We start from the raw sequence: 57,671 nt of genomic DNA on the forward strand, positions 1-57,671 counted from the left end.
AGGGTGTCGTTTCTCGTATCGTACCAGTTGAAGATATGCCATATCTTCCAGATGGAACACCAGTTGATATCATGTTGAACCCACTTGGGGTGCCATCTCGTATGAATATCGGTCAGGTTATGGAACTGCATTTGGGTATGGCTGCTCGTAACTTGGGTATCCATATCGCAACACCGGTTTTCGATGGTGCGAGCTCAGAGGATCTCTGGTCAACTGTTAAAGAAGCAGGAATGGATTCTGATGCCAAGACCATCTTATACGATGGCCGTACTGGTGAACCATTTGATAACCGTGTGTCTGTTGGTGTCATGTACATGATCAAGCTCCATCACATGGTCGATGATAAGCTTCATGCTCGTTCTGTCGGACCATACTCCCTCGTTACGCAACAGCCGCTCGGAGGTAAGGCTCAATTTGGTGGTCAGCGTTTTGGGGAGATGGAGGTTTGGGCACTTGAAGCCTACGGTGCTTCCAATGTTCTTCAAGAAATCTTGACCTACAAGTCAGATGATGTAACAGGTCGTCTGAAAGCTTATGAAGCGATTACGAAAGGTAAGCCAATTCCAAAACCAGGAGTTCCAGAATCCTTCCGCGTTCTTGTCAAAGAATTGCAATCACTTGGTTTGGATATGCGTGTCCTGGATGAAGATAATAATGAAGTAGAATTACGTGACCTTGATGAAGGTGAAGATGACGACATCATCCACGTAGATGATCTTGAAAAAGCGCGTGCGAAAGCCGCTGCAGATGCAGCCGCAGCCTTCGCAGCCGCAGAGGACTAAAAACATCTGGGGGATGTTTTTAGCCCGACTCCTAGAGATACGAAAGAGTCGGAACGTCCGGGGGATGTTTTTAGCCCGACTCCTAGAGATACGAAAGAGTCGGAACATCCGGGGGATGTTTTTAGCCTGACACCTAGAATGTAAAGGTGTCGGTTAGGAAGGAGATAAAAGTCCCTTCCGCTCATTCTCACTATTGAAAAATTCGAGGTATGGGAAACCGACCTCTCACAAGTAAAGAAAGGGATTATTAGTGGTTGATGTAAATCGATTTAAAAGTATGCAAATCACGTTAGCTTCACCAAGCAAGGTCCGCTCATGGTCTTATGGTGAGGTTAAAAAACCTGAAACAATCAACTATCGTACACTCAAGCCAGAACGTGACGGTCTTTTTGACGAGGTGATTTTTGGTCCAACCAAGGATTGGGAGTGTTCATGTGGAAAATACAAGCGTATCCGTTACAAAGGAATTACTTGTGACCGCTGTGGTGTAGAAGTGACTCGTGCCAAAGTTCGTCGTGAGCGTATGGGGCACATCGAGTTGAAGGCACCCATTTCACATATTTGGTATTTCAAGGGGATTCCAAGCCGTATGGGCTTGACCTTGGATATGAGTCCTCGTGCGCTGGAAGAAGTTATCTATTTTGCAGCTTATGTGGTTATCGATCCAAAAGATACCCCGCTTGAGCACAAATCAATCATGACTGAACGTGAGTATCGTGAACGCTTGCGTGAGTATGGTTATGGCTCATTTGTTGCTAAAATGGGAGCAGAAGCCATTCAAGATCTTTTGAAACAAGTTGATCTTCCAAAAGAAATTGCGGCTTTGAAAGAGGAATTAAAAACAGCTTCTGGTCAAAAGCGGATTAAGGCAGTTCGTCGCTTGGACGTACTGGATGCTTTTTACAAATCTGGGAACAAGCCTGAATGGATGATCCTTAACATTCTTCCGGTTATTCCACCAGATTTGCGTCCGATGGTCCAGTTGGATGGGGGGCGTTTTGCTGCTTCTGACTTGAATGAATTGTACCGCCGTGTTATTAACCGTAATAACCGTTTGGCGCGCCTTTTAGAGCTAAATGCTCCAGGAATCATCGTGCAAAACGAGAAACGTATGCTACAAGAAGCGGTTGATGCTTTGATTGATAATGGCCGCCGTGGCCGTCCTATCACAGGACCGGGTAGCCGTCCACTCAAATCGCTCAGCCACATGCTAAAAGGTAAGCAAGGTCGATTCCGTCAAAACTTGCTTGGTAAGCGTGTTGACTTCTCAGGTCGTTCGGTTATCGCTGTTGGTCCAACTCTTAAAATGTACCAATGTGGTGTTCCACGTGAGATGGCTATTGAGTTGTTCAAGCCATTTGTCATGCGTGAAATTGTCGCTCGTGAAATTGCTGGTAACGTAAAGGCTGCAAAACGTTTAATTGAACGTGGGGATGATCGTATTTGGGACATCTTGGAAGAAGTTATCAAAGAACATCCTGTTCTCTTGAACCGTGCACCGACCCTCCACCGTTTGGGTATTCAGGCTTTTGAGCCGGTTCTTATTGATGGTAAGGCTCTTCGTCTGCATCCACTTGTCTGTGAAGCTTATAATGCGGACTTTGACGGTGACCAGATGGCGATTCACGTTCCGTTATCAGAAGAAGCACAGGCAGAAGCTCGTATCCTCATGCTGGCAGCAGAACACATCCTAAACCCTAAAGATGGTAAGCCAGTTGTAACACCGTCTCAAGATATGGTCTTGGGTAACTATTATCTAACCATGGAAGATGCGGGTCGTGAGGGCGAAGGTATGGTCTTTAAAGATGCGGATGAAGCCATTATGGCCTACCGCAATGGTTATGTTCATTTGCACACACGTGTAGGGATTGCAACGGATAGTCTAGATAAGCCTTGGAAGGATAATCAAAAACACAAGGTGATGATGACAACCGTCGGAAAAATCTTGTTCAACGCAATCATGCCAGAAGGTCTGCCTTATTTACAAGAGCCAAATAATGCCAACTTAACTGATGGTACACCAGACAAATACTTCTTGGAACCGGGTTCTGACATCAAAGCGGCTATTGCAGCCTTACCTCTCAATCAACCGTTCAAGAAGAAAAATCTTGGAAATATCATCGCTGAAATCTTCAAACGTTTCCGTACAACAGAAACTTCAGCCCTTCTTGACCGCTTGAAAGACTTGGGTTACTATCATTCAACGCTCGCTGGTTTGACAGTGGGTATTGCAGATATTCCAGTTATTGATAACAAGGCTGAAATCATTGAAGAGTCTCACGAACGTGTAGAGCAAATCAAGAAACAATTCCGTCGTGGTATGATTACCGATGATGAACGATATGCAGCAGTTACTGATGAGTGGCGTTCGGCTAAAGAAAAACTTGAAAAACGTCTTGTTGAAAAACAAGATTCGAAGAACCCTATCGTCATGATGATGGACTCTGGTGCTCGTGGTAACATCTCCAACTTCTCACAGCTTGCGGGTATGCGTGGTCTGATGTCGGCACCGAATGGACGTATCATGGAATTGCCAATCCTGTCTAACTTCCGTGAGGGTCTTTCGGTACTCGAAATGTTCTTCTCAACTCACGGTGCCCGTAAGGGTATGACGGATACGGCCTTGAAGACTGCCGATTCTGGTTACTTGACTCGTCGTTTGGTTGACGTTGCCCAAGATGTGATTATCCGTGAGGATGACTGTGGAACTGATCGAGGTCTTGACATCCGTTCTATTACCGATGGTAAGGAAATGATTGAGCCACTTGAAGAACGTCTTCAAGGACGTTACACCAAGAAAACTGTTAAACATCCTGAAACCGGCGCAGTTATTATCGGTCCAAATCAATTGATTACTGAAGATATTGCCCGTGAAATCGTAAATAGTGGTGTGGAGCAAGTGACTATCCGTAGCGTATTTACATGTAATACTCGGCATGGCGTCTGCCGTCACTGCTATGGTATCAACTTGGCAACAGGAGATGCAGTTGAAGTTGGTGAAGCAGTTGGTACGATCGCTGCTCAGTCTATTGGTGAGCCTGGTACACAGCTTACCATGCGTACCTTCCACACGGGTGGTGTAGCCTCAAACAGTGATATTACACAGGGTCTTCCTCGTGTTCAAGAAATCTTTGAAGCGCGTAATCCTAAAGGTGAAGCAGTCATTACTGAGGTCAAAGGTGAAGTCACAGCGATTGAAGAAGATGCTTCGACGCGTACCAAGAAGGTCTTTGTCAAAGGTGTTACGGGCGAAGGTGAGTATGTAGTGCCATTTACAGCTCGTATGAAGGTTGAAGTAGGTGATCAAGTTGCCCGCGGTGCTGCTCTTACAGAAGGTTCTATCCAGCCAAAACGCTTACTTGAAGTTCGTGATGTCTTGGCAGTGGAAACCTATCTTCTTTCTGAAGTTCAAAAAGTTTACCGTAGTCAAGGGGTAGAAATTGGCGACAAACACATTGAGGTTATGGTTCGTCAGATGCTTCGCAAAGTACGTGTTATGGATCCGGGTGATACCGATCTTCTTATGGGGACACTTATGGATATTACTGACTTTACCGATGCCAATGCTGAAGTGGTCATTGCAGGTGGTATTCCAGCGACAGCACGCCCAGTCCTTATGGGGATTACCAAGGCTTCCCTTGAGACTAACTCATTCTTATCGGCGGCATCCTTCCAAGAAACGACTCGTGTTCTTACAGATGCAGCGATTCGTGGTAAACGTGATAACCTTCTTGGTCTTAAAGAAAATGTTATCATCGGTAAGATTATTCCGGCAGGTACAGGTATGGCCCGCTATCGTAATCTTGAACCACAAGCTATCAATGAGGTTGAAATCATTGAAGATACTATAGCTGAAGAGCTTGCTGAGGAAGCTAGGCTTGAAGAAGCGACTGAATAATAGACAAGCACATCTCAATTTGGAGATGTGCTTTTAGCTTTTTTATATAGGGTATTTGGTAAGCAGAATGTTTTCTAAAATTGTACAATTGAGATATAATTGTATAGGAAAAAGGAAGTATGTAGTATGTATCAAGTGATTAAAATGTATGGGGATTTTGAACCATGGTGGTTCCTAGATGGTTGGGAAGAAGATGTTGTCAGTAGGACAGTTTTTGACCGTTATGAGGATGCCATCAATGCTTTTCAGAGAGAGTTGTTGTTGTTATCAGAGAGCTTTCCCATGAGGAAAAGTAAAAATGAGACCATGGTGGCTTTCTGGGATGAATCCGACCGGCATTGGTGTGAGGAATGTGATGAGTATCTGCAACGCTATCATTCACTCATGTTGGTGGAATCTAAGGAACACTTACCCACTGGGGTTGCAAATAAATTAAAGCAATCGAGAATGAGACCATGTAAGCTAAATCAAAGTAAGTGTATTAATTATGAATAGGAAAAAGGATTGACCTCAATTGGATCAATCCTTTTTGCTAGTAAAATCTAACTGACAAACTTTCCGTGTCTACTTGCACCTGTCCGCCAATAGTAATGGTAAAGAGAGGTTGAGTATGGGCGAAGTCCAAATCATAAAGTACTGGGATGGTGTTGAGGATGGGGTGCTTATCCAAGATGGCCAAGAGAATTTCTTCAGTCATTTTTGTTTCCTTTGGAAAACGTCCCAATAAGACAGCTTGAGGATTAGGGTAGGCCTGAAGAAGAGCAGCCAAGTGCCGACTGATAACATCGTAGCGATCGTCTTCGGCTTCTTCCAGAAAAAGTATGTACCTATCAGGTTTGGGTGCAAACTCAGTTCCGGTTAGAAGATTAAGCGTTGAGATATTTCCACCTATAGCAATGCCAGAGGCCTGACCTGGATTGTAGACTTTCCAGTCAGTTGGGAAAAAGGTGCGAGGAGTATCAGGTAAGTACCAAGCATCATTAGACCATTGAGAGCTCGGAATCAATTCGTACTGATTTTGCGTAACTGCTTTGAGCCAAGAATCGGTTTGGTACGGTTGGCCTTCTTTCATCTTAAAGCTAGAATAGGCCGGTCCCATGTAGGTTTGCATGCCAGTCTTGGCGTAGATGGCATTGAGGAGAGCAGTCGTATCTGAATAGCCGCAGAAAATTTTCGGATTGCGTGCAATCAGGTCATAATCCAGATAAGGCAAGAGTTCGTTACAATTGAAGCCGCCGATGGTTGTCATGATAGCGTCAACTGTCTCATCCGAAAAGGCAACCTCTAAATCTGCCACCCGACTCGCTATGGAAGAAGAATAGAAAATATCATTTTCAAAATAATGCTCAGAAAAAGAAAGTTTGAATCCTAGTTCTTCCAATTTTTCTTTTGCTGCCAAATTGGCCTCAAAGCCACCGATTCTCTCAATAGAAGATGATGGGCTAACGATGCGAATATGATTGCCTTGTCTTAATTTTTCCATAGTTACCTCCAAATTTGTTTGTATTCTATAAAAATCAAAAGTTGATCTTGTCAACTGTCTCATTTCCAAGTATTACTATTGTTTTTTTTATTTTTATTGAGTATAACAAAATTTTTCCAAAAAACAAGCTATTTTGCGAATAAAAAGGTAAGGAGGTATTATGATTCAAGAAAAAGCAAGACAGATGGTGGAGCAAGCAGTGCTTGCTAGGGTTAGCGACCTTTATTTGGTTCCGCGAGGGGAGTCCTATCAGCTCTATCATCGGATTATGGATGAACGAGTATTTTTGCAGGAATTGAATGAAGAAGAAGTGACAGCCATCATCAGTCATTTCAAGTTTTTGGCTGGTTTGAATGTCGGTGAAAAGCGTCGCAGTCAGCAAGGTTCTTGTGATTATAATTATGGTTCAGGGCAGATCTCCCTCCGCTTGTCCACTGTTGGTGATTATCGAGGTAAGGAGAGTTTGGTGATTCGATTGCTGTACGATAACGATAAGGAACTCAAGTTTTGGTTTGAGGCAGCAGAGCGGATTGCTAGGGAAATCAAGGGGCGAGGACTCTACCTTTTTTCGGGTCCGGTCGGCTCTGGCAAAACCACGCTTATGTACCATCTTGCTAGGCTGAAATTCCCAGATAAACAGATTTTAACGATTGAAGATCCGGTAGAAATCAAACAGGAAGATATGCTCCAACTTCAGCTCAATGAAGCGATTGGGGCAACGTATGACAATCTGATTAAGCTGTCTCTTCGTCATCGGCCGGATTTACTGATTATTGGGGAAATACGAGATGCAGAAACAGCAAGGGCAGTCATTCGTGCTAGTCTGACAGGTGCAACAGTTTTTTCTACTGTCCATGCTCGCAGTATTTCAGGGGTCTATGCTCGGATGCTAGAGCTGGGTGTCAGTACAGAGGAGTTAAATAATGCCCTTCAAGGAATTGCCTATCAACGTTTGATTGGGGGAGGGGGTGTTGTAGATTTTGCTAAAGAAAACTTCCAAAACCATTCTGCTGACCAGTGGAATAAACAGATTGATAGCCTTTTTGCAGCAGGATATATCAGTCATAGACAGGCAGAGACAGAAAAAATTGTCTTTGGATCACCAGCGTAAGGTGATTGAATTATTTAACAATCTCTTTGCAAGTGGTTTTCATTTGGGAGAAATTGTGGATTTTCTCAGGCGTAGTCAGCTCCTGGCGGACCGTTACACACAGGTTTTATCAGATGGACTGTTGGCTGGTAAACCATTTTCTAGCCTTCTAGCGGATCTTCGTTTTTCGGATGCTGTTGTCACTCAGGTTTCTCTTGCAGAAGTTCATGGTAATACTAGTTTGAGTCTGTTCCACATACAGTCCTATCTGGAAAATGTCAGTAAAATCCGTAAAAAATTGATCAAGGTTGCCACTTATCCAGTCATTTTACTGGCTTTTCTTCTCCTGATTGTAGTAGGCTTGAAAAACTATCTCTTGCCGCAATTGGAAGAAGAAAACATAGCAACGGTGTTGATTAACCACTTACCAGCTATTTTTTTATCCGTAGTTTTCTTATTATCGGTAGGAGTTTTAGCAGGTCTTACTTGCTATCGCAAAGCGAGCAAAATCAAGGTCTTTTCACGCTTGGTTGCTTTGCCATTTTTGGGAAAAGTTATCCAAACCTATCTAACAGCGTATTATGCTAGGGAGTGGGGAAGTCTAATCGGTCAGGGCTTAGAAATGCCACAGATTGTGGAGTTGATGCAGACACAGCGGTCGCAATTATTCAGAGAGATTGGAGAAGATTTAGAATCAGCTCTTTCAAATGGTCAGAGCTTCCATTATCATATTCAGTCCTATCCATTTTTCAAGCGAGAGTTGAGTTTGATTATTGAGTATGGACAAGTCAAATCCAAACTGGGAAGCGAGTTGGCATTGTATGCAGCGGAGTGTTGGGAAGAATTTTTCTCCCGAGTCAATAGGGCCATGCAGTTGATTCAACCGCTAGTCTTTCTCTTTGTAGCCTTGATGGTCGTTCTTATCTACGCAGCCATGTTGCTGCCTATTTATCAGAATATGGAGTTAAAATGAAAAAAATCATCGAAATGAAGAATAAAGCCTTTACACTGGTAGAGATGTTAGTTGTTCTTTTAATTATTAGTGTTCTCTTGTTGCTTTTTGTGCCGAATTTGAGTAAGCACAGCGAAACTGTCCAGAAGAAAGGAAATGAAGCGGTTGTTAAAATTGTAGAAAGTCAGCAAGAACTCTATCAATTGGAACATGGTCATCAACCTTCAGCAGAAGAGTTAAAAAATAAAGGATACATCACGGAAAAACAGCTAGAGCAATATCAGAATGCGAAGAAATAAGCATAGTTTGCCTGCCTTTACCCTTTTAGAAAGTCTTCTGGCTTTATTTGTAGTCAGTTTTCTAACCCTCATCTTGTCTGGAACCGTTCAAAGAACCTTTCAAGTCGTGCAAGAACAAGTTTTTCTTTGGGAATTTGAGGCTCTTTATAAGGACAGTCAACAGTTTGCCGCAAATTTTCAGCAAGAGCTGACTCTCAAGATAAATGAAGAAAGCCTCACTAATGGCTACCAGACAGTCCGAGTGCCTAGGCAGGTTACTGTTTTAGAGGAGAAGAGCCTTGTGTTTTATAAAAATGGGGGCAACTCCTCTCTGGCTAAAATCCGTTTTCGACTGAAGGGAAAGACAGTGACTTATCAATTATATATGGGGAGTGGTCGTTATAAAAAATCAGAAGAATAAGGCCTATGTTTTGCTGGAAAGTTTGGTAGCTCTGGCAGCCTTTGTTGCTATTTGTAGCTTGCTTCTATCAGCTATAACTACTGGCCGGAGGCGTCAGGCTTGGGAATTAAAACAACAGGAAATTCTCAATCTGGCTCAGATGGCTGTGCAGACCAGGCAACATCATTTGGTACTCAATAGTGTGGAGGTGACTGTACAACGGAGTTCAAATCAATTAGTCGTTTTTCACGAAGGGAAGGAGGTTTTGCACATTGCTAAAAACTAGGGCTCCAGCTTTTACTCTTTTAGAATGTTTAGTGGCTTTGGTCGTCCTGTCGGGGAGTCTCTTAGTATTTGAAGGATTAAGCAAATTGATTTCTCATGAAGTTCGTTACCAAAGCAAGGTGCTTCAAAAGGATTGGCTCCTTTTCTCGGATCAGCTGCGTGCAGAATGGGCTCAGGCGGCTTTGGTTAGAGTTGAGAATAACAGAATCTACATCAATAAGGAAGGTCAAGGTCTTGCCTTTGGAAAATCACGTTCGGATGATTTTCGGAAGACGAATGAGAAGGGGCAAGGGTATCAGCCTATGTTATACGGTCTTCAAGCGACGGAAATTGTTCAAGAGGGAAGACTAGTTAGAATGGATTTTACCTTTACAAATGGAGAGGAGCGAACCTTTATCTATGCTTTTGAAAAAACAGGTTAAGGCAGGTATTTTACTCTATGCCCTGTTGATGCTGGCAATCTTTAGCTTCATTCTTCAGTTTTATCTCAATCGCCAGATAGCAGAAAGTCAGCTAGTACAAGTATCTAGGCAGCAAGCTACAGCTTATATCATGGCTCGATGGACCTTGGAGGATATGTTGGCAGATCAAGAGACACGAGTACAAGAAAAAGAAGAGGGAGTATCTACTCAGAAATTGCAAGCTGAACACCTCAATCCACTCAGCGAAGGACGAAATTTTTATTCGACAGGTGAGGTTGCTTACAGACGAGAAAATCAGTCTGTAAAGCTTGTTGTTCGGTTAAGTGATGGCAAAAGCTTCAGCTATCAGTTTCCAATCCCTAGTCAAAATGAGGGATTTTTGATAAGATAAGGGTATGAATTTTGAAAAGATTGAACAGGTCTATGACCTGCTATTAGAAAATGTACAGACCATCCAAAATCAGTTGGGTACGAATATTTATGATGCCATGATTGAGCAGAATGCAGCCTACGTAGCTGGCCAGCATGAGATTGATTTGGTTGCAAGGAACAACCAGACTGTGAAAGGTTTAGACTTGACCAAGGAAGAATGGCGTCGTTCCTATCAATTTCTCTTAATCAAGGCCAATCAGACGGAACCTCTTCAGTATAATCATCAATTTACACCAGATTCAATAGGCTTTATCTTGTCATTTTTAGTGGATCAGCTTATTTCAACCCCACAAGTGACAATCCTAGAAATCGGATCAGGGACAGGAAATTTAGCCCAGACTATTCTCAATGCTAGCCAGAAAAAACTAGATTATCTTGGTATTGAAGTGGATGACCTTTTGATCGACTTATCAGCCAGTATCGCAGATGTCATGGAGGCAGAAATTAGCTTTGCTCAAGGTGATGCAGTGCGTCCGCAGATTTTGAAGGAAAGCCAAGTCATTTTAAGTGATTTGCCGATTGGCTACTATCCAGATGACCAGATTGCTAGTCGCTATCAGGTAGCCAGTCAGACGGAGCATACCTACGCTCACCATTTGCTCATGGAACAATCTCTCAAGTATCTTGAGAAAGATGGATTTGCCATTCTCTTGGCTCCCAATGACCTTTTGACTAGTCCACAAAGCGACCTATTGAAAATCTGGCTACAGGAGCAGGCCAATATTGTAGCTATGATTGCTCTTCCGCCAACCTTATTTGGAAAAGCTGCCATGGCTAAGTCTATTTTTATTCTACAAAAACAAACAGCTAGAGCATTGACTCCCTTTGTTTACCCTTTGCAAAGTCTCCAAGACCCAGAGACAGTTCAACAGTTTATGATCAATTTTAAAAATTGGAAGCAAGAAAATGCAATTTGAGTGAAAATTTGATATACTAGTTGGGAAAACGCTTTAAAAGAGGTAAGTTATGTCAAAAACAATCGCTATTAACGCAGGTAGTTCTAGTTTGAAATGGCAACTCTATCAAATGCCAGAAGAAACCGTATTAGCAGCAGGAATCATTGAGCGTATCGGCTTGAAGGATTCCATCTCGACAGTCAAGTATGACGGGAAAAAAGAGAGCGAAGTTCTAGATATTCCTAATCACACAGTAGCTGTCAAGATTCTTCTGCAAGATTTGCTCAAGCACAATATTATTGCTGCTTATGAAGAAATCACTGGTATAGGTCACCGTGTGGTTGCTGGCGGAGAAATTTTCAAAGAATCAACAGTCATTGGTCAAAAAGAGATTCAGCAAATTGAGGAATTGAGTGCCTTGGCACCTCTTCATAATCCAGCTCACGTAGCAGCGATGCGTGCGTTTGAAGAAGTATTGCCAGAAGTTGTGAATGTTGCTGTCTTTGATACAGCCTTTCATACTACCATGCCAAGACATGCCTATCTCTATCCAATTCCGCAAAAGTACTATACTGACCACAAAGTTCGTAAATATGGTGCTCACGGGACTAGCCACTTTTATGTGGCTCATGAAGCCGCAAAAGTACTAGGGCGTCCAATTGATGAATTGAAGCTGATTACCGCTCATATCGGAAATGGAGTATCTATTACCGCTAATTACCATGGACAGTCAGTGGATACGTCAATGGGGTTCACACCGCTTGCTGGTCCAATGATGGGAACCCGTTCAGGTGATATTGACCCTGCAATCATTCCTTATTTGATTGCGAATGTCGAGGAATTAAAAGATGCAGCAGATGTAGTCAACATGCTCAATAAACAATCTGGTCTACTTGGTGTATCTGGTTACTCAAGTGATATGCGAGATATTGAGTCTGGTTTGCAAGATAAAAATCCAGATGCAGTTTTAGCCTATAACATCTTTATTGACCGTATCAAGAAATTTATTGGCCAATACCTAGCAGTTCTCAATGGTGCAGATGCGATTGTCTTTACCGCAGGGATGGGTGAGAATGCGCCGCTCATGCGTAACGATGTAGTTGAAGGTTTATCTTGGTTTGGCATCGAGTTGGATCCAGCTAAAAATGTATTTGGTAGCTATGGCGATATTTCAACACCAGAATCAAAAGTTCGTGTTTTGGTTATCCCAACAGATGAAGAGTTGGTTATCGCGCGAGAAGTTGAACGTTTGAAATAACAGATGAACTGGCAGGCAGAGGCTTGTCAGTTTTTCTTATTCATCACTAGGACGGATGTCGATATAACCTAGAGTCGGGCGAGGTGAGAGCTATACTGTAGCATCGTTCAACAAACCATAGAAACTGGTAAAAATCTAGGCAATGTGGTAGAATAGACGGGCAAAGGAATTTGCACAGAGTAGGTGGTTTGCGTTAAGTGTGTGTGGATGGGATGTTGCCACACAACGAAGCGATAAGCGCGGTAAACCATTGCATCCGCTGTCGAAAACGACAGCTCCGTTTTAAAAAGGAGCGTTTGATTTTATGGGAAAGAAAATTCCACAGTTGACTGTGCAGCTCATTGCTGCCATTGCCATTTCATTGACTATGGTCATGGTCATTGAAAATTATTTTTCTATTCGTTTATCCGAAATACTGCAGATCCAGTTCACTTTTATTCCAAAGACGATTTTGGGAGCTGTTGCGGGTCCAGTTTGGGCTGCGATTGCAGCCGGGATTTCAGATCCTGTGGTGGCCTTGATGGGTGGGCAGCCGTTTATTTTTACATGGATTTTTATAGAAGCTGTTTCAGCCTTCATCTATGGTTGGTTCTATTATCAAAAACCTTTAGATGTGCAGAACAAGCAAGATTGGCTCTATGTGGCAGGAGTTGTCTTTCTCATCCAACTGGTTATCTCATTTGTATTAACACCTCTTGCCTTACACATTCACTATGGAACACCATGGATTGCTCTATATAGTATTCGCTTGGTCAAGGCAGTTTTCGAAATTCCTTTTAGAATTTTAGTGACCATGTTGATATTACCTGCCTTACAACGGATTCCAGACTTTCGGAAGTTGATGGGGCTGAAAAAATAATAAACAAAAGCAACAATCATCCCTTGTTGCTTCTTTTTGTAGAACAGAATGGCTTATTTATCAGTTGATTCTCATTAAAGATAGTAAGAAAGGAATTTATGAATTATCAAGAAACCATGCAATGGCTGGCAAGTCGTCCTGCTTCAGATTTAGAGAATGGAGTAGCACGTGTGCAATGGCTTTTGGAGCGATGGGGGCATCCTCAATTACAGTTGCCAACGGTTCATTTTGTAGGGACGAATGGTAAGGGGTCCACCTTAAACGCCTTACAGTTCATTCTTCAATCGTCAGGCTACAGCGTTGGGCGCTTTACCTCGCCGTCTATTATTGATTTTAGGGAACAAATCGTCTTTCAAAATAAGATGATTTCAGAAGAAGATTTTGCCAGCATTGTGACGGATTTGCTCCCATCTATTGAAGAGTTGGACAAGGCTGACAGATTGGGTACTGTTTCTGAGTTTGAGATTGTGGTGGTTGCTATGTTTGTCTATTTTGCTGATTATCGGCGACCAGATATTCTCTTGGTTGAAGCTGGTATGGGTGGCTTGCTTGATGCAACCAATGTTCTTTCGCCTCTAGTAGTGGTTTGTCCCTCAATTGGATTGGACCATCAGGCTTTCCTTGGGGATACCCATGCAGACATTGCCAGACATAAGGTGGCTGTTCTGCGTGAGGGAGTTCCACTTGTCTATGCGACAGACCAGCCAGAAGTAGCTCACATTTTTGAAGAGCAGGCTTGCAGATTACAAAGTCGGACGTACGCTTTAGAGCGAGATATTCTTTTGGAAAGTAGCGATGCCGATTTTGCAGTATCTACTTTACTTGGTAGGGTAGACGGCTTAACCTTGCAGATGCAGGGACAGCATCAAAAGGCCAATGCAGCTCTGGCAGTGACAGCAGCCCAACTATTGAAAACTGAATTTCCAGTTATTACGAATGATACCATCCGCCAAGGTTTATCCCAAGCCATTTGGCCGGGACGTTTAGAGATGATTCTGCCTAATCTGATGATTGATGGTGCCCATAATAATGAGAGTATAGCCGTTCTCCGACAGTTGATAGTAGATAGGTATGCAGACCGCGATTGTGAGATTCTATTTGCGGCGATCAACACTAAACCCATAGATCAAATGATACAGATATTGGAGCAGGTTGGTTCTGTCACTGTTACTAGTTTTGACGATAATAGGGCAGTAAGATTAGCTGATTACCCAGCGGACTGTGCACGTGTTGAAACCTATCAGGAGTGGCTTGCACAGCTAGATTTGAAAAATCCAGACAAGCTTTATATCATCACAGGTTCGCTTTACTTTATAACCCATGTTCGGAAGTATATTTTGGAACATATTTTATGACATTGCTACTTTATTGCTTAGATACCTAAAAAACTTCATTTTCTGAACGTAGTATCAAATAATGAGCTTATCCTCCTTAGCTTCGATTTTTCCTATTCCAAGCGATACACGAACCAAGCTGTTTTGGAGAAATTGAGCGAATCTATCGGAGCAGCTCGACTGATATTATTCGGCTTATAAAATTAACTAAAATAGTTAAGTCTTGTTTCAGAAACGAAACAAAAAGAACACAGAAATACCGCATTCTTGAATCGTACCAAGTCACTATTTCTGTGTTTTTATTAGTTGTTTCTTTTAGCTCAGGCTTTGAGGGTTAATAATTTTTAATCAGGTCAACAGTTGAACGGTCTAATTTTTTAACTAAAGCCTGCAAGAAAGCTTGTGCTTCTAAAAAATCATCCATGCTGTAGAGTGTTTGGTGTGAGTGGATGTAACGCGCGCAGACACCGATAGTGGTTGATGGGACTCCTTGGTTTTTTAAATGAGCAGCTCCAGCGTCTGTACCACCTTTGCCACAATAGTATTGGAATTTAACACCTGCTTCTTCGGCAGTCGTCAGGAGGAAGTCTTTCATATTTTTTAGAAGGATATGACCAGGATCGTAGAATCGAAGGAGAGTTCCGTCACCGACTTTGCCTTGGTCACCGTAAATATCTCCAGCAGGGGAACAGTCAACAGCTAGGAAAATATCAGGATTGAATTTGGTTGTAGAAGCATGAGCACCACGCAATCCAACTTCTTCTTGTACATTGGCTCCTGCAATCAGTTGGTTAGGAAGAACTTGTCCGGATAGATGTTCTAATAATTCGGTCACCATAAGGACACCAAAGCGGTTGTCCCAAGCCTTAGAGATGACATTTTTTCCGTTGGCGGTGAGGATTGTCTCATTTTTAGGGACCAATACATCTCCGGGACGTATACCAAAAGTCCATGCTTCATCATAATTGGCAAATCCAGCATCGAAAATGATGTCTGCGATAGCAGGCAAACTAGGTGTATTGCCACCACGGGAAAGATGGGGAGGTACTGAGCCTGAAATTGCAGGAATCGTACGTCCATCCTGCAAATGGAGAGTAAAGGCTTGACTAGATACGACCAGCGGATTCCAGCCACCTAACTCTACCACACGGAATGTACCATCAGGTTTGATCTGGCTAATCATAAAGCCTACTTCATCCATATGAGCGGCTACTAAAATACGTGGTGCATGTTCAACGCTTGCTTTTCGAATGCCGAAGATTCCACCTAGACCATCGGTTTCGATATGGTCTACATGCGGCGTAATTTTCTGACGAATGTGGTTGCGGACCTCACTTTCAAAGCCAGGTAGACTTTGCAATTCGGTTACTTCCTTGATTTTTTCAAATAGGGTCATTTGTTTTGCCTCCATGACATTGTTACTACTATTTTATCATGAAGTGGCTAAGCTTGTCCCAAAGAACTAGGAAATTTTATTTTGTGATAGGTAGATTCTTTTGATGAGGATACAGTTTTATATATTATAAACATCCTCAAAATAATGAAGAAACGCTTTATTTTCTGTTATCTCAGCTATTACAGACTCCAATGATATTTTCAGGAAAATTCTTAGAAATTGTGATAAAATAGTCCGTATGAAAAAGAAAAAAACAGCCTTACTAGCAGGCTTATTGGGGGTAGGTGTGCTCACCGCTAGTGCTCAATTTTACCGTAAAATCCAAGAGGAACGTAAAAAAGCACAGGCCTTGCAAGAGGTGCGTGAATTTTTCGCTGATTTAGGAGAGATAGCAACAGTTTACGTGGATGAAACAGCTTCAACGCAGGATGTCCTGATTGGCGGGGTTGTGATGGAAGCGGGTCAGATATTTTTGTTTGAAAATGTCCGAGGTTCGATTCGTTATGAGGAGGAGAAGAGATGATTTTTCCAACGACTATTGAAGAAGTCGCTCAACTGATTGAAGATGGCAAGCCAACGGTTTTCCTATTTGTAACAACTTGGTGTGGGGATTGTCACTATATTAAACCACATTTGCCAGCCATTGAGGCAGAATTTCCTGATTTGACTTTTGTTCAATTAGATCGGGATGATTTTATGTCTTTAGCACAGCAATGGGCGATTTTAGGGATTCCGAGCTTAGTCGTTCTGAAAAACGGTCAAGAAATTGGTCGTTTTGTAGATAAAAATCGCAAGACCAAAGAAGAAATTATCAACTTTTTAACTGGATTGGATATGTAGTCTTTCGGTATGATTTAGGTAACGAAAACTTGACCTTATAGTTGGTATTTGTTGAGAAGAGATTAAGGAGAAAAAATGATTTTTACATACAATAGAGAATATGTCGGCGATGTTCTCATGGTTATCGTGATGGAAAACAAGGGACAAGCAGTTGCTTTTGAGCGTAAGGGAAAAGTGGCGCGTGTATTCTTGGCAGAGACAGGTCAGACAGTAGCTTGGAATATCTTTGAAGCATCAAGTTTGGTTGAGCTTACTGGAAATGGTCAGGTTTTCTTAACTGATGAGCAGGTGGAGACCCTGAATACAGAGTTGGCAAAAGAAGGTTTTGCAGAAAGCTTGGTCAATGACAACAGTCCGAAATTTGTTGTCGGTCAGATTGCGGAATTGGTTCCTCATCCAGACAGCGACCACCTCAATATCTGTCAGGTCAATGTCGGTGACAAAACGGTGCAAATCGTAGCTGGTGCGCCAAATGCTGCACAAGGATTGAAAACTATTGTGGCTCTTCCGGGGGCAATGATGCCGAGCGGTAGCCTAATCTTCCCAGGAAAATTGCGCGGTGAAGATAGTTTTGGTATGATGTGCAGTCCACGTGAATTGGCTCTACCAAACGCACCACAAGTTCGAGGTATTATCGAATTAGACGACTCCGCAGTGGTCGGAGAGGCCTTTGATCCAGTTAAACACTGGAAGGGATAGAAAAAGAAGAATTGGTCGATTTTGGCCAATTCTTTTATGTTGGTTCAATTTTTCCTTCAATAGCCTGTTCGATTTCTTCGGTCAATGCTTGATGTGACCTAAGTTGGAAGTAAAGACTAGACAGAAAATGTTGGAGATTGAGCCACCGGAAGTAGTCTACTGGTTCTTGATTTGGAAAGTCCAGCTTGCTAATCCATTCCGTCAGCTCTTGGCTGGACACTTTTTCATTCAGCAGGAGGTAGGCAGGGATTTGTGCCAGACGGATTTCCTCGCCAGCTGAGAAAACTTTACTTTGTTTAGTTAGACAAGTGACAATAGTTTGCCAGACTTCTTTGTTTTTTTCAGCGGGAAATTGATCATGACAGCTTGCAGCCAGAAGAAAATCTGCTCCGTGGGCAGCAGTGTGGATCCAACCGAGTTTTTCATCATAGCCAGACCAATCATTCTCAATCGCCAAATAATCCAAGGCCTGCTGGAAGAGTAGCTCGCGGTCGTTAGTGCTTAAAAATGCATGATAAATAGACTCTGGCTCATTATCGACAGACAGCAACAGAGAGTAAAGTAAGCAAATAAAACTTCGTTTTTGTGTGGAGCCTTCCAGGGAAAATGGCTTGGTTTCTTGAGAGAATTGCAGTATCGACTGTGCTTGTTCTCTTGTAATCAAGCCCTCCAAAAAGATATGGCAAAAACTAGCATAGACCAGTTCGTCGCGTATAGTAGGGTCTGGATGGCCGATGTTTTCTAACAGCCAGATTAGTTCCTGATTGGTATACGATTGGGTGGATTGTAGCTTTGAGATAAGGATGTTTTTCATAAATTTTCTCCTTTTTCATCATTTCACCATCTTTCCTACGAATAGATAAGTAGGAGGATAAAAAATGTATAATAAAACTATTGTGATTGGTCGCTTGACGGCTCAACCTGAATTGACCCAGACATCCACCGGGAAAAAACTGACCCGTGTAACGATTGCAGTCAACAGACGTTTCAAGACGGAGAATGGTGAACGTGAGGCGGATTTCCTCAATGTGATTTTCTGGGGAAAATTGGCAGAAACGCTTGTTTCCTACGGAAGCAAAGGAAGTCTGATTTCTATTGATGGAGAATTGCGAACTCGAAAATACGAAAAAGACGGAAGCAACCACTATGTGACCGAAATCTTGGGTCAGACCTTCCAACTGTTAGAGAGCCGAGCTCAACGTGCCATGCGTGAAAATAATGTAGGTGATGATCTTGCAGATCTAGTTTTAGAAGAGGAAGAATTACCATTCTAAGGCAGAGTTAGTCAATCAATGGAAAAGACGGATAATGCACGGTAGTTCAATTGTTGAAACGTCAGTTTGGCTGGCGTTTTTTGCTATCTTTGTTTCCGATTGTTCAACCATTCTAACACGATGACAACAAGAGATACGATAAGGACTCCGTAGAAGAAAAAGACAGCATAGTGTGGATGTGTAAAGAGAAGTAACCAGATGGACCAAAGAAAATAGGCAAATGCTATCTTCCCCCAGAAACCTAGTTTGCGCTTTAAAAACCATTCTGCAAAACCTTCATGAAGGGAGAAGCGACTTTTATAGTAATCGTTCTTCAAATCTCGAAGGAATTTCATCTTTGAATCTCCTTATTGCTTTACTGTTATGAACAGTATAGCATACATTAGCCAATAATAATATGCTGCTCTGTTTTCTCAGACCTGAGATGGATTTTGCAAAAACTTGGTAGAATTGTCTTGACTATTTTTGACCGAGTGATACAATAAGAATTGTAATTAGCACTCATCGTTAAAGAGTGCTAAAGTTAGAAGGAGGATCAACTATGTTGAAACCATTGGGCGATCGTATCGTCGTAAAATTTGAAGAAAAAGAACAAACAGTTGGCGGTTTTGTCCTAGCTGGAGCTAGCCAAGAAAAAACGAGGGAAGCAAGTGTGCTTGCAGTTGGAAAAGGGATTCACACCTTTAATGGTGATTTAGTAGCACCAGAAGTAGCAGTTGGTGACAAGGTTTTGGTTGATGCTCATGCTGGGCTTGAGGTTAAAGACGGTGATCAAACTGTCCATATTGTCCGTGAATCAGATATTTTAGCAATTATCGGATAAGAAAACATAGTAGAAAGGATTTAATCCGTCTGGAAAGCTACGAGAATGAGGTGATTTGCTTTGCAATTCCCATCACTTCTTGCTTTCTGACGGAATTGGTAGCATAAAATGGCAAAAGAAATTAAATTTGCAGCAGACGCTCGTGAGAGCATGGTTCGTGGTGTTGATATTTTGGCGGATACTGTTAAGGTAACCTTGGGACCTAAGGGTCGTAATGTTGTTTTGGAAAAGGCCTATGGCTCTCCTCTCATCACAAATGATGGTGTAACCATTGCTAAGGAAATTGAGTTGGAAGACCATTTTGAAAATATGGGTGCTAAACTGGTGTCTGAAGTGGCTTCAAAAACCAATGATATTGCAGGGGATGGAACAACTACCGCAACACTTTTAACGCAAGCCATTGTTCGTGAAGGGTTGAAAAACGTAACTGCCGGTGCTAACCCAATCGGTATCCGTCGCGGTATCGAAGCAGCGGTCACAACAGCAGTTGAGGCCTTGAAGGCGCAAGCAATTCCAGTTTCAAGCAAAGAAGCTATTGCCCAAGTAGCTGCTGTATCATCTCGTTCTGAAAAAGTCGGTGAGTACATCTCTGAAGCTATGGAGCGCGTGGGTAAAGACGGTGTAATTACTATTGAAGAATCTCGTGGCATGGAAACAGAGCTGGATGTCGTAGAAGGTATGCAGTTTGACCGTGGTTATCTTTCACAATACATGGTGACAGACAATGAAAAAATGGTGGCAGAACTTGAAAATCCATTTATTTTGATTACAGATAAGAAAATTTCTCATATCCAAGATATATTGCCATTGTTGGAGAGCATTTTGCAGACCAATCGTCCACTTTTGATCATTGCTGACGATGTAGATGGCGAGGCCTTGCCGACCCTTGTTCTCAATAAAATTCGTGGTACTTTTAACGTTGTAGCTGTCAAAGCACCTGGATTTGGCGATCGTCGCAAGGCTATGTTGGAAGACATTGCTATCTTGACGGGTGGAACAGTCATTACTGAGGACCTTGGTTTGGACTTGAAAGATGCGACAATTGAGGCTCTCGGTCAGGCAGCTAAGGTTGTCGTTGATAAAGATGGCACAACTATTGTAGAAGGTGCCGGAAATCCAGAAGCTATCAGCAATCGTGTAGCAGTGATTAAGTCACAAATTGAGGGAACCACTTCTGAGTTTGATCGCGAGAAATTACAAGAACGCCTAGCGAAGTTGTCTGGTGGCGTGGCAGTGATTAAGGTCGGTGCTGCAACAGAAACTGAGCTGAAAGAAATGAAACTTCGTATAGAAGACGCTCTCAATGCAACACGTGCTGCGGTTGAAGAAGGAATTGTTGCCGGTGGTGGTACAGCTCTTGTAAATGTGATCAATAGCGTAGCTCAGCTTGAACTAAAAGGCGATGATGAAACAGGACGAAATATCGTTCTTCGCGCTCTAGAAGAGCCAGTTCGTCAGATTGCTTACAATGCTGGTTATGAAGGCTCTGTTATCATTGATAAGTTGAAAAACTCAGAGTTTGGCACAGGTTTCAACGCAGCGACAGGTGAGTGGGTCAATATGATTGAAGCAGGGATCATTGATCCAGTTAAAGTGACACGTTCAGCCCTTCAAAATGCAGCTTCAGTAGCTAGCTTGATTTTGACAACAGAGGCAGTCGTTGCTAATAAGCCAGAACCAGCAGCCCCAGCTATGCCACAAGGTATGGATGGTATGGGTATGGGCTACTAATGCTCGGCTATACTCGTCATAATTATCGTTTTATTTTTGATTCCCTGATAAAAATATACACGAAAGCACAGTCACAAGGCTGTGTTTTTTTGATAAAATTTGTTTGACAAGACCCACGGGATGTGGTATTATGTTAGACGGTACTTTTTACTTTTGGTCTCTCAAGAGTGTACAGGGACGTGCTGACAAATGTTGCAAAAGTACACACAGATAGAGGTTGTCACCAATGCTCTGTCACCAAAAATAAAAAATATATACAGGAGAATGTAGATGCCTACAATTAACCAGTTGGTACGCAAACCACGTAAGTCTAAAGTAGAAAAATCTAAATCACCAGCTTTGAACGTTGGTTATAACAGCCGTAAAAAAGTTCAAACAAACGTTTCATCACCACAAAAACGTGGCGTTGCAACTCGTGTCGGAACAATGACACCTAAAAAACCTAACTCAGCCCTTCGTAAATTCGCTCGTGTGCGTTTGAGCAACTTGATTGAAGTGACTGCCTACATCCCAGGTATCGGCCACAATTTGCAAGAGCACAGTGTTGTTCTTCTCCGTGGTGGACGTGTAAAGGACCTTCCAGGGGTACGTTACCATATCGTTCGTGGTGCACTTGATACTGCAGGTGTTAACGATCGTAAGCAAGGCCGTTCTAAATACGGTACAAAACGTCCAAAAGGCTAAGAAGGGGGAAATATAAATGAGTCGTAAAAATCAAGCGCCTAAGCGCGAAGTATTGCCAGATCCATTGTATAACTCAAAATTGGTAACTCGTTTGATTAACCGTGTTATGTTGGATGGTAAACGTGGTACAGCTGCATCAATCGTTTATGGTGCTTTCGAGCAAATCAAAGAAGCAACTGGCAACGATGCACTTGAAGTATTTGAAACAGCGATGGAAAACATCATGCCTGTATTGGAAGTACGCGCACGCCGTGTCGGTGGTTCTAACTACCAAGTTCCAGTTGAAGTTCGTCCAGAGCGTCGTACGACACTTGGTCTTCGTTGGTTGGTGACCATTGCACGTAACCGTGGTGAGCATACGATGATTGATCGTCTTGCAAAAGAAATCATGGATGCGGCTAACAACACAGGTGCAGCTGTTAAGAAACGTGAAGATACTCACAAAATGGCAGAAGCAAACCGTGCATTTGCACACTTCCGCTGGTAAGATAGGATGTGAGGACGTTAAGAAAATTCAAGGAAAAATAGGAAATCAGACGATGGACCTTAAGGTCCAAGGAAGATTTACACCTAAAGGTAGCCACACTTGTAATTGGCTAAAGCCAAAACAATTGCGTCTCTTTTTTCCAGAATTTTTAGTCCGAACTCAACTAATTAAGATACGAGGGCGTCAAGCAACTCCTAGCCAAAATAGGGAATCGAAGCAGATTGTTGTGCAATCAATGAGATTCCTCTTTTTGTCAGAGAGTTGTAGCCCGAGTTCAATTAAGATGTGAGAGCGTTAAGAATGTTCAAGGAAAAATAAGAACTAGGCCGGTCCCTAGGAGGAGTGAACTTTTTTCCAGAACTTTTAGCTCGAACTCAATTAGGATAGTGGTTCCACCTCATCCATTTCACACCATTAGTAAGCAATCAAGCGGGTGGGATTTGCCCACTCGCTTTTCTTAAAGTATGGTATAATCAAAATAGAAAACTAAAAATATAGGAGAACAAACCTCATGGCACGCGAATTTTCATTAGAAAAAACTCGTAATATCGGTATCATGGCGCACGTTGACGCAGGTAAAACGACGACAACTGAGCGTATTCTTTACTACACTGGTAAAATCCACAAAATCGGTGAAACTCACGAAGGTGCATCACAAATGGACTGGATGGAGCAAGAGCAAGAACGTGGTATCACAATCACATCTGCTGCGACAACAGCACAATGGAATAACCACCGTGTAAACATCATCGACACACCAGGACACGTGGACTTCACAATTGAAGTACAACGTTCACTTCGCGTTCTTGATGGTGCTGTAACCGTCCTTGACTCACAATCAGGTGTTGAGCCACAAACTGAAACAGTATGGCGTCAGGCGACTGAATACGGTGTTCCACGTATCGTATTTGCTAACAAAATGGATAAAATCGGTGCTGACTTCCTTTACTCAGTATCAACGCTTCATGATCGTTTGCAAGCAAATGCTCATCCAATTCAATTACCAATCGGTTCTGAAGATGAATTCCGTGGTATCATTGACTTGATCAAGATGAAAGCTGAAATCTATACCAATGACCTTGGTACAGACATCCTTGAAGAAGATATTCCGGCTGAATACCTTGAGCAAGCACAAGAATACCGTGAAAAATTGGTTGAAGCAGTAGCTGAAACGGATGAAGACTTGATGATGAAATACCTTGAAGGTGAAGAAATCACTAACGAAGAATTGAAAGCTGGTATCCGTAAAGCGACCATCAACGTTGAATTCTTCCCAGTATTGTGTGGTTCTGCCTTCAAAAACAAAGGTGTTCAATTGATGCTTGATGCGGTTATTGACTACCTTCCAAGCCCAGTTGATATTCCTGCTATCAAGGGTATCAATCCAGACACAGACGCAGAAGAAGAGCGTCCAGCGTCTGACGAAGAGCCATTTGCAGCTCTTGCCTTCAAGATTATGACAGACCCATTCGTAGGTCGTTTGACATTCTTCCGTGTGTACTCAGGTGTCCTCAACAGTGGCTCATACGTGATGAACACTTCTAAAGGTAAACGTGAGCGTATCGGACGTATCCTCCAAATGCACGCAAACAGCCGTCAAGAAATCGAAACGGTTTACTCAGGAGACATCGCAGCTGCGGTTGGTTTGAAAGACACGACAACTGGTGACTCATTGACAGATGAAAAAGCTAAGGTTATCCTTGAGTCCATCAACGTTCCAGAACCAGTTATCCAATTGATGGTTGAGCCTAAGTCTAAGGCAGACCAAGACAAGATGGGTGTTGCCCTTTCTAAATTGGCTGAAGAGGATCCAACATTCCGTGTTGAAACAAACGTTGAAACTGGTGAAACAGTTATCTCTGGTATGGGTGAGTTGCACTTGGATGTCCTTGTTGACCGTATGCGCCGTGAATTTAAGGTTGAAGCAAACGTAGGTGCTCCTCAAGTATCTTACCGTGAAACCTTCCGTGCACAAACTTCTGCTCGTGGTTTCTTCAAACGCCAGTCTGGTGGTAAAGGTCAATTCGGTGATGTTTGGATTGAATTTACTCCAAACGAAGAAGGAAAAGGTTTCGAGTTCGAGAATGCAATCGTCGGCGGTGTGGTTCCACGTGAGTTCATCCCTGCGGTTGAAAAAGGTCTCGTAGAATCTATGGCCAATGGTGTGCTTGCTGGTTATCCAATCGTTGACGTGAAAGCTAAGCTGTACGATGGTTCATACCACGATGTCGACTCATCTGAAACAGCCTTCAAAGTGGCAGCATCTCTTGCCCTTAAAGAAGCTGCTAAGTCAGCTCAACCAACTATCCTTGAGCCAATGATGCTTGTAACCATCACTGCGCCAGAAGATAACCTTGGTGACGTTATGGGTCACGTGACTGCACGTCGTGGTCGTGTTGACGGTATGGAAGCTCGTGGTAATACACAAATCGTTCGTGCTTATGTACCACTTGCTGAAATGTTTGGTTACGCAACAGTTCTTCGTTCGGCTACACAAGGTCGCGGTACTTTCATGATGGTATTTGACCACTACGAAGATGTACCAAAATCTGTACAGGATGAAATTATCAAGAAAAATGGTGGCAATGCTTAATGGCTAGCCCAGGCACCTTCGGGTGCCTTTTTTGTGTTTGCGAATCCTTTTTTAGAAAGAAAATTAAATAGGAAAGTTTTGACCGTGTCTTTATCTGGGGATACGGTCAAATTATTGGAGTAAAAAAAACGATCTTGTCTTGGAACTCACATTGATAAAAGTCTCAAATGAAACTGGTATTGTCGTAGACAACAAGGTAATTCTTTTTTAGGTGGTGGCTTTATGGCACAATAGAGTCTGAGTATTATTAGAAGCTTTGGCATAGAAAGAAAAGCATATCTTGACAAGCATATTGGCTATATTGGGGTGAAAAACGATAAGGAGGACATCTGTAAAATAGTTATTTTCAAAGATTATCATTAGCCTTTCTACATACTATAATTACTCGATATACAGATGAAAATAATTTTTGATTAGATTGTAAATAGATTAAGTTGATTATCTAAGTTTACTTTGTGTAAATTTGATGCATCAAACTAATTGACTTTTGGTCCCATAAGAGGTACAATATCTTAGGTATTTTATTTATATAAAATATTTTATTAAACAAAAGGAGAGGGACTTATGAAAAATAAAAAGTTCCAAGGACTAGTCGGACTAGCACTTATTGCAAGTTTAGTAAATCCATTGCCATGGTTTGAGAATGTAAATTTATTGGATTCAGTGAAGGTGTTAGCTGCTGAGGAAGATACACCGCCAGAAGATATTGAAGAGCCGGATGCTCGGGAACTCCAAGTTTTAAACCAACTAGATGCAAAACTTAGTGAATTTGAAGAATATTTGAATGCAAATAATACTGAGGAGGCACAATATTTCTTGGAAGATGAGAAAGAAAATATTGAACGCTGGCTAACTGCCACTTCGAAAACAGCTAGAGGGCAAGCCTCTGCTAAACGTTGGAACTCTCTCCTTGCTCGTCATAACGGGACTGGTGACGTGACACCTAAACCAGTTATCACTACTAAAGATGTAACGACTACAGTTGATATTGACTTTACTACTACTCGTGTTGCAAGTGTAACAATGGAAGAAGGAAAGGAAGTTATTACGACCCCAGGTGTCAAAGGTGTTCGCACAATTATTTACACAGTAACATATACAGATGGTGTTGAAACTAACCGTACTGAAAAAAGTAACGTTGTAACGAAGGAACCAGTCAACCAAGTGGTAACTTATGGTACTAAAAAGCCTGAGGTTACACCAACTGTTACAACTACAGAAGAGACAAAAACAGAAGTTGTACCGTTTACAGAAATCAGAGAAAATGATCCAAACCTTGAGGCAGGCAAAGAAGTTGTCGCTACTGAAGGTAAAAATGGCGTTCGTACGATTGTTTATACAGTGACGAAGAAGGATGGAACTGAAACTGGTCGTGTGGTCAAGAGTGATACCATCACTACTCCAGCTGTTAATAAAGTCATCAAGGTTGGTACTAAAAAGCCAGCAGTTCCTGTTGTAACGACAGAAGAAGTTAGTGAAACCAAGTCTGTACCATTTGAAACAATCCGCGAAAACGATCCAAACCTTGAGGCAGGCAAAGAAGTTGTCGCTACTGAAGGTAAAAATGGCGTTCGTACGATTGTTTATACAGTGACGAAGAAGGATGGAACTGAAACTGGTCGTGTGGTCAAGAGTGATACCATTACTACTCCGGCTGTTAATAAAGTCATCAAGGTTGGTACTAAAAAGCCAGTAGTTCCCGTTGTAACGACAGAAGAAGTTAGTGAAACCAAGTCTGTACCATTTGAAACAATTCGTGAAAATGATCCAAACCTTGAGGCAGGCAAAGAAGTTGTCGCTACCGAAGGAAAAGAAGGTGTTCGTACGATTGTTTATACAGTGACGAAGACAGATGGCGTTGAGACTAGTCGTGTAGTCAAGAGTGACACCATTACTACTCCAGCTGTCAATAAAGTCATCAAGGTTGGAACAAAAACAACCACTTCTCCTGTTGTAACGACAGAAGAAGTTAGCGAAACCAAGCCCGTACCATTTGAAACAATCCGTGAAGAAGATCCAAACCTTGAGGCAGGCAAAGAAGTTGTCGCTGCCGAAGGCAAAGAAGGTGTTCGTACGATTGTTTATACAGTGACGAAGACAGATGGCGTTGAGACCAGTCGTGTGGTTAAGAGCGATAGCGTTACGACTCCAGCTGTTAATAAAGTCATCAAGGTTGGAACAAAAACAACCACTTCTCCTGTTGTAACGACAGAAGAAGTTAGCGAAACCAAGCCCGTACCATTTGAAACAATCCGCGAAAATGATCCAAACCTTGAGGCAGGCAAAGAAGTTGTTGCTGCCGAAGGTAAGGAAGGTGTCCGTACGATTGTTTACACTGTTACTAAGATAGATGGTGTTGAAACTGGTCGTGTAGTCAAGAGTGATACCATCACTACTCCAGCTGTTAATAAAGTTATTAAGGTTGGAACAAAGAGATCTGTAGCTACGCCAGTTGCTACAGCAAAAGAGAATAAGTCAAAAACTGAAAATAAAAACAAGACAAAAGTTGTTGATGGAAAAGTGTTGCCAGAAACTGGTGAACAATCATCAGGTTTAGCGGTGATAGGCTTGACTCTACTGGTAGGGCTTTTAACATTTGTAAAAAATAAAAGGAAAAAGTCGTAATACATAGTATGAATAAGAAACAAAATCGCAGCAAGCTAAAAAAACTCACAAGTTGGATAGCATCTTTTGTGATGATTGTTGCGCTTGGCATTAGCATAACCAAGGGAGTCTTTATCAAAGCTGTAGAGCTTGGGAAAGTAGGAACTAATACTGTAGCTACCCAAGAAGGTTGTGCTATTAAGATTGAGACAACTGAGAAAGTTTCATGGACCCTGCCTCGTCAGCCAATTGACTTGGTTATTTTGCAGGATACATCTGGCTCTTTCAAAGATACTATCCATCATGTGCAAACAGCTCTGAAGGAATTAACAAGGCCTGTTAAATTAGAGGACTATAATGAAAATGATCCTCGTTTAGTTTTTACAGATAATCCAGAAACCACAGACCGTGTTATGATTAACACCTTCCAAGGTCTTGATGGAGGCTATACTTATGATATTCCCTCAGGTGGCTATTATGATCCTTATGGATACTGGGTGCCATCAACGGATAGTAACTTTACTTCATATTGGTCAACTAATTGGCAGACTAATCCTGATTTGGTCTACAAATACAATTCAAGTGCACTTTTAACAAATAAAGATGCTATTGATAGCGCTATTGATGCATTCAAGACTGATGGTGGTACACCTACAGTTCCTGCTATTGAGGACACTATCGCTAAGTATAATGAAATCAAGGGAACAATGAGCAATAACCGTAAAACGGTATTCTTGTTAGTTACCGATGGTGTTGCAAATGGTGTCCGTAAAAATGGAAACGTTGTTATAGAAAGAAGTAATTATAGAGATTACGTACTACAAAGATATTTCCAAAGCCGAGGAGTTGAAGGATCAGAACGCTATATTCCTGAGGCCTCTCAAAACTATCTTGCACGTGCTAAAGAACTGGAAGAAGCTGGAACTAAGCTTAAAGAATTAGTAAAATCTGATGATGGAAATACACAAAATGATGGTGCAGTAGTAGTTGGTTTTTGGGAGGAAGTGGCTGGTTTCACCAAGGGATCTCAGTATGGAACCACTTATTTAGAAGGCTTTGGAAATACAGGTGTTGATACAGGTGATACGCGGACAGTACAGGAAGTATTCCATCAAGCACTACGGTCTGTGGCGACAAGCGATAAGTACTATGTAAATGAGCAGTCTGATCCTAAATCTTTTGCTGATAGGATTCTCAAGTCAGTAGCACAGGCTCTTGTGAAAGAGGATGTTCAGGGTGAGTTTACAGTAACGGAAGGTTATACAGTTAAATCTGTTACTATCAACAAGAAAAAGATCGTTGATGTTGTCAAAGATCCGACTAAAGAAATCCGTGGAACTATCAAGCAAGTAGGGCAAAAAGTCACCATTTCTGTCCCTGAAAGTGTTTTCAATCCTGGAGAAAATAATTTTGATTATGAGTTGAATCATGTTGAAGATCCTGAAACTCTCTCTGAAGAAGATGAAAAGGAGCCAGCAGATGACTATGTTCCAAGTAAGAAAAATGTAACAGTTGGGCAACTTACAGGTACGTTTAAAGTTGGAAAGCATGAAACTGCAATGATTGGTTCAAAAATTCCAACAAGTGTGGAAGTCACTGATCTTAAGTACTGCTATCCAAATGTGACGAAAACTATCACAGATCAAGATAAGAGTAATGATATTGGTACACTTCAGGGGTATCCAGAAGGAGCAATTCGTCCATCTTATGCTGCGAATTTGACAGAGGCAAGTGAGAACTTCAGCTATGATCTTACTTATCGTATGAATAACTTGCCACTTAATGTCAAGAAAAACTTTATGTTGGTTGATGAGCTTGACTATCGTCTAGAATATAAGTCTGCTTATGTGACAGACACTAGTGGAGCACGGACGAACTTTGAAGTTAAGACAAAAGAGGTCGCAGATCCTTACACAGGTAAAACTCAAACAGTTGTATATGCAGTCATTCCACCAAAAGCTGGTGATACTAGCAATCCGAATGTTAACGAAGGTCTTTATGGCGGGCACAAATTTGCGCGTTATACTCTCCATATCGAGACAAAGATCAAAGATGACTATACTTACAAAAATAATCCAGAAGCCTATAAAGCTCTCATTCAAGAGAATGATGGTTACGGTATTTTGAACCAAGGTAAGATTATTTGGGATGGTGAGGATGATAATCCAACGGATCCAAGAGCTTCAGTTCGTCGTTCGAATGCAGTTTACGTAGTGCCTCCTGTCGAAACCGACATCAAGAAGGATGTTCAGTCTGTGGATGGAATCGGTGAGGGCTATGTTAAGGATCAAGACCAACTTTACCTTGGTACACGTTCGCAAGAGTACTACTATAATGTAGAATCTGCTTGGCCAGGTATTGCGAAAAGCTATATCCTTTCTGATACATTAGTTGATGAGTTGGAGGTTCTTGAAGCTAAGATTACAGTCAACGGGAAAGCAGTTGATGCCTTGACACAAAAAATAGTTACTTCTGGTCAGACGGTTACATTGAATTTAGGAGAAGCAGATTTTAATTCGCGTGCAATTTCACGACAAATTACCACTGCAAACAGGGGCAATAAAGGTCCTGCTGTTATCAAGTTAACCATCAAAGCAAGAATTAAGGATAAGGCAGATTTGACCAAGTATGTTGTAAATGGTCAAATCAAAGTTCCAAACAAGGCTACAGTTGAACTGAATGGAAAACCACAAACGTCAAATACAGTTTACGTAACTCCAGATGAACCAGCTCCAAGTAAGAAAATCAATTCGACACTTGATGTGCTGCATACAACAAAGAGCAGCGAAGCATTTGAGTTCAACATTCAGACAAAACTTCCTAGAGATATTAAGAGCTATAAGTCTTATAAGATTACAGATAAATTGGACAGTCGTCTTGAATTGACCAATAGTCCAGCGCCATATGTGAAAGAGCCATATGCTCAGCATTTTGATGTAACCCATGATGCAGCAACGAACACAGTTACAGCAACAGCTAAAGCTACAAGTCTTTCTACCTTGACAGGTGGAGAAATGGTTGAGTTAGTCATCCCAGCTAAAATCAAGGATGGCACTTCAGTCGAAGAAATTCCAAATACTTCTAAGATTGTATATGAAACTCCAACGAGTGGTGGCGAAAAAGAAACTCCACCGACTCCACCAGTTGTTGTGACTCCTCCACCGCTAATTGAAAAGCAAGTCAATGCAAAACAGCATGCGGATTTAACCAAACGTGATGAAGTATTTGAGTACACTATCAAATCATCTGTTCCAAAAGGTGCAGAGACCTTTGAAATCACGGATGAGCTAGACGAGGTGCTTGAATTTGCTGGCAATCAAGGTGATGTTGTCGTTAAAATTGCAGATACAGCCGTAACTGATAAAGTTACAATCACAAGATCTGAACGTAACCTAGGTATCAAGTTTACGAAGGAACAGCTAACGGCTGATGCTGGTAAGGCTATTGTCATCACTTTCAAAGCTAAGATTCGCGGAGATGTGAACTTATCAGTAGATAAGTATACTCAGGATGGAACGATAAAAGTTCCGAACAAGGCAAAATATACCTTGAATAACAATCCTAAGGAGTCTAACACTGTAACAGTTACTCCGCCGCCTCCAACTCCACCAACAGTTGAGAAGAAGGTAAATGATAAAGTACATGAAACCTTAGGACAACGTAATCAAACATTTGATTACAGCATCGCAACACAGGTTCCGACAGATGCGAAGAGTTTCGTGATTACTGACGAACTAAAAGAAGTTCTTGAGTTTGCCGGTAACGATGGTAAGGGTGAGGTAGTTGTTAAGATTGGTGATGCAATAGTCACAAACACTACGGACGTAAAAACTGAAAATCAAACCTTAACAGTCAGCTTGACCGCCGACCAGTTAGCAAAACTTCAAGGTCAAAAAGTCTTAGTAACCTTTAAAGCTAAGATCCGTGCCAATGTCAACCTGACAGGCTACTTGGTAGAAGGAAGCGATACTATCAAGGTTCCAAATACTGCAAGCATTAGCGTTGATAATAACCCTAAAGTGAACTCACAACCTGTAACGGTTACTCCACCGACTCCAACCCCACCAACAGTTGAGAAGAAGGTGAATAATAAAGAACATGAAGCCTTAGGACAACGCGACCAAATGTTTGAATATAGCATTGAAACGCAGGTTCCGACAGATGCGAAGAGTTTCGTGATTACTGACGAACTAAAAGAAGTTCTTGAGTTTGCCGGTAACGATGGTAAGGGTGAAGTAGTTGTTAAGATTGATGAAGCAGATGTCACAAATAAAACAACTGTGGAAGTTAAGGATCAAACCTTGACAGTCAGCTTGACCGCCGACCAGTTAGCGAAACATCAAGGTCAAAAAGTCTTAATAACCTTTAAGGCTAAGATTCGTGCCAATGTAAACTTGATAGCTTACTTAGAAAAAGCAAGCAATACCATCAAGGTTCCAAATACCGCAAGTATTCGTGTTGATAATAACCCGAAAGTGGATTCACGACCTGTAACGGTTACCCCACCGACTCCAGATACTCCAACGATTGTTAAAAAAGTTAACAATAAAGATCACGAAGACTTGACTAAACGGGATGAGGAGTTTGAGTACACTATTCAAACCCAAGTTCCGACAGATGCGAAGAGCTTTGTGATTACCGACGAATTGAAAGAGGTTCTTGAGTTTGTAGGTAAAGATGGTAAAAATGGTGTAACTGTTAAGATTGGCGAGACAGATGTTACAAATAGCACAACTGTCAAGATTGAGAATCGAACCTTAACAGTCAGCTTGACAGATGACCAGTTGGCGAAATATCAAGGTCAAAAAGTCTTGGTAACCTTTAAGGCTAAGATTGTTGCAAATGCAGATTTAACAGCCTATACAGCAAATGGTACGACTAAGGTGCCAAATACTGCAAACTTTGTTATCAATAATGACTTTACAACCAAGAAGGAAACAGAGCCAGTCACTGTAACCCCTCCAGGTGAGACACCGACACCTAAGAAAACAGTCAATGATAAGCAAGCTGAAAAACTATCAAACCTTGATGAAGTATTTACCTATAAGGTAACAGCAGAAGTTCCAAAAAATACTGCTGGCTTTACGAAGTTTGAGCTAAGTGATGACTTAGAAGATATTCTAACAATCACTGAAACCGGTGTGACAGTTGGTGATGCTACCTTAGATAAGGGAATGACAGTTACCAGCCCGAAAGATGCTAATGCAGACAGTGGTAAAGTAACAGCAGCTCTTCCAACCAATGAAATTTCTAAGTATGCAGGTAAAACTGTTGTTCTGACGATTAAAGCTCGTATTAAAGAAGGTGTACAAAGCTTTGAGCTGGCAAAATACATTACAGCTGATAATCAGGAAGGCTCTATTCCAAACAAAGCTACTCTGACAGTAGGCGATAAGCCAGATCAAAAGAAAGATTCTAATAATGTTCCAGTTACACCTCCGAGTGAGGATCCTACGGTTACCAAGAAAATCAATGATAAGTTGGAACACTTGGATACTGAAACAGCAACAAACTATACTTATAACATTAAGACTAAGTTGCCTGCGGACATTACAACATACAAGAAATTTGTTATCAGTGATGAGTTGGACGCTGAGTTAGCTGTTCAAGGCAAGCCAGTTATTTCTGGACCTGCAGCTCAGTTCTTCGATGTAAAAGTAGAAGGACAACTTGTTACTGCAACAATGAAAAACTTTGTAACTGCTCAGGAATTAGCAGGTAAAGAAGTTGAGCTTGTTATTGTATCTCAGATTCGTAAGGGGGTAACTACACAAAATATCCCTAACATTGCACGTATAACCTATCAGAATAGGACACATGCGGCTGGTACACCGGATAGTAAAAAAGATACCCCTCCAGTCACCGTAACACCACCAGGTGAGACACCGACTGTTGAGAAGAAAATTAACAAAGACTTGACAGAAGCGACTGTTCTACCAGAGTCGAACTACACCTACAACATCACCTCACTTCTACCAGTTGACATCACACGCTACAAAGCTTATGTGATTGTCGATGAGTTGGATGAAAACCTAGCAATCCAAGGTACACCAGTGATGGCTGAGATTGACGGTGTTGATATGACTCAGTTCTTCGATGTTAAAGTAGCTGGTCAAAAAGTCACTGCAACCATGAAGAACTTCAAAGATGCAGCTGCCCTAGCTGGTAAGAAGGTCGAATTGGTGATTACAGCACAAGTGAAGTCAACGAGCAAGGCTCCTAAGATTGACAACACTGCAAAAGTGACATACCAAAACAAATCACATGTGGACGGAACTCCAGATAGCGAGACCCCACCAACACCACCTGTGACAGTAACTCCTCCTCCTGTTACTAAGAAAATCAATGAAACTCTTGATCACTTGGATACAGCGACGAAGACAAACTACAATTACAACATCAAGACCGTTCTTCCAAGTGATATTGCTTCTTACAAGACCTTTGTGATTAACGATGACTTGGATAAGGATCTTGAAGTACAAGGCACACCAATCATCAAAGGTGATGCGGCTAAGTTCTTCAAAGTTACTGTAGACGGTCAGAAAGTCCGTGCAACAATCACCGACTTCAATGCGGCGAAAGCATACGCAGGTAAAGAAGTTGAACTCGTTATCGTTTCTCAAATCCGTGAAGGTGTGACACGTCAGGCTATCCCTAACCAAACTACTATTACTTACACGAACAAAGTGAAAGCAGGTGGTGAGCCAGGTGATACAACAACGACTCCACCGACCCCTCCAGTCACCGTAACACCACCAGGTGAGACACCGACTGTTGAGAAGAAGATTAACAAAGACTTGACAGAAGCGACTGTTCTACCAGAGTCGAACTACACCTACAACATCACATCACTTCTACCAGTTGACATCACACGCTACAAAGCTTATGCGATTGTCGATGAACTGGATGAAAACCTAGCAATCCAAGGTACACCAGTGATGGCTAAGATTGATGGTGTTGATATGACTCAGTTCTTCGATGTTAAAGTAGCTGGTCAAAAAGTCACTGCAACCATGAAGAACTTTGAAAATGCAGCTGCCTTAACTGGTAAGAAGGTTGAATTGGTGATTACAGCACAAGTGAAGTCAACGAGCAAGGCTCCTAAGATTGACAACACTGCAAAAGTGACATACCGAAACAAATCACATGTGGACGGAACTCCAGATAGCGAGACCCCACCAACACCACCTGTGACAGTAACTCCTCCTCCTGTTACTAAGAAGATCAATGAAACACTTGATCACTTGGATACAGCGACGAAGACAAACTACAATTACAACATCAAGACCGTTCTTCCAAGTGATATTGCTTCTTACAAGACCTTTGTGATTAACGATGACTTGGATAAGGATCTTGAAGTACAAGGTACACCAATCATCAAAGATGATGCGGCTAAGTTCTTCAAAGTTACTGTAGACGGTCAGAAAGTCCGTGCAACAATCACCGACTTCAATGCGGCGAAAGCATACGCAGGTAAAGAGGTTGAACTCGTTATCGTTTCTCAAATCCGTGAAGGTGTGACACGTCAGGCTATCCCTAACCAAACTACTATTACTTACACGAACAAAGTGAAAGTAGGTGGTGAGCCAGGTGATACAACAACGACTCCACCGACCCCTCCAGTTACCGTAACACCACCAGGTGAAGATCCAACGGTTGAGAAGAAGATTAACAATACGCTTGATCATTTGGATGTAGACACTGAAAAAGATTATACTTATAACATCACAACAACCCTACCGGTTGACATTACAAGTTATAAGAAATTTGCGATTGTCGATGTATTGGATAAAGACCTTGCTGTTCAAGGTACACCAACTATCACCGGTGAAGCAGCGAAATTCTTTGATGTGAAAGTCGATGGACAGACTGTTACAGCTACGATGAAAGACTTCAAGAATGCCAAAGACTTGGCAGGTAAGAAGGTTGAACTCGTTATTGTTTCTCAAATCCGCGAAGGTGTGACACGTCAAGCTATTCCAAATACTGCGAAAGTGACTTACCAGAACAAATCACATGTAGATGGCACTCCAGATAGCGAGACTCCACCGACCCCTCCAGTCACTGTCACACCACCAGGTGAAGATCCAACGGTTGAGAAGAAGATTAACAATACGCTTGATCATTTGGATGTAGATACTGAAAAAGATTATACTTATAACATCACAACAACTCTACCGGTTGACATTACAAGTTATAAGAAATTTGCGATTGTCGATGTATTGGATAAAGACCTTGCTGTTCAAGGTACACCAACTATCACCGGCGAAGCAGCGAAATTCTTTGATGTGAAAGTAGATGGACAGACTGTTACAGCTACGATGAAAGACTTCAAGAATGCCAAAGACTTGGCAGGCAAGAAGGTTGAACTCGTTATTGTTTCTCAAATCCGCGAAGGTGTGACACGTCAAGCTATTCCAAATACCGCGAAAGTAGAGTTTACGAATAAAGCGGGACAAGTTGGTGAGAAAGAAACGAAACCTGTAACGGTCACTCCACCAACACCAAATACACCTCCGATTGAGAAAAAAGTAAATGGTGCAGAAAGTGCAGATCTAGCTAGTCGTCAAGAAGTATTTACTTACACAATTGATACAATTGTTCCGACTGGGGCTTTTGCCTTTGAAGTAAGTGATACATTAAAAGATGTTTTGACGTTTGAAGGCGCTGTGACTGCAACCTTATCAGGTAAATCAATCGCACAAAGTCAAATTTCTATTGACGGACAGACCGTCACCGTTAAATTGACGAAACAACAAGTTCGAGAACAGGCTGGCAAACCGCTTCATATCGAATTTTCTGCGAAGGTCAAGGATGGTGTTGATTTGACACCATATATGACAAACGGTAAGACAAGTATTCCAAATACTGCAAACTATATTGTCAACAATGACCCAGCAACGAAGAAGGATTCGAATACTGTTCCGGTTTATCCACCGACTCCAAACGAACCTGGCATTGATAAGAAAATCAATCGTGATTTGACACATCTTAATGTGGAAGTTAATAAATCGTACATGTACAATGTAACGGCGAACCTTCCACAAGATATTGCTACGTATCGTGAATTTGTAATAACAGATACTCTTGAGTCTGTACTTGCAATCAATGGAGATGTGGTTGCCTATGTGGATGGTTATGCAACTGATGCAGTTAAGGTAACGGTTGAAGGGAACCGTGTTGTAGCAACTGTTGTAGATTTTGCAAAACTTGCTGGATTTAAACAAATCCAACTTTACATTCCTGCTTATATCAAGTCTGATGCTGATTTGACTGCTTATGTGACAAATAATGTTGCAAGCATTCCAAATACTGCTAGCCTTGAGTTTACAGATAGCAATGGAGTGAAGAAACGCAAAGATACTACTCCAGTAACAGTGACTCCGCCGACACCTGATACCCCACCAACTCCACCGGTGAATCCTCCACAACCAGGAACACCTGTGAAGACAGTTAGTCGTGTAGAGGGCTTGGAACAAACAAATTATCTGGCTCTTCTACAAGCAACGGAATCGTTCCGCTTTGACATTAAATCAGTTGTTCCAATGGACGAAGCTGAAGACAGACGGTTGAATCTAACAAGCATCACTATCACCGATCAATTGGATCCGCTATTCACTGTGGACAAAGCTAAAGTAGCTGTGAAACTAACAAATGCACCGACATCAAATGCAAATTATATTGATGAAGATGTAGAAAAAGCACAAGCAGAACTTGATGCTGAAAAAGCTAAGTTGGAAGAAATTAAGAAATCTAGCCAAACAGAAGCTAGTGCGGCAGCTCTTTCAGAGGCGCAGAAAGTAGTTGCAAGACTAGAGACTGAATTAGCTGAGGCTCAAGCTAAGCTGACAGAACTTAAGACGTCAGCAACATCAGCGACAACAGAGTCCTCCTCATCCACAGAAGTATCGGCAGCCAATCCGGTAGATGTGATTGCTACTGATCATTCTTCAGAAATCGCTGCACAAGAGGTAGTTATAGCAGAACTCCAAGCTAAATTGGAGGCTGCAAAACAAAGAGTACAAGCAGCACAAGAAGTCTTGGCCAAAGCAAAAACTCCTTCCGAAGTGAAAGTTGAAGCTGATAATCAAGAAAAAGTTGTAGCTGCAAAACAAAAAGTTCTTGATGAAGCGAAAGAAAAACAAGCTAAAGTTCAAGAACGTGTGGAACAATTGGCTAAAGTCAATGACAAAGGTGAATTGACAGCGGAAGCAATTGCTGCTCTAGGTGGAACCATTAAAGTAGACGGACAATTTGTAACGGTTGACTTTACGGATGAATATACTATGGAAGCCTTGAAAGGTTATACCGTAAATGTGATTATTTACTCAAGCATCACAGATGTGAATGCCTTGACGATTGATCACTTTACTAAGGGTATTGATAATACTGCAACAGTACAATTCAATCATGACCCAAGTGATAATCTTACTAAGAAGACAAACAAGGTAACTGTAGTACCGCCTAAGAATGAGACACCGCCACCACCGGCAACACCTGATAAACCAAAAGGTGACTTGCCAACTCCACCAACTCCACCAACAGAACCAACACCGCCACCTTCTTCAGGACCAATTCTTCCGAAAACAGGTACTAATGAAAACGGGGTGTATGCTATCGTTGGTATCATTCTTGGAGCTTTGACCTTTGTGCTTAGAAAACGCAAGGATAACGATAGTCTCTAAGAGAATCTATAGGCATCTTGCATGCTTTAACAAGGACAACCCGGGTTTTAGTCACAAAGAACTACGAACTCGGGTTGTTTTTGACTTTTGAAATTGTAAATTATGATATACTACTACTTAGAAAGGAATTATGGAGAAAAAATATGAAAAAAAGAGAAATTTTCACGATTTCTGTAATAGCAATTCTTGTTGTAAGTGCAGCTATTTATTTGGGAATGACGGCCAATTTAACACAAAGCAGCCCCGCCAAAACAGAGGTCAGTCAAAGCTCAAGTCAGCCTTCTGATTCAGAACTTCGCTCCTTGACAGAAACCATCAATAAAAGTAAGTTTTTAGATGCAAATGACAAAGAAATGACTTTGGCGAATTTTGCAGATAAACCATCCATTGTTGTATTTTGGGCGAGCTGGTGTCCAGATTGTCAAGCGCAATTACCTATTTTAGCTAAGTTGTATGAGAAGTACGGTAAGGATATCAACTTTGTATTTTTAAATGTTGTAGATGGAACACGTGAAACGAAAGTGAATGGTCAGAAATATTTGACTGAAAAATATCCATTTACCTATTATCAGGATAAAGGTATGAGTGTTGCTGATAGTATGGGGGTGAAGAATATCCCAACAATGTTCATATTGAATAAAAAGAAGGAAATAGTAACAGCATTTCGTGGTAACCGAACAGAAGAAGTTTTAGCCACAGCACTTGAGGCCGTAAAATAATAGTATCTAACGAATCTTACTTTGATCAGACAGTAATACCGAAATAGAAATCAAATCTATTGTTTTTTCGGACACCTGTAGATGCTTTTCTACAGTATACAAAGTCTTGCAATTTTCGGTAAATAATTATATAATAAAAATGTTGAAAAGATGCTTGTAGGCTTACAAGTTAATATTTTCACAAAAGGATTAAAAGGCATGCCTTTTAAAATATAGAACTCGATTTTCATAAGGAGGAAATCATTCATGGTAGTTAAAGTTGGTATTAACGGTTTCGGACGTATCGGTCGTCTTGCTTTCCGTCGTATCCAAAACGTTGAAGGTGTTGAAGTAACTCGTATCAATGACCTTACAGATCCAGTGATGCTTGCACACTTGTTGAAGTATGACACAACTCAAGGTCGTTTTGATGGTACTGTTGAAGTTAAAGACGGTGGTTTTGAAGTTAACGGTAAATTCGTTAAAGTTTCTGCTGAGCGTGAGCCAGGAAACATTGACTGGGCTACTGATGGCGTAGATATTGTTTTGGAAGCAACAGGTTTCTTTGCTTCTAAAGAAAAAGCTGAGCAACACATTCACGCTAACGGTGCTAAGAAAGTTGTTATCACTGCTCCTGGTGGTAACGATGTGAAGACAGTTGTTTTCAACACTAACCACGACATCCTTGACGGTACTGAAACAGTTATCTCAGGTGCTTCATGTACTACAAACTGTTTGGCACCAATGGCTAAAGCTCTTCACGATGCGTTTGGCGTTCAAAAAGGTTTGATGACTACAATCCACGGTTACACTGGTGACCAAATGGTTCTTGACGGACCACACCGTGGTGGTGACCTTCGTCGTGCTCGTGCTGCTGCAGCAAACATCGTTCCTAACTCAACTGGTGCAGCTAAAGCTATCGGTTTGGTAATCCCAGAATTGAATGGTAAACTTGATGGTGCCGCACAACGTGTTCCAGTTCCAACAGGTTCTGTAACTGAATTGGTTGCGACTCTTGATAAGAAAGTAACTGCTGACGAAGTAAACGCTGCTATGAAAGCTGCTGCTACTGAATCATTCGGTTACACTGAAGATCCACTTGTATCTTCAGACATCGTGGGTATCTCATTCGGTTCATTGTTTGACGCAACTCAAACTAAAGTAATTGAAGTGGATGGCGAGCAATTGGTGAAAGTTGTATCATGGTACGACAACGAAATGTCTTACACTGCACAACTTGTACGTACGCTTGAGTACTTTGCAAAAATTGCTAAATAATTTTGGTTTTATTGAAAAAGAAGGACTTCGGTCCTTCTTTTTTTGTGTGCCATGGAAGTAGAGCGAAGGATTGGACAACCAATGACAATCTCTTAAATTAGGGTTGCCTATTCCACTTCTTTGTCTGAAAAGACAGTAGTTCAAAAGTATAAATGGCGGTTATGACAGGATGGAACAAATAGAATGACTCTACAGAATGAGAGGTAAGAGAGTCTATGTACTCGTTAAAAGTTAGTTGACAAACGGTAGCCACGGTGGTATGAGATTGACCTTACTTGATTCTGTAGTGATTGTGAGGTCTAAAGATGCATTTAGAAGTTATGCATTTATCTTGCTTTTGTCAGAGACTGTCTAAAAAATAGAATTTTATTTTTAAAAGTATATACTTTTAAAAAAATATGTTATACTTATGATGTAAAGGGAAAGAGAGGAGGGAGTTTTATCGGAAAAATAAAACCGAGGTATCTTGTTATTTGTCAGGATATACGTGAAAAAATCCAAGAAGGAACCTATGCCATCAATGATAAATTGCCGGATGGTCAAACGCTGGCTAGTCAATATGGAGTTAGTCTATTGACCCTAAAGCGTGCCTTGGATTTGTTGGTGGCAGAAGGCTTTATTATTCGCCGTCGGGGAGATGGTACTCTGGTTAGGGATTGGAAAAGCAAGGGGTTATCTCGCTTGTATTCATTGAAAGGAACCTATCACGATTATAGGGAGCATGTAACTTCTAAAATCCTTAAGTTCGAGGTTATTCATCCATCCGCTCAGGTTGCCAGTAAATTATGCGTCAATCAAGATAGCTTTGTCTATGAAATTCAACGACTAAGAATCCTGGATGATCGGCCAATCATTATGGAGTATAGCTACATGCCTGTTGATGTCATTCCAGGATTAAGTACGAAACATTTGGAACAATCTATCTATGGCTACATACAGGATGAGCTAGGATATAAGATTCACAGTGCCTTTGTAAAGGTCGCTGGAGTTCGTCCCAATGCTATAGAACAGCTAGAAATGAATCTCTCAGACACGGACTTTCTAATGGAGACCGAACGAGTTAGCTCCTTGGGGAATTGTAAGACCTTTGAATACTCGATTGCTCGTCACTTGCCAGATGTCTTTCATTTTGAGACCGTTATCTTTCATCACTAATTAACTTTGGAAAGGAAATAAGATGAGAAATTTTCGCTTGCAAATTCCAACGGATATCCGTTTTGGAAGGGAGCGCTTGGCTGAATTGCCAGAGGTTTTATCAGCCTTTGGGAAAAGAGTGCTTTTTGCTTACGGAGGTGGTTCGATTAAAAAATCTGGTCTCTATGATAAGATTACTCAGCTTTTAAACGAAAATGATTTTACAGTTGTCGAATTGGCAGGGATTGAGCCAAATCCCCGCATTGAATCGGTTCGTCAAGGTGCAAGCTTGATCCGTGACAATGACTTGGAAGTCATCTTGGCTGTTGGTGGGGGATCAGTTGTAGATGCCAGTAAGGTCATGGCAGCAGCCGTTTACTATGATGGGGATGCTTGGGACTTGGTTGAAGATTCTAGTCTGATTGGTAAGGCCATTCCGATTGTCGATGTACTGACCCTAGCTGCTACAGGGACGGAGATGAATCGCGATGCGGTGATTTCGAATATGGCCATCAATGAAAAGCTCGACACCAGTGGTTGGGAATTGATTCCAAGAGCTTCTTTCTTAGATCCGAGTTTGACTTTTACGGTTTCCAAGTGGCAAACTGCTGCAGGAGCCGCAGATATGATGAGTCATCTTTTTGAGCAATACTTTAATCGTACGGAAGGAGTAGATGTTCAGGATAGTATAGCAGAAGGTCTGCTAAAAACCATCATCAAGCATGCCCCTGTAGCTATCCAAGAACCTGAAAACTACACTGCTCGGGCTAACTTGCTCTGGGCTTCAACTCTAGCTCTCAATGGTTTGGTTTCTAAAGGTCGTATTGATGGTTGGACTTGTCATCCGATTGAACACGAACTATCCGCTTATTATGATATTACTCACGGTATTGGCCTGGCTATTTTGACACCACGCTGGATGAAGTTCTGCATTGATACAGATCCAACAACTCATACAAAATTTGCAACTTACGCTCGTACCGTCTGGGGACTTGATGGAGGTTCTGATGAGGAATTAGCAAGACAAGCTGTTGCAAAGACTTACCACTTCTTTGAAAGTCAACTGGAAATCCCTATGACTTTGCCTGAAGTCGGTATTGAAAATCAAGATTTGGTCAGGGAGATGAGCGAGAAGGCGGTTGAGCATGGTAATCTTGGCCAAAATATTTTTGTGACTTTGGATGTGTCAGATGTAGAACAGATCATCTCAGCATCCTTTAACCCAATGAAAACATTTTAATGGAGGACATTCATGGAAAACTATACTTTATCTAACGGTGTAAAAATCCCAAAAATTGGTTTTGGAACTTGGCAAATCTCAGAAGGGGAAGAGGTTTACAATAGTGTCAGTCATGCCCTCAAGCTTGGCTATACTCACGTGGATACTGCTCAGATTTATGGTAATGAGGTGGGTGTTGGTCGCGCGATTGCAGATAGCGGCTTGCCTCGTGAGGACATTTTCTTGACGACCAAGGTTTGGAATGATAAGCATGATTATGAATTAGCAAAAGCTTCAATTGATGAATCTTTGGAAAAATTAGGTGTTGATTATGTAGATTTGCTGTTGATTCACTGGCCAAATCCGATAGCCTTGCGTGAAAATGATGCCTGGAAGTCAGGGAATGCCGGTGCTTGGAAGGCTATGGAAGAGGCCTACAAGGCTGGAAAAGTCCGAGCAATAGGCGTCTCTAATTTTATGATTCGGCATCTGCAAGCTCTCTTTGAAACGGCTGAAATCAAGCCTCATGTTAATCAAGTTCTATTGGCACCTGGTTGTCCTCAAGAAGAATTGGCTCATTTCTGCCGTCAGCATGATATTTTGCTAGAGGCATACAGTCCTCTTGGAACAGGCTCTATCTTTAGCAATTCGGTAGTTCAAGAAATTGCAACAAAATACGAGAAATCCGTTGCTCAAGTCGCTTTGCGGTGGTCTTTAGAAAAAGGTTTCTTACCGTTGCCAAAATCTGTTACTCCTAAAAATATTGAAGCCAATTTGCAAATCTTTGATTTTGAGCTGACTGTAGAAGATATTGCAGAATTGGATAAGGTTGAAGGGGTTAGTCAGCAGAAAGATCCTGACCAAGTTGGTTTTTAACGAAGAGGAGACTATAATATAAAAAGAAAAACAAGCAGACATTCGGATATGCAGAGTTACCCTTGAAAAGGGAGAGTATATAATGTTACATTCCTCACAACATTGGATGTTTCTATCGTCATTTACCAAATAATATGCTATAATGAGTAGGATAAAAAATTTTAAGGAGTCTTATCTAATGGCAAAATTGACTGTTAAAGATGTTGATTTGAAAGGTAAAAAAGTTCTTGTTCGTGTGGACTTCAACGTACCTTTGAAAGATGGTGTTATCACCAACGATAACCGTATTACTGCGGCTCTTCCAACAATCAAGTATATTCTTGAACAAGGTGGACGTGCCATCCTCTTCTCTCACCTTGGTCGTGTGAAAGAAGAAGCCGATAAAGAAGGCAAATCATTGGCTCCTGTAGCTAAGGCTTTGGCTGAAAAACTTGGTCAAGATGTTGTTTTTCCTGGTAGCACTCGCGGTAGCGACTTGGAAGCAGCTATCAATGCTTTGGAAGACGGGCAAGTTCTCCTTGTTGAAAATACTCGTTTTGAAGATGTTGATGGTAAGAAAGAATCTAAAAACGACGAAGAACTTGGTAAATACTGGGCTTCACTCGGTGACGGTATCTTCGTTAATGATGCATTTGGTACTGCACACCGTGCACATGCATCAAACGTTGGTATTTCAGCTAACGTAGAAAAAGCAGTCGCAGGTTTCCTTTTGGAAAACGAAATTGCTTATATCCAAGAAGCAGTTGAAACACCAGAGCGTCCATTTGTGGCTATCCTTGGCGGTTCAAAAGTATCTGACAAGATCGGTGTTATCGAAAACTTGCTTGAAAAAGCTGATAAAGTCCTTATCGGTGGTGGTATGACATATACCTTCTACAAAGCGCAAGGCATTGAAATCGGTAACTCACTTGTAGAAGAAGATAAATTGGATATTGCAAAAGCTCTTCTTGAAAAAGCAAATGGTAAATTGATCTTGCCGGTTGACTCAAAAGAAGCAAATGCATTTGCTGGTTATGACGTAGTACGTGATACAGAAGGCGAAGCTGTTTCAGAAGGTTTCCTTGGTCTTGACATTGGTCCGAAATCAATCGCTAAATTTGAAGCTGAACTAGAAGGCGCTAAAACTGTTGTTTGGAATGGACCAATGGGTGTCTTTGAAAACCCTGACTTCCAAGCTGGTACTATCGGTGTGATGGATGCTATCGTAAAACAACCAGGCGTTAAATCCATCATCGGTGGTGGTGACTCAGCAGCAGCAGCCATCAACCTTGGCCGTGCAGACAAGTTCTCATGGATTTCTACTGGTGGTGGTGCAAGCATGGAGTTGCTGGAGGGTAAAGTTTTACCTGGTCTTTCTGCACTTACTGAAAAATAAGCATTTCCAACGAAAAGCCTTGAAAAATCAAGGTTTTTCTCGTATTCTCTCTGTTTTCCAAGTATAATGGGCTTAGAATGTCGGAGTGAGGAGAAAAACAAACCACCATGAGTCTATTCTTTTAGAAAAATTTGCAACAATCAAGCTATAAAGTTCTTTAAAACTTGGGATTGAACATTCTCACTAAAATTGTTTTATGGGGAGAAAAATATGAACTACATGGGTGAAATATTTAAAGATTTAAGGACGAGCAGAAAAATTTCTCTGAAGGAAGCTACAGGGGGGAAATTTTCTTATTCCATGTTAAGTAAATTTGAAAATGGAGAATCAGATATAACCATTTCAAAATTACTCATTGCTTTAGAAAATATTCATACAGAATTAGCTGAATTTGTTTATCTAGTTAGAGGCTTTCAACCAACAGCCTATGATGCATTAAAAGCTAGTATATGGGATGCAAGATATCTCTATTACAAAAAATGCATCAAAATGAGATGAATGAGTATGAAGTTCATAAAAAAGATAGTCATTTACTAAAAGCCCTCATTATTAAAGGTCACATGTGTTTATTTGATGATAATGTTGAAATAAGTGATCAAGAATTAAAGTTTTTGTATGATTATTTGTTTTTTATAGATATATGGGGAGAGTTTGAGCTGAAATTGTTTTCTGATGTCGCCACTTTGTTACCATTAGATTTGTATTTTCAATATACCAGAGAAATGCTTCAAAAAGCTGATTTTTTGGGAGATTTAAGAAAAAATAAAAACTATATACATACAATCTTACTGAATGGGCTATTTAAGTCTATAAATGAAAAAAAATTAAGCAAGGCAGCCTATTTTGATAAACAAATAAAGAATCATTTTTTTGAGGAAAATGATAGTTATTTACGAATAGTGTACATGTTTGCAGATGGACAACATGATTGTATCAAAGGAGATAAGGAAAACGGCATCAAGAAAATGGAGACGTCAGTGGAAATTTTAAAATATTTAAACTGCACAGATAGTGCAGAATATTATCTGAATAGTATGAAGCACTGGCTGAAAACTGTTGAATAAATTAAAATGTGATAGTTTAAATAAAAAAGAGTTTATCTAAAAAAAAAACCTTTGTTATAGAGTTTTTTTGCGGATAACTCTTTTTTTTTTGATTGATAAAATATGAAAATTTTATTTTGAACACTGTTTAGTAAGTTATAATGTGCTTATAAAAAATAGAGGAGGAAAATGATATGACGCAATTTGCACTTGAAGCAAGCAAATGTTCTGAACCAATTCAAGATATTGTCGTGACAGATAAATGTCAAGTTCACTTGATAGAAATGAGAGTACGATGAAAAATACAATTTTAACAAAATACTGCAATTCAGAAGAAGCAGAAAATTCAAATACAAAAAGTTTTGAAGAAACATTTGAACGATATATTGAAAGTAAAATAAAAGAAATAGTACATAATCCTAAGAAATATCCATTTATAAAAATTATCAACAATGGAAAATAAATATGAAGTCATCACAGTTTAAGTACCATGAAATAAGTTGGTATAATCTACCTGAATTTGGATTTAAAATTCATATTTCAGGAACTATAGAAAACTACACGGACATGTATGAGTTGGTCATTCCTTATTTGATGTCTAAGAATGTCTCGTTTAAATGCTTAGAATAAGTCAATACAAAGAAATATATTTTGAGGTGGGCGATGAAATTATTATTTAAAAACAGTGTGTATAGAGTAATAACTTTTTCGAGAATGCTGAATTCCTTGGGTTCATATATCTATAATTTAGTTTTTATTATCTATGCATCCAGTTTACCCCAAGCTACTTTTGCTGTATTTATAGCGAATATGGTTACAGTTATTCCGACAGTTTTTACATTTTGGGTGGGGATAAAGGCCGATCGCACTCGAAACAAAGCATTATGGATGATTGCTGTTGGCTTTATCCAAGCTATCTTATTTACCTTAGTTGCTTTTATGATTGAGAATAAAACCTTTTTTGTGTTTTCTTTCGTTTGTCTGTTAAATGTAGTTAGTGATGTACTAGGCGACTATGCTTCTGGTTTGCGTCTCCCTATTTTACAAAAAAATATTCAGAAAGAGGACTTGTTTGAAGCTTATTCTTTTTCCCAATTTTCTTCATACCTGTGTAATATAGTGGGACAAACTTTCGGTGTGTGGTTGCTTACGGTATCAAATAATAACTTTTCCTTTGTAGCAATAATAAACGCATTGTCGTTTGTACTATCTGCTGTTGTCCTTTTAATGAATAAGAAAAAACTGAGTCATGAACCTGTTATTGCTTCAGATCAACAAGATTCTTTATTAAAACAATTCAAAGAAATGTATAGCAATATGAATGATATTTTTAAAAAATCAAACAACACTTCTTTTATAAAAATATTATTATCAATATTGGTTATAAATGCGTTGGGTGGAGCAGTTAGTAGTATTTACAATTTCTATTTTATGCAACACGGATTATTTAGCTTGAGTTATGGTCAATCTCTGCTTGTAGTTCAAATCGTATTATTGGTAGGGGCTATTTGGGGTAGCTTAACTCCGCATGATTATTTTGCAAAGAAAAGCTTTTCTACTCTGTTGGTAATCAACAGCTCTCTTTTTGGAATTCTTGGATTTGTAAATTCCACTTTTTCCAGTCCACTATTTGGAATAGTTGTATTGTTCTTTGCTGCTTATATAATGGGAAAATCAGTCCCTAAATTAGATGCTCTACTTATGGAGAGTCTACCTTCAAATATTTTAGCACAAAGCAATAATTTTTTGGGAATGTTGTTCACACTATCACTTCCTGTTGGAACGTTCATTTTTTCCTCTTTAGCAACCTATAATATAAATATTACTTGGTTTGTATTTACTATTGTTTCAATGGTTGCCCTATTTTTCTCTACTGTTAAAGATTTGCAGAGTAATGAAAAGTAATCATTTAGTGACTTTCCAGAGGAAGTTAAAAATTTAATTTTAAGGGAATCTTAGACAGATTTGCAGTCAGTGATGGGGATGACAAGAGAGCATCCCTATTTTTGTGTATGATCTGCGGTATAAAGAGGTAAACGTAGGATGTTTTTTGATTGTCATTTCTGGTTCATTCATCGAATGATAAAAAGAAGCGTCACTTCCAGCTTTAGAGCATATTTTAAGGAGAATCATGGTAGAATAGAGATATGTTTAAGAAGTATAGATTTGATCCAAAGAAATTTAGATTAGGCATGCGGACCTTTAAGTCAGGTTTAGCAGTTTTTTTGGTGATTTTATTATTTACCTGTGTGGGGTGGCAGGGTGTTCAAATTGCAGCGCTGACAACGGTTTTTAGTTTGCGGGAAGATTTTGATCAGAGTGTGCACTTTGGTGCGTCGCGCATTTTAGGAAATACCATAGGTGGTCTATATGCCTTGCTATTTTTTATCATCAATGGTCTCTTTCATAATCATTATCTGGTGACACTTATTTTGGTTCCGATCTGTGTTATGTTGACCATCATGACCAATGTGGCAATGAACAATAAGGCAGGAATCATTGGTGCAGTGTCAGCTATGCTGATCATCTCTCTTTCTATTCCGGCTGGGAACACGATTCAGTATGTTTTCATTCGGGTTTTTGAGACATTTATAGGTGTCTTTATTGCTATTTTAGTCAATTATGATATAAACACAATAAAAAAGCGCTTTCAAAAATAAATGATGTAATAAAATATAACATTACCTATTGACCTAAAAAATGTTTTCTCCTATAATGATAGGCAGAAAGGAGTTCGTTATGAGAGAAAAAGAGTTTCGTCGTTCTTTAGCTATCTTTCCGATTGGCAGCGTAATGAAATTGACTGACTTAACAGCCCGTCAAATTCGTTACTACGAAGATCAAGGCTTGATTAAACCGGATCGGAATGAGGGCAACCGTCGCTTGTATTCTCTAAATGATATGGATCTACTCCTAGAAATCAAGGATTTTTTGAATGAGGGATTGAATATTGCCGCGATTAAAAAGGAATATGCAAACCGTGAGGCAAAGGCCAAGCTTCAAAAACAACAGAAAACCTTGACGGATGAGGATGTACGCCGCATCTTACATGACGAATTCAGTCGTCAAGGGCGATTTTCAAGTCCTAGCTCCATTTTTCGTTCATCATAATGAGTTTTTTAATAGAGGAGAAAACAATGGCATTTACAGTAGCGGACATCCAGCGTGATATAAAAGAGAAAAATGTTACCTTCCTGCGTCTAATGTTTACAGATATTATGGGAGTAATGAAAAACGTAGAAATTCCGGCAACCGATGAGCAGGTAGATAAGGTTCTATCAAACAAGGTGATGTTTGATGGTTCATCTATTGAGGGGTTCGTTCGTATCAATGAATCAGATATGTATCTTTACCCTGACCTGAACACTTGGACTATCTTCCCTTGGGGTGATGAAAATGGTCGTGTAGCAGGGTTGATTTGTGATATTTATACAACAGAAGGGAAGCCGTTTGCAGGTGACCCTCGTGGGAACTTGAAAAAATCTCTTCGCCACATGGAAGAAGTTGGTTTTTCATCCTTTAACCTTGGACCAGAGCCAGAATTTTTCCTCTTTAAGATGGACGAGCAAGGCAATCCAACACTTGAAGTGAACGACAAGGGTGGGTACTTTGATCTGGCACCAACAGATCTTGCAGATAATACCCGTCGTGAGATTGTTAATGTGTTGACAGAGATGGGCTTTGAAGTAGAAGCGAGCCATCATGAGGTAGCTGTTGGGCAGCATGAAATTGATTTTAAGTATGCGGACGTTTTGAAGGCTTGTGATAATATCCAGATTTTCAAATTGGTTGTAAAAACGATTGCCCGCAAGCATGGTCTGTATGCAACCTTTATGGCGAAGCCTAAGTTTGGTATTGCAGGTTCTGGTATGCACTGTAATATGTCTTTGTTTGATAAAGAGGGGAATAATGCCTTCTTTGACCCGGAAGATCCACGTGGTATGCAATTATCAGAGACAGCCTATCATTTCCTCGGTGGCTTGATTCAGCACGCTTACAATTATACTGCGATTACAAATCCGACGGTCAACTCCTACAAGCGCTTGGTTCCGGGGTTCGAGGCTCCTGTCTATATTGCTTGGGCAGGTAAAAACCGATCGCCTTTGGTACGTGTTCCAGCTTCGCGTGGTATGGGAACACGTTTGGAATTGCGTTCGGTTGATCCGACAGCCAATCCTTACTTGGCGATGGCTGTCCTCTTAGAAGTTGGTTTGCATGGGATTGAACACAAGCTTGAAGCGCCAGCACCGGTAGAGTCAAATATTTATGCTATGTCCGATGAAGAACACCATGAAGTCGGAATTACAGATCTTCCGTCAACACTCCACAACGCCTTGAAAGCTCTTCGTGAGGATGAAGTGGTGCGTGCAGCCTTGGGAGAACATATCTACATAAACTTTGTAGAAGCGAAGAAAATTGAATGGGCGAGTTACGCAACCTACGTCTCACAATGGGAAATTGATAATTATTTAGATTTGTACTAAGAAGAGGCCGACAGGCTTCTTTTTTATGGAAAATAAAAAAGATTGAAGGGTGCACAGAAAGGCTTCTTCAATCTTTTTCGTTAACGATCTGGTGTGAGGAGCATGGGAATAATAATCGGCTCACGTTCTGTTTTTTCGTAGAGGAATGGACGTAGGGCATTGACGATTGCACCGTTGACCGTTTGAATATTGGCATCTTTGTTTCTCATAGCGATACGGATGGCGTTAAAGAGGACGCGTTGGCTTTCGCGAATGAGATCGCCAGATTCTCTCATATAGATAAAACCACGACTGAGGATGTCTGGGCCTGCCAAAATCATTTTAGACTGGAAGTCAACGGTTGCAACAGCTAGAACGACACCGTCTTCTGACAAATCCCGACGATCTTTGAGGACAGCAGCACCGATTTCACCGATACGGTTTCCGTCAACGTAGATGTCCTGAGCGTTGAATTGACCAGCAATTCGTGCAGAGTTCTTTGTGAGAGCTAGCACATCTCCGTTTTCCATGATGAAAATGTTATCTTTTGGAACACCAGTATCTACTGCCAGACCAGCATGGATTTTTTGCATGCGGTATTCACCATGCACAGGCATGAAGTATTTTGGCTTGATGAGGCGCAACATGAGTTTTTGTTCTTGTTGGCCACCGTGTCCGGATGTATGAATGTTATTGATTTTACCGTGGATAACATCAACACCAGCTTCAATCAAGATATTGATGAGTTTGTTTACTCCTGTGGTATTTCCCGGAATAGGGCTAGATGAGAAGATAACGGTATCTCCTGGCTGGAGTTGAACCTGGCGGTGCGTGCCATGAGCAATACGTGATAGAGCCGCCATCGGTTCGCCCTGACTCCCTGTACAGAGAATCATAATCTCGCTGGCTGGGTATTCTTTGATTTCGTTTGGTTCGATGAAGGTATGTTTGGGAACCTTGATGTAGCCTAGTTCAATACCGTTAGCGATAGCTTTCTCCATAGAACGACCAAAAACTGCAATTTTACGTCCAGTTTTAACCGCTGCATCTGCTGCTTGTTGGAGTCGGAAAATGTTGGAGGCAAAAGAGGCAAAGATGATACGTCCGTGGATACCTTCGATCAGTTTCATGATGGATTGACCGACCACCTTTTCTGAATTGGTAAAGGTTGGAATTTCTGCGTTGGTTGAGTCGGATAAGAGGCAGAGCACCCCTTCTTCTCCAAGCGCTGCCATGCGGTGCAAGTCAGCGGGCTCTCCAACGGGTGTCAGGTCAAACTTGAAGTCACCAGTACAAACAATTTTTCCCTGAGGGGTGTCAATGACGATACCGAGTGGTTCGGGGATAGAGTGGGTGGTCCGGAAGAAGGTGACTTTTAGGTGTTTAAAGGTCAGTTCGGTGTTGTGGTTGATTTCATGCAAAGATGCGTCACGCAGTAGACCATGTTCTTCTAATTTGCCGCGAATAAGAGCAAGGGCAAGCGGACCGGCATAGATAGGGATATTGGCTTGCTTGAGCAAGAATGGGATACCACCGATATGGTCTTCGTGTCCGTGGGTAATAACTAGGCATTTGATACGGTCTAGATTTTCAACGATGTAGGAGTAGTCCGGGATAACGTAGTCGATACCTAATAGGTCATCTTCTGGGAACTTGATGCCTGCATCGACAATGATAATTTCATTCTTGTATTCGATACCGTAGGTATTTTTCCCGATCTCACCCAAACCACCGATGGCGAAAACACCAACTTCATGAGGTTTTAGATTAACTGATGACATGAATTAAAACTCCGTAATTTTGAAATCTGCATGCTCTTTCTCGTATTCAAGGTGATTGTCTGATAAGAGGTCAATAAATTCAATGTTGTATTCTGGGCGATTTGTTTCAACTAATTCGCGGGCAATGATCCGACCTTCTAATTCTGATGGAGCGTCGATGTCTAGGTAGAGTGCGCGTGTTTGTTCGCGTCGAGGGCTAATTTTTGATTCTTGATAGAATACTTTGTAAATCATGTGTGGTATAGTTCCTTTCTTTTGACTGGCAACTACGAAAAAAGCCCCAAACAGTCAATCTGTTTGGTAGTTGTTATTCAATTTTCTTGAGTTGTCGATTTCTTCAGTCTAATTGTTACTCCTTATTATATCATAAAAATGGTATTGGTAAAAGGAATTGATAGGGAAATGAAAGGTGTAATGGTTTTCAGAAAAAAGAAGTCAAGGATTGTGATTGATATACAAAGTTGACAAAAATATTATTCGTTATTATGATAAATGTAAGTGGTATTTTCGGTTACTAAATAAAAAGGAGAGGGCCATGGAAAACGTACCGCAAGTAGGTATAGGTGAGTTTTATAGCGAACTTCGTCGTTCTTGATTGGTTAAGCAAAAAGATGTCGTCGGTGGAGAGTTTACGATGGCTCAGTTGTCGCACTTTGAGTCAGGTAAGTCTATGTTGGCAGCAGACAAATTGATACTGGCAGTTGAGGGCATCAACATAACCATGGAGGAATTTACCTATAAGTATCATGGTTATAAAGAAGCACCACATATCGAACTAGCCAATCTAATTTCGGATCTGTATTACTAGCAAGATAGGGAGGGGTTGTTGGCATTGTTTGGATCAGACCTTTTGAAAGCTGAAGGTCCCTCTATGCAAGACTAAATGGAATTGTCATTAAGGTAGCACTTGTTGCTTTGGATGGGGGAGATCATTTTGACGAGGAGGATAAGAAGTTTCTCGCTGATTATCTATTTGCCATTGAGGAATGGATGAGTTTTGAGTTGTATTTGTTTTTAAATGCTCAAATGTTGTTGAATGACAATATGATTGTTAGTTTATTATCTGAGCTGAAGAATGAATCTAAGAGTTACCGAAATTTAAGAAAGTATAGAGATTATTTGAAAAAAATACTTATCAATTCGGTTGGCTTGCTGAATGAATTTACAGATATTCTTAATGTAAAAAGTAGAGAATAATGGCGAAAATATTTCAGGTGGTTAGCGAGTTCGTTTAGAAATTGCACGCTTCCTCTTGCGGAAAAAGGATGTTCTTTTGGCGGATGAGGTTACGGCAGTCTTGGATGAGAAAAATGGTAAGGCTGTTCGTCAGCTTTTACATTCCTTGCCAATCATGATAGTAGAAATTGCTCATCATATTGATGACGGTATTCGGTATAATCAAGTATTGGAATTGAAAAGAGGAGAGAAATAGAAGGGACTGGGAAATAGTATCTCAGTCTTTTCCATTATTTGAAAAATTCCCCAAGATAGCTTACAATAGGGGTAGCATTGTATAGAAAGAGAAAACCATGAAAATTTTAGCTTTAGATAGCTCCAATCAGGCCTTGTCTGTGGCTTTGGTGGAGGATGATTGTTTGCAGGCGGAGACCCTCCTGACTATTAAGAAAAATCATAGTATCAGCCTGATGCCTGTTATTGATTTTTTGATGGAACAGGTGGGGTGGATGCCAAAAGACTTGGATAGAATCATCGTGGCACAGGGACCTGGTTCGTACACAGGTCTCCGAGTAGCGGTAGCAACTGCTAAAACCTTAGCCTACACTCTAAAGATTGAGCTGGTGGGAATCTCTAGCCTTTATGCCTTGGTACCTCCGGGGCTTTCTGGTTTGGTGGTTCCCCTCATTGACGCCCGCCGTAACCATGTTTATGCAGGTGTTTATGAAAATGGCAGAGCGGTAGAAGCGGATAAGTATTGGTCTTTTGAGGAATTGATAACTAGTTTGTCAGCTAGAGAAAACCTTACTTTTGTGGGAGAGGTGACAAACTTTGTCACACAGATTGATGAAGCGTTGCCAGCGGCAACCTGTCAAGCTAGTTTTCCATCGGCCTATCAGATAGCCCTGCTTGGAAAGGACTTGCCAGCGGTTGATGTGATGAATTTTGAGCCGAATTATCTCAAGCGAGTTGAAGCAGAGGAAAATTGGCTCAGGGACAATGAAGCAGGTTCAGAAAGCTATATTAAACGTGTATGATAGAGATTAGGCAATACGATAGGCAAGTAGATTTAGCGGCAGAAATTTACGCTGTCATGGCTTGTGTTTATCAGGTATCTCCTTGGACTTTGGAGCAGATTCGATTGGATATGGCAGGGGAGCATACCTACTATTATCTAGCTTATGCAGGTCAAGAGGTGGTTGGTTTTCTGGCTGTTCAGACGGTGTTGGATGAAATGGAAATTTTGCAGATTGCTGTCAAGACTAATTTTCAGAGGCGGGGAATTGCTAGTCTCCTGTTGGCTTGTGTGATGGAATGGGAAGGGGACATCTTTCTCGAAGTGAGGGAGTCCAACTTAGCAGCTCAGTCCCTCTATACACGCCAACATTTTACTAAAATAGGAAAACGAAAGAGCTATTACCGTTATCCTATCGAGGATGCAGTGATAATGAAGAGAGAACGTGATGAAAGATAGATTGATTTTGGCGATTGAGACTTCTTGTGATGAGACCTCAGTGGCTGTTTTACGCAATGAAGCGGAACTGTTGTCCAATGTAATTGCTAGCCAAATTTCCAGCCACCAGCGTTTTGGTGGTGTGGTACCAGAGGTAGCTAGTCGCCACCATGTGGAGGTGATTACGGCCTGTATTGATGAGGCCTTGCTGGAGGCAGGGGTAACTGCTGGAGAATTGACAGCTGTAGCGGTGACTTATGGACCGGGTCTGGTTGGAGCGCTCTTGGTCGGTCTTTCAGCAGCTAAAGCTTTTGCTTGGGCCAATGGTCTACCCCTGATTCCGGTTAACCACATGGCAGGACACTTAATGGCGGCGCGTGCGGTAAAGGAGTTGGAATTTCCACTTCTAGCACTCTTGGTCAGCGGTGGGCATACAGAGTTAGTCTATGTGTCAGAGGCAGGTGACTATAAGATTATCGGTGAAACGCGAGATGATGCAGTCGGTGAGGCTTATGATAAGGTGGGGCGAGTGATGGGGCTTTCCTATCCGGCAGGTCGGGTTATTGATGAGCTGGCCCGTGAGGGGAAAGATATTTATGACTTCCCTCGTGCTATGATTAAGGAAGATAATCTGGAATTTTCATTCTCTGGTCTCAAATCGGCCTTTATCAATCTCTACCACAATGCCCAACAAAAAGGGGAGGTATTATCCAAGGCGAACCTGTCTGCTTCTTTCCAAGCCTGTGTTTTGGATATTCTTATGGCCAAGACCAAGAAAGCACTGGAACGATACCCTGTGAAAACCTTGGTCGTAGCAGGTGGTGTAGCAGCCAATCAAGGCTTGCGAGAACGTCTGGCAGCGGAAATGACAGATGTAGAGGTTATCATCCCACCGCTTCGTCTCTGTGGCGACAATGCAGGTATGATTGCCTTAGCGGCGGTTAGTGAGTACAATAGGAAGAATGTTGCAGGCTGGGACTTGAATGCCAAACCAAGTTTGGCTTTTGAGAGCCTATAGTTTATGAAAATAACATTGAACTGGGTGTACTTTAATCATTTGTACCCTCATTCTCTGGCGTTTATATTTAACAAAAGGATAAAAACAACCTCTTACGGTCGTGCAATCGTAAGAGGTTTATTTATGAATCTTTCGCCAGCGATTTGGGGACATTTGATAGTGTCTCTTAAAGGCAGTTGAGAAATTGAATTGATTGGAATAACCGATTTCTTCAGCGATTTCCTGCAAGGTCTTGTTAGTGTTTTTCAGGAGTTCACAGGCCTCGCTTAAACGATATTGAATGATGAACTGCTGCGGAGAGATGTTCATTTGTTCTTTGAACAGCCGACTGAAATAGTGGCGATTGAGGTTGCAAAATTGTGCCAAATCATCAACGGAGATAGCTTTTTCATAGTTTCGTTCCACAAAATTGATGGCCTCACGAATATAAAATTCCTTATTTTCATCATGTCTACTGCTCGTTTTTGTTAACGAGCAGTCTATCAAGGAGGAAATAAATAGATAGAGATGACCAAGAAGAAGTGCACTTTTCTGATGATGCAGTGCGAGAATCTGTTTCATCTCATAATAGACTGGGCTGGTAGTTGGGGTGTCCCTTTGTGAAAAGATGGGTTGTTCCTTTGAAAGCCCAGCCTGACGCAGAAAGTGTTCTGTTTTCAATCCATCAAATTCAATCCAAATGTATGTCCAAGGGTTTTGCTCGTCTGCCTGATAGCTACAGATAGTATCTGGTGAGATGAGGAAGCCTTGTCCAGCTTTTAGAGGGTAGTCTCTCTGGTTAGAAGTATCGTAAAAAGTTCCTGATCCGGAGATAACATAATGGAACAGATAGTGTTGTTTCATGGTTGGACCAAATGAATGAAGCGGTTGACAGGCTTCCATGCCAAATTGGATAGGATAAAAGTCGACGTAAGAACGATTGTTAAAAACGTAAAACTCAGGTTGTATCGCCATCAGTAATTCTCCCTATCTCCCCACATTTTTTGTAAAGGCTTACAATCAGTATAGCATATTTATATGCAAATGTGACATTTTATTTGGAAAAATTAGAAAATATCCCAAAATCATATAGAAGATGTCAAATATTCCTATTCTATAAAAAATCACTTACATGGTATAGTTATCTTAGAAAACAACGTAAGTCGAATGATTCGACAAAAGAAAAGGGGTATTACGATGAAGAAATGTGGGCGCTATGTAGCATTGGTTGCAGCTGCTAGTCTTTTGGTAGCCTGCTCTAGTTCTAAGGGGTCTAGTGGTGCAACGAAGGAAAGTAGCTCTGGAAAAACTGAATTGTCCTATGCAATTTGGGACTCAGGTCAAGAGCCTGGACTGAGAAAAATTGCAGATGAGTTTGAGAAAAAGAATCCAAATATTAAAATCAATATTCAGGTGTCGGACTGGGATTCTTACTGGACTATGTTAGAAGCTGGTGCTACAGGTGGTTCGTTGCCGGATACTTTCTGGATGCACTCAAATGAAATCCATCGCTATGGAGCTAATGATATGCTACTCCCACTGGATGAGTATCTTGCTAAGAGTGAGGATGCGAAGTTAGCGAATTTTCCAGACGGTTTGAACAAAATTTACAATATCAAGGGTAAGCAGTATGCTATTCCGAAGGACTTTGATACGATTGGTCTTTGGTACAATAAGAAATTATTTGATGAGGCAGGTATTCCCTATCCAGATGATACCTGGGATTGGAATAAGCTGAAAGAAGTTGCCAAGAAGTTAACGAAAGAAGACGGTAGTCAATACGGTTTTGGCGCTGGTTTAAGCAATCAAGAAGGCTATTACAACTTTATCTATCAAAATGGTGGTAAGGTAATCACAGACAATCTCAAATCAGGTTATGATGATCCTAAGACAATTGAAGCTTTAAATTATTATTTCAGCTTTGTGAAAGAAAAGCTGTCTCCGGCAATTACAGTGGATAAGGAGCGAGCTGAGGTCTTCCAAAATGGTCGAG

52 protein-coding genes, 1 pseudogene and 1 riboswitch (2 of these 54 cut by a window edge) are annotated in these 57,671 nt (G+C 41.1%); of the genes and pseudogenes, 46 read left to right on the forward strand and 7 right to left on the reverse strand.

The genetic code is table 11. From position 1 onward, the window contains the following. The 3 genes from rpoB to BZG42_RS00780 all read left to right on the forward strand — a co-directional run. Positions 1-782, forward strand: the final stretch of a protein-coding gene (rpoB, locus tag BZG42_RS00770) for a DNA-directed RNA polymerase subunit beta (protein ID WP_120171202.1). Its footprint begins 2,779 nt before the window's first position; the window shows 782 of its 3,561 coding nt (coding positions 2,780-3,561); its start codon lies off the left edge, out of view; it ends in the stop codon at positions 780-782. Between the two features lie 250 nt (positions 783-1,032). Then, on the forward strand, positions 1,033-4,680 hold the full coding sequence (gene rpoC, locus BZG42_RS00775; protein ID WP_155995582.1) for a DNA-directed RNA polymerase subunit beta': 3,648 nt from the start codon (positions 1,033-1,035) through the stop codon (positions 4,678-4,680). Between the two features lie 126 nt (positions 4,681-4,806). Next, positions 4,807-5,175: a DUF1033 family protein gene (locus BZG42_RS00780; protein ID WP_155972340.1), complete on the forward strand. Its 369-nt coding sequence runs from the start codon at positions 4,807-4,809 to the stop codon at positions 5,173-5,175. A 37-nt stretch (positions 5,176-5,212) separates the two neighbouring features. Here BZG42_RS00780 and BZG42_RS00785 read toward each other — a convergent pair whose 3' ends face one another. After that, positions 5,213-6,163: a S66 family peptidase gene (locus BZG42_RS00785; RefSeq protein WP_024532257.1), complete on the reverse strand. Its 951-nt coding sequence runs from the start codon at positions 6,161-6,163 to the stop codon at positions 5,213-5,215. A 160-nt stretch (positions 6,164-6,323) separates the two neighbouring features. Here BZG42_RS00785 and comGA point away from each other — a divergent pair, with 160 nt between their 5' ends. The 11 genes from comGA to BZG42_RS00840 all read left to right on the forward strand — a co-directional run bounded on the left by comGA (position 6,324) and on the right by BZG42_RS00840 (position 14,390). Continuing rightward, a complete protein-coding gene (comGA, locus tag BZG42_RS00790; protein ID WP_155962599.1) occupies positions 6,324-7,274 on the forward strand; it encodes a competence type IV pilus ATPase ComGA in 951 nt (316 codons plus the stop codon). Then, a complete protein-coding gene (comGB, locus tag BZG42_RS00795) occupies positions 7,195-8,226 on the forward strand; it encodes a competence type IV pilus assembly protein ComGB (RefSeq protein WP_155995580.1) in 1,032 nt (343 codons plus the stop codon). Before comGA ends, comGB begins: the two co-directional genes overlap by 80 nt. After that, complete coding sequence (gene comGC, locus BZG42_RS00800) at positions 8,223-8,504, forward strand: competence type IV pilus major pilin ComGC (protein ID WP_024532254.1); 282 nt, start codon at positions 8,223-8,225, stop codon at positions 8,502-8,504. The genes comGB and comGC overlap by 4 nt, the downstream gene beginning before the upstream one ends. Continuing rightward, positions 8,491-8,904: a competence type IV pilus minor pilin ComGD gene (gene comGD / locus BZG42_RS00805; protein WP_155995578.1), complete on the forward strand. Its 414-nt coding sequence runs from the start codon at positions 8,491-8,493 to the stop codon at positions 8,902-8,904. Before comGC ends, comGD begins: the two co-directional genes overlap by 14 nt. Further along, positions 8,876-9,169, forward strand: a complete 294-nt coding sequence (gene comGE / locus BZG42_RS00810; RefSeq protein WP_155995576.1) for a competence type IV pilus minor pilin ComGE — start codon at positions 8,876-8,878, stop codon at positions 9,167-9,169. Before comGD ends, comGE begins: the two co-directional genes overlap by 29 nt. After that, a complete protein-coding gene (gene comGF, locus BZG42_RS00815) occupies positions 9,156-9,590 on the forward strand; it encodes a competence type IV pilus minor pilin ComGF (protein WP_024532251.1) in 435 nt (144 codons plus the stop codon). The genes comGE and comGF overlap by 14 nt, the downstream gene beginning before the upstream one ends. After that, entirely contained in the window at positions 9,568-9,981 is a 414-nt protein-coding gene (comGG, locus tag BZG42_RS00820) for a competence type IV pilus minor pilin ComGG (protein WP_120171207.1), read from the forward strand. Before comGF ends, comGG begins: the two co-directional genes overlap by 23 nt. A gap of 4 nt (positions 9,982-9,985) precedes the next feature. Beyond that, a complete protein-coding gene (locus BZG42_RS00825) occupies positions 9,986-10,939 on the forward strand; it encodes a class I SAM-dependent methyltransferase (protein ID WP_155995574.1) in 954 nt (317 codons plus the stop codon). A 49-nt stretch (positions 10,940-10,988) separates the two neighbouring features. Beyond that, complete coding sequence (locus tag BZG42_RS00830) at positions 10,989-12,176, forward strand: acetate kinase (protein ID WP_024532248.1); 1,188 nt, start codon at positions 10,989-10,991, stop codon at positions 12,174-12,176. A 173-nt stretch (positions 12,177-12,349) separates the two neighbouring features. Continuing rightward, positions 12,350-12,440: riboswitch (THF riboswitch) on the forward strand. Positions 12,441-12,480: 40 nt separating this feature from the next. Continuing rightward, positions 12,481-13,035, forward strand: coding sequence for a folate family ECF transporter S component (locus BZG42_RS00835; RefSeq protein ID WP_024532247.1), 555 nt, complete (start codon positions 12,481-12,483; stop codon positions 13,033-13,035). Between the two features lie 98 nt (positions 13,036-13,133). Next, positions 13,134-14,390 carry a bifunctional folylpolyglutamate synthase/dihydrofolate synthase gene (locus BZG42_RS00840; RefSeq protein WP_155972328.1) on the forward strand — a complete coding sequence of 419 codons (1,257 nt, stop codon included), beginning with the start codon at positions 13,134-13,136 and terminating at the stop codon, positions 14,388-14,390. 313 nt (positions 14,391-14,703) lie between these two features. Here the strand turns inward: BZG42_RS00840 and pepA are convergent, their stop codons facing one another. After that, a complete protein-coding gene (gene pepA / locus BZG42_RS00845) occupies positions 14,704-15,765 on the reverse strand; it encodes a glutamyl aminopeptidase (protein WP_155995572.1) in 1,062 nt (353 codons plus the stop codon). A 238-nt stretch (positions 15,766-16,003) separates the two neighbouring features. Here pepA and BZG42_RS00850 point away from each other — a divergent pair, with 238 nt between their 5' ends. The 3 genes from BZG42_RS00850 to ytpR all read left to right on the forward strand — a co-directional run bounded on the left by BZG42_RS00850 (position 16,004) and on the right by ytpR (position 17,304). Further along, the gene (locus BZG42_RS00850) at positions 16,004-16,288 is read left to right on the forward strand and encodes a DUF4651 domain-containing protein (protein WP_120171213.1); all 285 of its coding nucleotides are present in this window, start codon (positions 16,004-16,006) and stop codon (positions 16,286-16,288) included. Then, positions 16,285-16,605: a thioredoxin family protein gene (locus BZG42_RS00855; RefSeq protein ID WP_024532243.1), complete on the forward strand. Its 321-nt coding sequence runs from the start codon at positions 16,285-16,287 to the stop codon at positions 16,603-16,605. Before BZG42_RS00850 ends, BZG42_RS00855 begins: the two co-directional genes overlap by 4 nt. A 75-nt stretch (positions 16,606-16,680) precedes the next feature. Next, a complete protein-coding gene (ytpR, locus tag BZG42_RS00860) occupies positions 16,681-17,304 on the forward strand; it encodes a YtpR family tRNA-binding protein (protein WP_155995570.1) in 624 nt (207 codons plus the stop codon). 34 nt (positions 17,305-17,338) lie between these two features. Here ytpR and BZG42_RS00865 read toward each other — a convergent pair whose 3' ends face one another. Further along, the gene (locus tag BZG42_RS00865) at positions 17,339-18,118 is read right to left on the reverse strand and encodes a DUF2785 domain-containing protein (protein ID WP_155995568.1); all 780 of its coding nucleotides are present in this window, start codon (positions 18,116-18,118) and stop codon (positions 17,339-17,341) included. Positions 18,119-18,182: 64 nt separating this feature from the next. On the opposite strand from BZG42_RS00865, the gene BZG42_RS00870 reads away from it, so the two are divergent. Next, the gene (locus BZG42_RS00870; protein ID WP_120171216.1) at positions 18,183-18,578 is read left to right on the forward strand and encodes a single-stranded DNA-binding protein; all 396 of its coding nucleotides are present in this window, start codon (positions 18,183-18,185) and stop codon (positions 18,576-18,578) included. An 83-nt stretch (positions 18,579-18,661) separates the two neighbouring features. Here the strand turns inward: BZG42_RS00870 and BZG42_RS00875 are convergent, their stop codons facing one another. Further along, positions 18,662-18,913 (reverse strand): hypothetical protein, encoded by a 252-nt coding sequence (locus tag BZG42_RS00875; protein WP_155969685.1) that lies wholly within the window; start codon positions 18,911-18,913, stop codon positions 18,662-18,664. Positions 18,914-19,119: 206 nt separating this feature from the next. On the opposite strand from BZG42_RS00875, the gene groES reads away from it, so the two are divergent. The 21 genes from groES (at position 19,120) to glnA (ending at position 50,292) form a co-directional block, all read left to right on the forward strand. After that, the gene (groES, locus tag BZG42_RS00880) at positions 19,120-19,401 is read left to right on the forward strand and encodes a co-chaperone GroES (RefSeq protein WP_024532238.1); all 282 of its coding nucleotides are present in this window, start codon (positions 19,120-19,122) and stop codon (positions 19,399-19,401) included. Positions 19,402-19,509: 108 nt separating this feature from the next. Continuing rightward, complete coding sequence (gene groL / locus BZG42_RS00885) at positions 19,510-21,132, forward strand: chaperonin GroEL (RefSeq protein ID WP_024532237.1); 1,623 nt, start codon at positions 19,510-19,512, stop codon at positions 21,130-21,132. Between the two features lie 270 nt (positions 21,133-21,402). Beyond that, positions 21,403-21,816 carry a 30S ribosomal protein S12 gene (rpsL, locus tag BZG42_RS00890; RefSeq protein WP_002940030.1) on the forward strand — a complete coding sequence of 138 codons (414 nt, stop codon included), beginning with the start codon at positions 21,403-21,405 and terminating at the stop codon, positions 21,814-21,816. 16 nt (positions 21,817-21,832) lie between these two features. Then, on the forward strand, positions 21,833-22,303 hold the full coding sequence (gene rpsG, locus BZG42_RS00895) for a 30S ribosomal protein S7 (RefSeq protein WP_024532236.1): 471 nt from the start codon (positions 21,833-21,835) through the stop codon (positions 22,301-22,303). A 511-nt stretch (positions 22,304-22,814) separates the two neighbouring features. Next, positions 22,815-24,896, forward strand: coding sequence for an elongation factor G (gene fusA / locus BZG42_RS00900; RefSeq protein WP_024532235.1), 2,082 nt, complete (start codon positions 22,815-22,817; stop codon positions 24,894-24,896). Between the two features lie 564 nt (positions 24,897-25,460). Further along, positions 25,461-27,521 (forward strand): G5 domain-containing protein, encoded by a 2,061-nt coding sequence (locus BZG42_RS00905; protein ID WP_120171219.1) that lies wholly within the window; start codon positions 25,461-25,463, stop codon positions 27,519-27,521. 8 nt (positions 27,522-27,529) lie between these two features. Then, positions 27,530-38,185, forward strand: a complete 10,656-nt coding sequence (locus BZG42_RS00910) for an isopeptide-forming domain-containing fimbrial protein (RefSeq protein ID WP_155995566.1) — start codon at positions 27,530-27,532, stop codon at positions 38,183-38,185. Positions 38,186-38,328: 143 nt separating this feature from the next. Then, positions 38,329-38,904, forward strand: coding sequence for a TlpA family protein disulfide reductase (locus tag BZG42_RS00915; RefSeq protein WP_155965178.1), 576 nt, complete (start codon positions 38,329-38,331; stop codon positions 38,902-38,904). Between the two features lie 246 nt (positions 38,905-39,150). Next, positions 39,151-40,161, forward strand: coding sequence for a type I glyceraldehyde-3-phosphate dehydrogenase (gene gap, locus BZG42_RS00920; protein WP_024531842.1), 1,011 nt, complete (start codon positions 39,151-39,153; stop codon positions 40,159-40,161). A 516-nt stretch (positions 40,162-40,677) separates the two neighbouring features. After that, complete coding sequence (locus tag BZG42_RS00925; RefSeq protein ID WP_231996460.1) at positions 40,678-41,316, forward strand: GntR family transcriptional regulator; 639 nt, start codon at positions 40,678-40,680, stop codon at positions 41,314-41,316. Positions 41,317-41,338: 22 nt separating this feature from the next. Beyond that, the gene (locus BZG42_RS00930) at positions 41,339-42,535 is read left to right on the forward strand and encodes an iron-containing alcohol dehydrogenase (protein ID WP_120171224.1); all 1,197 of its coding nucleotides are present in this window, start codon (positions 41,339-41,341) and stop codon (positions 42,533-42,535) included. Positions 42,536-42,547: 12 nt separating this feature from the next. Further along, positions 42,548-43,390 carry an aldo/keto reductase gene (locus tag BZG42_RS00935; protein WP_155962870.1) on the forward strand — a complete coding sequence of 281 codons (843 nt, stop codon included), beginning with the start codon at positions 42,548-42,550 and terminating at the stop codon, positions 43,388-43,390. 178 nt (positions 43,391-43,568) lie between these two features. After that, on the forward strand, positions 43,569-44,765 hold the full coding sequence (locus tag BZG42_RS00940) for a phosphoglycerate kinase (protein WP_024531838.1): 1,197 nt from the start codon (positions 43,569-43,571) through the stop codon (positions 44,763-44,765). A gap of 210 nt (positions 44,766-44,975) precedes the next feature. Further along, positions 44,976-45,263 (forward strand): helix-turn-helix domain-containing protein, encoded by a 288-nt coding sequence (locus tag BZG42_RS10230; protein WP_328706663.1) that lies wholly within the window; start codon positions 44,976-44,978, stop codon positions 45,261-45,263. Further along, positions 45,260-45,829 carry an Rgg family transcriptional regulator gene (locus BZG42_RS00945; protein WP_328706664.1) on the forward strand — a complete coding sequence of 190 codons (570 nt, stop codon included), beginning with the start codon at positions 45,260-45,262 and terminating at the stop codon, positions 45,827-45,829. Before BZG42_RS10230 ends, BZG42_RS00945 begins: the two co-directional genes overlap by 4 nt. Before the next feature lie 274 nt (positions 45,830-46,103). After that, the gene (locus tag BZG42_RS00950; RefSeq protein ID WP_155971120.1) at positions 46,104-46,271 is read left to right on the forward strand and encodes a hypothetical protein; all 168 of its coding nucleotides are present in this window, start codon (positions 46,104-46,106) and stop codon (positions 46,269-46,271) included. A 2-nt stretch (positions 46,272-46,273) separates the two neighbouring features. Beyond that, positions 46,274-46,438 carry a hypothetical protein gene (locus BZG42_RS10260; RefSeq protein WP_443031413.1) on the forward strand — a complete coding sequence of 55 codons (165 nt, stop codon included), beginning with the start codon at positions 46,274-46,276 and terminating at the stop codon, positions 46,436-46,438. A 33-nt stretch (positions 46,439-46,471) separates the two neighbouring features. Next, positions 46,472-47,713: an MFS transporter gene (locus BZG42_RS00955; RefSeq protein WP_155995564.1), complete on the forward strand. Its 1,242-nt coding sequence runs from the start codon at positions 46,472-46,474 to the stop codon at positions 47,711-47,713. A 242-nt stretch (positions 47,714-47,955) separates the two neighbouring features. Beyond that, positions 47,956-48,468 carry an FUSC family protein gene (locus BZG42_RS00960; protein WP_155962865.1) on the forward strand — a complete coding sequence of 171 codons (513 nt, stop codon included), beginning with the start codon at positions 47,956-47,958 and terminating at the stop codon, positions 48,466-48,468. 79 nt (positions 48,469-48,547) lie between these two features. Next, entirely contained in the window at positions 48,548-48,919 is a 372-nt protein-coding gene (locus BZG42_RS00965; protein WP_024531834.1) for a MerR family transcriptional regulator, read from the forward strand. Between the two features lie 26 nt (positions 48,920-48,945). Beyond that, the gene (gene glnA, locus BZG42_RS00970; protein ID WP_155995562.1) at positions 48,946-50,292 is read left to right on the forward strand and encodes a type I glutamate--ammonia ligase; all 1,347 of its coding nucleotides are present in this window, start codon (positions 48,946-48,948) and stop codon (positions 50,290-50,292) included. A gap of 80 nt (positions 50,293-50,372) precedes the next feature. On the opposite strand, the gene rnjA is transcribed toward glnA, so the two are convergent. Both rnjA and BZG42_RS00980 read right to left on the reverse strand, forming a co-directional pair. Then, a complete protein-coding gene (gene rnjA, locus BZG42_RS00975; protein ID WP_024531832.1) occupies positions 50,373-52,052 on the reverse strand; it encodes a ribonuclease J1 in 1,680 nt (559 codons plus the stop codon). Positions 52,053-52,055: 3 nt separating this feature from the next. After that, positions 52,056-52,286: a DNA-dependent RNA polymerase subunit epsilon gene (locus BZG42_RS00980; protein WP_024531831.1), complete on the reverse strand. Its 231-nt coding sequence runs from the start codon at positions 52,284-52,286 to the stop codon at positions 52,056-52,058. A 400-nt stretch (positions 52,287-52,686) separates the two neighbouring features. Between BZG42_RS00980 and BZG42_RS00985 the strand changes: the two genes are divergently transcribed. The 6 genes and pseudogenes from BZG42_RS00985 to tsaD all read left to right on the forward strand — a co-directional run bounded on the left by BZG42_RS00985 (position 52,687) and on the right by tsaD (position 55,699). Continuing rightward, the gene (locus tag BZG42_RS00985) at positions 52,687-52,860 is read left to right on the forward strand and encodes a hypothetical protein (RefSeq protein WP_155995560.1); all 174 of its coding nucleotides are present in this window, start codon (positions 52,687-52,689) and stop codon (positions 52,858-52,860) included. A gap of 107 nt (positions 52,861-52,967) precedes the next feature. Beyond that, positions 52,968-53,249, forward strand: a complete 282-nt coding sequence (locus BZG42_RS00990; RefSeq protein WP_236563894.1) for an Rgg family transcriptional regulator — start codon at positions 52,968-52,970, stop codon at positions 53,247-53,249. Continuing rightward, positions 53,239-53,484 (forward strand): annotated as a pseudogene (locus tag BZG42_RS00995) (ATP-binding cassette domain-containing protein); the annotation flags it as partial. The gene BZG42_RS00990 and the pseudogene BZG42_RS00995, both read left to right, overlap by 11 nt. A 97-nt stretch (positions 53,485-53,581) precedes the next feature. Then, the gene (tsaB, locus tag BZG42_RS01000) at positions 53,582-54,265 is read left to right on the forward strand and encodes a tRNA (adenosine(37)-N6)-threonylcarbamoyltransferase complex dimerization subunit type 1 TsaB (protein ID WP_155995556.1); all 684 of its coding nucleotides are present in this window, start codon (positions 53,582-53,584) and stop codon (positions 54,263-54,265) included. Then, positions 54,262-54,702 carry a ribosomal protein S18-alanine N-acetyltransferase gene (rimI, locus tag BZG42_RS01005; protein ID WP_120171231.1) on the forward strand — a complete coding sequence of 147 codons (441 nt, stop codon included), beginning with the start codon at positions 54,262-54,264 and terminating at the stop codon, positions 54,700-54,702. The genes tsaB and rimI overlap by 4 nt, the downstream gene beginning before the upstream one ends. Then, entirely contained in the window at positions 54,692-55,699 is a 1,008-nt protein-coding gene (tsaD, locus tag BZG42_RS01010) for a tRNA (adenosine(37)-N6)-threonylcarbamoyltransferase complex transferase subunit TsaD (protein ID WP_120171232.1), read from the forward strand. Before rimI ends, tsaD begins: the two co-directional genes overlap by 11 nt. Positions 55,700-55,816: 117 nt before the next feature. On the opposite strand, the gene BZG42_RS01015 is transcribed toward tsaD, so the two are convergent. Further along, positions 55,817-56,653 (reverse strand): AraC family transcriptional regulator, encoded by an 837-nt coding sequence (locus tag BZG42_RS01015; protein WP_024531825.1) that lies wholly within the window; start codon positions 56,651-56,653, stop codon positions 55,817-55,819. A gap of 222 nt (positions 56,654-56,875) precedes the next feature. On the opposite strand from BZG42_RS01015, the gene BZG42_RS01020 reads away from it, so the two are divergent. Then, on the forward strand, positions 56,876-57,671 hold the 5' portion of the coding sequence (locus BZG42_RS01020; protein WP_120171233.1) for a sugar ABC transporter substrate-binding protein. It continues 479 nt past the right edge of the window; the window shows 796 of its 1,275 coding nt (coding positions 1-796); its start codon is at positions 56,876-56,878; the stop codon falls past the right edge of the window.

The organism is Streptococcus sp. DAT741, from assembly GCF_009866825.1.
GTDB lineage: Bacteria > Bacillota > Bacilli > Lactobacillales > Streptococcaceae > Streptococcus > Streptococcus ruminantium.

Bases quoted from the DNA above. Each gene is read 5' to 3' on its own strand.
- BZG42_RS00785 (WP_024532257.1), bottom strand. From the start codon at position 6,163: ATGGAAAAATTAAGACAAGGCAATCATATTCGCATCGTTAGCCCATCA.
- BZG42_RS00950 (WP_155971120.1), top strand. From the start codon at position 46,104: ATGAAAAATACAATTTTAACAAAATACTGCAATTCAGAAGAAGCAGAA.
- BZG42_RS00830 (WP_024532248.1), top strand. From the start codon at position 10,989: ATGTCAAAAACAATCGCTATTAACGCAGGTAGTTCTAGTTTGAAATGG.
- rnjA (WP_024531832.1), bottom strand. From the start codon at position 52,052: ATGTCATCAGTTAATCTAAAACCTCATGAAGTTGGTGTTTTCGCCATC.
- groL (WP_024532237.1), top strand. From the start codon at position 19,510: ATGGCAAAAGAAATTAAATTTGCAGCAGACGCTCGTGAGAGCATGGTT.
- comGG (WP_120171207.1), top strand. From the start codon at position 9,568: ATGCTTTTGAAAAAACAGGTTAAGGCAGGTATTTTACTCTATGCCCTG.
- BZG42_RS00875 (WP_155969685.1), bottom strand. From the start codon at position 18,913: ATGAAATTCCTTCGAGATTTGAAGAACGATTACTATAAAAGTCGCTTC.
- BZG42_RS00840 (WP_155972328.1), top strand. From the start codon at position 13,134: ATGAATTATCAAGAAACCATGCAATGGCTGGCAAGTCGTCCTGCTTCA.
- groES (WP_024532238.1), top strand. From the start codon at position 19,120: ATGTTGAAACCATTGGGCGATCGTATCGTCGTAAAATTTGAAGAAAAA.
- comGA (WP_155962599.1), top strand. From the start codon at position 6,324: ATGATTCAAGAAAAAGCAAGACAGATGGTGGAGCAAGCAGTGCTTGCT.
- BZG42_RS00955 (WP_155995564.1), top strand. From the start codon at position 46,472: ATGAAATTATTATTTAAAAACAGTGTGTATAGAGTAATAACTTTTTCG.
- BZG42_RS00835 (WP_024532247.1), top strand. From the start codon at position 12,481: ATGGGAAAGAAAATTCCACAGTTGACTGTGCAGCTCATTGCTGCCATT.
- pepA (WP_155995572.1), bottom strand. From the start codon at position 15,765: ATGACCCTATTTGAAAAAATCAAGGAAGTAACCGAATTGCAAAGTCTA.
- BZG42_RS00910 (WP_155995566.1), top strand. From the start codon at position 27,530: ATGAATAAGAAACAAAATCGCAGCAAGCTAAAAAAACTCACAAGTTGG.
- BZG42_RS00930 (WP_120171224.1), top strand. From the start codon at position 41,339: ATGAGAAATTTTCGCTTGCAAATTCCAACGGATATCCGTTTTGGAAGG.
- BZG42_RS00960 (WP_155962865.1), top strand. From the start codon at position 47,956: ATGTTTAAGAAGTATAGATTTGATCCAAAGAAATTTAGATTAGGCATG.
- BZG42_RS00915 (WP_155965178.1), top strand. From the start codon at position 38,329: ATGAAAAAAAGAGAAATTTTCACGATTTCTGTAATAGCAATTCTTGTT.
- BZG42_RS00945 (WP_328706664.1), top strand. From the start codon at position 45,260: ATGAATGAGTATGAAGTTCATAAAAAAGATAGTCATTTACTAAAAGCC.
- comGC (WP_024532254.1), top strand. From the start codon at position 8,223: ATGAAAAAAATCATCGAAATGAAGAATAAAGCCTTTACACTGGTAGAG.
- rimI (WP_120171231.1), top strand. From the start codon at position 54,262: ATGATAGAGATTAGGCAATACGATAGGCAAGTAGATTTAGCGGCAGAA.
- BZG42_RS01015 (WP_024531825.1), bottom strand. From the start codon at position 56,653: ATGGCGATACAACCTGAGTTTTACGTTTTTAACAATCGTTCTTACGTC.
- glnA (WP_155995562.1), top strand. From the start codon at position 48,946: ATGGCATTTACAGTAGCGGACATCCAGCGTGATATAAAAGAGAAAAAT.
- ytpR (WP_155995570.1), top strand. From the start codon at position 16,681: ATGATTTTTACATACAATAGAGAATATGTCGGCGATGTTCTCATGGTT.
- BZG42_RS00980 (WP_024531831.1), bottom strand. From the start codon at position 52,286: ATGATTTACAAAGTATTCTATCAAGAATCAAAAATTAGCCCTCGACGC.
- comGD (WP_155995578.1), top strand. From the start codon at position 8,491: ATGCGAAGAAATAAGCATAGTTTGCCTGCCTTTACCCTTTTAGAAAGT.
- BZG42_RS00935 (WP_155962870.1), top strand. From the start codon at position 42,548: ATGGAAAACTATACTTTATCTAACGGTGTAAAAATCCCAAAAATTGGT.
- BZG42_RS00965 (WP_024531834.1), top strand. From the start codon at position 48,548: ATGAGAGAAAAAGAGTTTCGTCGTTCTTTAGCTATCTTTCCGATTGGC.
- BZG42_RS00985 (WP_155995560.1), top strand. From the start codon at position 52,687: ATGGCTCAGTTGTCGCACTTTGAGTCAGGTAAGTCTATGTTGGCAGCA.
- BZG42_RS10230 (WP_328706663.1), top strand. From the start codon at position 44,976: ATGAACTACATGGGTGAAATATTTAAAGATTTAAGGACGAGCAGAAAA.
- rpsL (WP_002940030.1), top strand. From the start codon at position 21,403: ATGCCTACAATTAACCAGTTGGTACGCAAACCACGTAAGTCTAAAGTA.
- tsaD (WP_120171232.1), top strand. From the start codon at position 54,692: ATGAAAGATAGATTGATTTTGGCGATTGAGACTTCTTGTGATGAGACC.
- BZG42_RS00940 (WP_024531838.1), top strand. From the start codon at position 43,569: ATGGCAAAATTGACTGTTAAAGATGTTGATTTGAAAGGTAAAAAAGTT.
- BZG42_RS10260 (WP_443031413.1), top strand. From the start codon at position 46,274: ATGAAGTCATCACAGTTTAAGTACCATGAAATAAGTTGGTATAATCTA.
- BZG42_RS00905 (WP_120171219.1), top strand. From the start codon at position 25,461: ATGAAAAATAAAAAGTTCCAAGGACTAGTCGGACTAGCACTTATTGCA.
- BZG42_RS00825 (WP_155995574.1), top strand. From the start codon at position 9,986: ATGAATTTTGAAAAGATTGAACAGGTCTATGACCTGCTATTAGAAAAT.
- gap (WP_024531842.1), top strand. From the start codon at position 39,151: ATGGTAGTTAAAGTTGGTATTAACGGTTTCGGACGTATCGGTCGTCTT.
- fusA (WP_024532235.1), top strand. From the start codon at position 22,815: ATGGCACGCGAATTTTCATTAGAAAAAACTCGTAATATCGGTATCATG.
- BZG42_RS00870 (WP_120171216.1), top strand. From the start codon at position 18,183: ATGTATAATAAAACTATTGTGATTGGTCGCTTGACGGCTCAACCTGAA.
- tsaB (WP_155995556.1), top strand. From the start codon at position 53,582: ATGAAAATTTTAGCTTTAGATAGCTCCAATCAGGCCTTGTCTGTGGCT.
- rpsG (WP_024532236.1), top strand. From the start codon at position 21,833: ATGAGTCGTAAAAATCAAGCGCCTAAGCGCGAAGTATTGCCAGATCCA.
- BZG42_RS00780 (WP_155972340.1), top strand. From the start codon at position 4,807: ATGTATCAAGTGATTAAAATGTATGGGGATTTTGAACCATGGTGGTTC.
- BZG42_RS00850 (WP_120171213.1), top strand. From the start codon at position 16,004: ATGAAAAAGAAAAAAACAGCCTTACTAGCAGGCTTATTGGGGGTAGGT.
- BZG42_RS00865 (WP_155995568.1), bottom strand. From the start codon at position 18,118: ATGAAAAACATCCTTATCTCAAAGCTACAATCCACCCAATCGTATACC.
- BZG42_RS00855 (WP_024532243.1), top strand. From the start codon at position 16,285: ATGATTTTTCCAACGACTATTGAAGAAGTCGCTCAACTGATTGAAGAT.